We start from the raw sequence: 46069 nt of genomic DNA, 5'->3' as shown, positions 1-46069 counted from the left end.
GTAACCGGCTGTGGTGGTTCTCATCGGATGTGGGCGACGGTGGCGGTGGTTTCGGTGGTCCACGGCGACGATGACACCTTGCCCTGCACGTCGTGGAAGCGTGCGCGGGTTTGCACCTTGTAGGTGGCGCCTTCGTCGAGGCCGGTGAGCGTCACCGAGGTGGCGTCGCCTGTTGGCCACAGGTTGCCCCTGTTGGTCTCGTCGGGCTGCCAGTACGACAGATAGTCCAGGTCGTCGCGGGCCCACATCACCCGGTACCCGTACGGCGCCAGCCGCGGCGCCTCCCACGACACTGTCAGCTCGCCGGGCGCTTCGCTCGACAGCGTCACCGCGCCGATCTCGTTCCCGGCCCGCGCCTCGGGCGCCTGCTGCTCGGGCGCCTGCTGCTCGCCGTCCTGCTGCTCGCCGTCCTGCTGCTCGCCGTCGGCGTCGCTGGCTTCCGATCCGCTGCTGCCCTCGGCACCGTCGCCGCTGTCGTCGCTGGTGTCGGGCCCTTCGATGAAGACCTGGGCCGCTTGCGACACCGGCCGCCCATCAGCGGTGCACACCGCATGCTCGCCGTCACAGCCGGAGCCCTTGAACACCGTCACCGACAGCCTGCGATCATCGCCGACCCTGATGGTGATGTCCCACAGATCGCTGCGACCCTCGACCCGCTTGGCCTTGACCACCCGATGCGGGGACTGCACGAACACCGCACCGCCGTCGCGCATCGTCACATAGCTCACCGCCAACGGCTCGCTGAACCGCGCCCGCACCACCAGATCAGTGCCCGCACCCGAATGCGCATCGGGCAGTTCCTCGAAACTCGCCGTCAACGCCGGCAACCCCGACCCGTCAGACCCGTCAGACTCAGACCCCGACTCGGACCGCTGCTCAGCAGCCACCAACTCCTCAGCCTCTTCCTGCTGCAGCGAAACCGGCCCCTCGCCGTCGCTCTCGCCGCCCACAGCCTCGTCGCTGTCGTCGTTCCCCTCACCGTCGCTCTCGCCGCCCACAGCCTCATCGCTGTCGGTGCTGTCGTCGCTGGTGCCGGCGGGGCGGGTCAGCAGCACCGTGTAGGTGCGCATCACCTCGCCCACGACCACCGTGACGGTCACCACGTTCGCGCCCACCGACAGGCTCACCTGATGCGCATCGGCAACCGGATCGGCGTCTGCGGGCAGCACCGTCACCGACGCCCGCTCATCAGCAGCCACAGCCGACACCGTCACGCTCTCGACATCCGCAGCCACCTCGGCTGCATAGGTCAGGCGATCCGCCGAGAAGGTCAGCTCGACACCGCTCACCGCCAGCGACGACAGCTCCGTGCCCAACGGCGGCGGAAGCGGAGGCGGAGGAGCCCCTGCGTCGATTCGCAGCGTGTAGGTGCGCGTGTCGTCGCCGTTCACCGACGTCACCACCACCGTGTTCAGCCCCTCCACCAAGTCCACCTGCACGCCGCCCACGTCCGAGTCGGCGTCCGCCACAGAGAACGACACCTCCGAATCGGAGAACGCCGCCGCAGCCGACAGCGTCACCCGCGACACCCCCAGCGGCACCTGCACCGAGTACTCGAACCGGTCCGCAGCAAACGGGACGTGCGCGTCGCTGACATCGAGCCATGACAGCAGCCCGCTCTGCGGCATGTTGAACGCCCAGATCTGGGTGCCCCAGCGGCCCTCAGCGGCCCACATCGTCGCACCGTCAGACCAGATGCCCGTCGTGCGCCACATGTAGTCCAGCTCGCCGAAGCCCAGCTCCGGCACACGCTCGCCAGACTCCAGGTCATAGGCGCGGATCTCGCCGTACTCGGCCTCGCCGAACGGACCCCTGCTGGCGGTCACCCAGATGGTCTTGCCGTCGGACCACAGGCCCGCAGCGTGGTCGATGTCGCCCAGGTCGATGTCAGAGTCATGGCGGCGCTCGCCGTCTTCGAGACCGATCGCGAGCAGGTCCTGGCTGTCCTTTTCCACAACCCACATCGTTTCGCCGTCGGACCACAGTCCCCGAAGCTGCGGCTCGCAGCACAGACCGGTGTCGAGGTCTGCGTCCCCTGTGCGCTTGCCCGTCCCCAGCTCGTGGGCGATGACCTCGGAGAAGTGATGCCCGGGCGACGCCCACATCGTGGTCCCGTCGGACCACAGCCCGTTGATCATGTCCCTGGGCATGCCCGCCACGGGGTAGTGAAGGTCGCCCTGAGCCAAGCCGGACTCGAGGTCATATGCGAGCAGATGACGACCGTCGCTCATCCACAGCGTCGTTCCCTCGCCCCAGAGCATCCCCGTGAACGGGCCACCACCCTCGCTCCAGTCGTAGTCGGGATTGGTCGTGAATTCTTCGCTGCCGTAGGCGTATGCGATGTCCTTGTCGGTGTTGCGGGTCATCGCCGGCCCCGGGTCTCGCACCACCACCACCGTGTACTGCTGCGCGACGGTGGCGTCCGCTGAGCCGACGCTCACCCGCACCCAGTTGCGGCCCGGCGCCAAGCTCACCTGATGCCCGTCAGTGTCGGCGTCGGCGTCGGTGGGAAGGATCGATACCTCAGCAGACGAATTGGTCGCCGTCGCAGTCACCGTCGTCGCCGACACATCACCCGCCACGTTCGCCGCGTACACCAGCACCTCCCCCGAGAAGCCGCCGAAGTCCACACCCGACAGGCTCAACGAGCTCAACGACGCATCATCAGCCGCCGGGGGATCGGTGCTCTGCGCCCCCGCAGGAACCGCACCAGCCGCCAGCACCACCGCCGCCGCCAGCGCACCCCAACGAGCCAAAGCGCCCCGCCGCACACGGGCATCCGGCACCGCCGCGCCGCTGTCCCCGCCGCCTGAAACCGCCCAATCGTTCACAGCACACCCCTTCCGTGCCCGGCGAGCCGAACCCGCCCCAAGCCGCGCCCACCATTAGCACACCCGTACCGACACTTACGAACCAGCACCGACACAGCGCTGCCGCAGGCGTCGGCGCTGACACAGAAATTCCGAGTGTCACTGTTGGGTTTGCCGGGGCTCTCTGCCAGGGGGTTACGGTCCGGTCCTGCGCTCGGCAGCATGGGTGGCGTCGAATCGGTTCGCGTGTGACATGCCGGTTCTGACATGCTTGGCTCATGCGGTTTGTGCGTGGGTGGTTGTCGGCGGTCGTGGTGGCGGTGTTGGCGGCGGGCGTGGTGCCGTCGGCGGGGGCGCAGTCGGCGGGTTCTGGCGGTGTGGTGTTGGTGGTGGTGAATGGTTCGTCGTCGGCTGATGTGGGTGTGGCGGCGGGGTTGGTGGCTGGTGGAGTGGGTGATGTGGTGGTGGCGGCGGAATCCGCTGGGGGTTTAGGCGAAGCGGCAGTGGATGTGGTTCGGGGTGCGGGAGCGGTGTCGAGTGTGGTGCTGGTGGGCGGTGCCGCGGTGCTGGGCGAGGCTGTGGTGGGGGAGTTGGAGCTATTGGCGCCGGGTGTCGCGGTGGAGCGTGTGAGCGGCTCGGATCGGGTGGGCACGGCTGCTGCGGCGGCGCGTCGGGTGCTGGCGGGCCGCTCTGGGGGGTCCGGCGGTGTGGGGGTGGTGTTGGCGGATGGGTGGTCGTTGGCTGATGTGGGTGTGGCGGCTGCGGTGGTGGCCGCGGGCGGCGCGGACGTGGTGCTGTACTCGGGTTCGGGTTCGCTGCCAGGCCCGACCCAGCAGGTGCTCGCCGATGCGGCGGTCAGCGGGATCGTGGTGGTGGGCGGCGCTGCGGCGGTGCCTGACTCGGTTGTCGCTGCGGCGGCCGAGGCGGCCGGCGGCGCCGGGACAGAGCGTGTGGGCGGCAAGGACCGGGTCGCGACAGCGGCGAGGGCGGCTCGCCGGTGGGCGCCCGATTGCGCGGAGGCCGCTGTGGTGGCGAACGGCTGGTCACAGGCCGACGTCGGCACTGCTGCGGCACTGGCGGCGGCGCTGGACGCCAGCGTGGTGCTCTACACGGCGAGCGCGGACGGGCTGGGCAGCGACACCCGCTCGGCGCTGGGACGCATCCGCCCCCAGCTCGCGATACTCGTGGGCAGCACCGAAACGCTCAGCGATGACATCGCCGCCGAGCTCGCCGAGCTCGGCCACCCCGCCGTGCGCGTCACCGACGCTGCTGCTGCTGCCCGCTACGCACTCGACAACGAACTCCGCAACTGCCGCACCGGCGGATCAGGCGGCCGCAGCAGCGGCGGATCAGGCGGCGGCAGCGGCGGCGGATCAGGCGGCGGCAGCAGCGGCGGCGGGGGCAGCGGCAACGACGGCGGCGGCAGCGGGGGCAGCGGCAACGGCGGCGGCGGCGGCGGCGGATCAGGCGGCGGCAGCGGCGGCGGATCAGGCGGCGGCAGCAGCGGCGGCGGGGGCAGCGGCAACGACGGCGGCGGCGGCGGGGGCAGCGGCAACGACGGCGGCGGCAGTGGGGGCAGCGGCAACGGCGGCGGCGGCGGATCAGGCGGCGGCAGCAGCGACAGCAACGACACGCCCAGCGTGGCCGTCAGCTTCGCGGCTTCGCACTACCGGGTCATCGAGGGCGGCGCACCGGTGACGGTCACCGTGGAGCTGTACGAGTTGCCCCAGCGGCAGGTATCGGTGCCGCTGAAGGTCGCGTTGAGCGGCGAGGGCCGCCAGTACTCGCTGTCGCGCACGACGTTGACGTTCGCAGCGGACCAGACCAGCGCGACGTTCACCGTGACCGTGCCCGACGACAGCATCAACAACGACGGCCACCGGCTGACCCTGAGTTTCGGCGACCTGCCGCCGGGGTTCCATGCGGCAGTTCGGACCACCGCGCTCGTCGAGATCGTCGACGACGACATCGAAGTGAGACTGGAGAGGGCGCGCCGGTACGCGGACGAGTGCTTTGCGCAGAGTTACCAAGCGTTGTGCCGGGCGAGGGTGCTCGCGAACGACTACGCGTACGAGGGCGGCGACGCTGTGCAGGTCCGGTTGCGTCTCGACAGCCCGCCTGAAGAGGCGGTCACGGTTCCGCTGACAGCGGCGCTGCGGGGAGGTGCCCTCGCCGACGACGTCAGCTATTCCGTCGAGGGCTTCAGCTTCGATTTCGGTGTCGGCGAGACCGTCAAGATCTTCACGGTGACCGCCGTCGACGACACCGACCACGACGACGGCGAGCATGTGGTCTTCGCCTTGGGAGACCTGCCCCCCAGCTTCGTCAGCACCACCGCAGCGTCGGTCACCGTCCACCTCATCGACGACGACGCGCCGTTCTCGCGTCGGCACAGCAAGGACTTCGACTGGCCGATTTCCGGGGAGTCCCCGGACGATCTGTGGTCCGACGGGACCACTCTGTGGATGCTGGGCGATTACGACATCTTCGCGCTCGACCTGAACACCCTGGAAAGGCGGCCCGACGACGACATCACCGCGCCTAGGAAGGACGGGACGAACCTGATCGACGGGACGTACCTGGTCAGCGGGCTGTGGTCCGACGGCGAGACCATGTGGCTGGCGAACGACGTCGGCCGCCACGGGAACGTTGTCGCTGTCGACGTCGACACCGGCAACCGGGTGCCCGACAGGGACTTCGCCCTGGTCCGGTCTGTGGCGGAACACCCGCCCGATCCCGAATCGGTGTGGTCTGACGGCGACCTCATGTGGGTGCTCGACCAAGCATTCCGGCGCGTGCATGCCTACGACTTCGACAGTGGCGACCATGTGAGCTCCCGCACCATCAGTCTCGAATCTGAGTTCTCGCGCAACTTCGACGCCAAAGGCATCTGGTCGGACGGGATCACCATGTGGGTCTCGCACATCGTCGACAAGAAGCTCTACGCGTACGACCTCGCCACCGGCGTCCGCCGCAGTCATCTGGACTTCGTCAATCTCGGGAGAACGGGGAACCTCTGGCCGTCGGGCATCTGGTCTGACGGGCGCATCATGTGGGTGACCGACATCAGGGCCGACTGGTTCTACGCCTACAACATGCCGACTTCGGCGGCGCTGAAATCGCTGTCGATCTCCGACGTGGACTTCGGGGTGTTCCAGACGGGCATCTTCTCCTATGAGGGCACCGCAGCGGCGGGCACGACGTCGGCGACGGTGACCGCGGCAGCGGCGTTCGCGGACGACGTGACAGTGACGGTCGCGTGGGAGGCCGCCGACGGCACGACCGGCACGGGGGCCTCGGCGACGCTGTCGGAGGGCGACAACACGATCACGGTGACGTCGTCCTATGACGCCGACGGCGACTCCGACACCGACAACGCCGACGTCCGCACCTACACGGTGACCGTGACCGTGCCCCCCGCAGCCGACGACAACAGCTAGCAGCGTCGTCGGAGGGCGGTGCAGCGGCGGGTCTTGCCGTGTGTGCTGCGAGGTCCGCTATTGGTAGACGGGGTCCATGTGGGTGTAGCCGTCTCGGGGCTGGAAGACCCGGATGTAGTCGATGCGGAGCTTGGTCGCGATGGTGCGCAGGTGTTGGCTGATGTGTCGCCATGCGCCGAAGGTGATGTCCATCGGTCGGTGGGAGATGCCCAGCTGGGTGAGGACGCTGTCGGGGTCGCCGTCGTGGAGGTGCTCGAAGTAGTTGTCGCGGGCGTCTGCTGGGAGCGTCTGCCAGTCGTCGGAGAACTTGAAGGTGCCGTCGCCGGCGAAGATCGTCGGCTTCCAGCGGAACCAGATGTTCTGGGGCCCGAGCACGACGAAGTCGTCGTGGTAGCCGTCGAGCTTGTAGAAGAAGCGGTACCCGCGTGGGGTCCATTCGAGTCCTTGGGTCATGGTGTGCTCGGCGTCGCCGTTGCAGAAGTCCTCGGTGAGCAGCACCAGTCTCACGGGGTCATCTGGGTCGCGGCAGTAGTGGATGCGCACCATGGTGCGTAACGGCGGCGTTTCGGGGTGTCTGCTCCATCCGTAGGGATTGGTCCAGGTGGCGCTCACCGTGCGGCGGCCCTTGGGGAGGTACTCGAACAGGTTCACCACCCCGCCGATCGCGCGAAGGACGGTCTCGTAGTTGCCCGCGTGGTGCCCGTAGTAGTCCAAGAACGTGCCGCGTGACGTCTGCGCGGGCAGCCCGAGCGATAACGACAGGTTGACGTCCTCGTCGAGCGCGTCGTAGTTGAAGCTGTACTTGACCTCCATGTAGCCGTACTTGAAGTTCATCCTGCCCGCAGTGCTCATCCGGGCGTCGCACACAGAGCTGCGGGCCATGTAGAAGCTGCCGTCGGCGATGTCGAAGCACGGCACCCCCCTGGCATCGACATCGTCGCACGGATCGGTGTCGAAGTTCCACGCGGCGAAGCCCTGGTTCAAGTTGTTCATCCGGTTGCGGCACCGGCCGGTGGCGTTCTCGGAGGCCGTGTAGTCGAACTCCTCAGCGAACACCAGCGAGTAGTTCTCCTTCGACTGGACCAACGTGTCGGGCAGTGCCGCCCGTATCCCCGCAGTGGTGGCGGGAGGCGTCGGTGGCAGGTGCTCCCTGCCGAACAGGCACTGGTGCCGGATGGGGTTGCGCTCTGGGTAGTCGCTGCAATCGGGTGCCCGCGGCGAGGGCCGCACCATGACCTCGCGGTACACCTTGAGCGACGTGCCGGGATCGGTCACCGAGAGCTCCACCCGCTGCGGCGGGAAGTCGATCACGTACACATCATCCGCCCAATGAGTGCTCGAGCTGAGATCGAACGCCTGAGAATGGAGAAACATCTCCCCGGTTGCGGCTGAGACACCGACCGCTGTATCGGTGCAGTTGTCGTGCCCAACACAACGCGGGTTCGGCGCCTGGTACGACCCCACGTCGGGCAGTTCCTCGACCGCAAACCGGAGCGCGCCCGCACTTCCTGAACGCCGGGTCACCTCGACCCTGCCGAAGATTCGGTTGCCCTCAATCTGGTTCCTGTCACCGATCCCCTCAGCAGCCCTTGCCGAGGAGGGCCAGATCCTGATCCGAGTGGACATGAAGAACTCATCGTCCGCAAAGGCCAACTCCGGCACGGCGTCACTTGAGTCCTTGGCATGGCCGACGTTCACGTCGCTCACGACGTCTCCGCCATCTGTGGGGGCGGCGCGGGTGCTGGCGTGCACGGTGCGGCCGACGTCTTGGCGTGAGCGGGCGACGGTGGCTCGGCGCAGCGTCGAGCGGGTGCTGGCGTGCACGGTGCGGCCGACGTCTTGGCCGCTCAGGATCCTTCTGGCGGCCGCCGCCGCGGTGTGGGTTCGGGTCGCGCCGGTGACCCGCTGTACCTGTGCGTTTGGCGCTGCTGCGACGACGGCGGCACGGACACTGTCGGAGACAGCCACACGGCCGCCGATGATGACCACAGAAGAAGGCCGGTAGCTCGCGATCAACGCCGGGACAGACCCAGCCAGAGCGTCCGCCTCGGTGTACAGGACAGCCGACCGCTGCGTGCGCGCCGCGGTGGCAGCCGCAGCACCGATGTCAGGCGGCGACCAGCCGTTCGCCAGCACCAGCACCGCCGAGCCGGCCGCGCCCGCGGGATCGCCCAGGATGCTTCGCGCCGCCTGCGCTGCTGTCTCGATGCGATCCGCTCCGGTCACCCGCGAGACCCGGGCATCGGGCACCGCCGCCCCGATGCCAGCCTCCACCTCGCCCGAGACCGCAGCCGGGCCGCCGATGATGACCACACGAGCAGGCCGATACTCGCGCAGCAGCGCTCTGACAGCCTCGGGCAGAGCCCCAGACCGGGTGTACACGACCGCAGAGCGCGGCGTGCGCGCAGCAAGCGCAGCCGCCGTGCCGATGTCGGGCGGCGACCAGCCGCTCGCGACGATCAGCGTGACCGCCGACCCGCCGCTCGACGGGGCGCCCAGGATGCGCCGCGCCGCCTGAACCGACGTGTCGACGCGGTCAGTGCCCGCGACCCGCCCGGTCGCGGTCTGCGGCGTCGCGGCACGAATCTGACTGCGTGTCTCGCGTGACACTGCGGCAATGCCGCCCACGATGACCACCTCCGCCGGCAATGCCTCGCGCAACAGCTCACGCGTGGGCTCAGACAGCGTGTCACGCTCGGTGTACACCACCACGGCGTTCGGCATACGCGCCGCGAGCACCGACCCAACCCCCACATCGGGCGGACTCCACCCGTTTGCCACCACCAGCACCGATGTGCCCACATCGAACTCAGCAGAACCGCCGCCGTTGCCGCCTGAACTGCCGTCGTTCGAACCGCCGCCGTTGCCGCCTGAACTGTCGTCGTTCGAACCGCCGCCGTTGCCGCCTGAACTGTCGTCGTTCGAACCGCCGCCGTTGCCGCCTGAACTGTCGTCGTTCGAACCGCCGCCGTTGCCGTTCGAACTGTCGTCGTTCGAACCGCCGCCGTTGCCGCCTGAACTGTCGTCGTTCGAACCGCCGCCGTTGCCGCCTGAACTGTCGTCGTTCGAACCGCCGTTGTTGTCGTTCGAACTGTCGTCGTTCGAACCGCCGTTGTTGTCGTTCGAACTGTCGTCGTTCGAACCGCCGTTGTTGTCGCCTGAACTGTCGTCGTTCGAACCGCCGTTGTTGTCGCCTGAACTGCCGTCGTTCGTATTGTCGTTGTCTTCGTCTGCGTCGTCGGCGTCGTCTTCGTCTGTGTCTGTGTCTGTGTCTGTGTCTGGGTCGGTGTCGGTGTCGGTGTCGGTGTCGGTGTCGGTGTCGGTGTCGGTGTCGGACTCAGAGCGGAGCAGGATCCGCGCTGTGTTGTCAACAAGCCCCGAAAGCCCGCTGTAATCGCTGGGGGCCAGAGCGATGTAGAAGTGTTCCGTCGCGCCGGCCTCGTCCGCTGAGGCGGGGTTGTCGTGGAGTTCGATGCGGACAATCCGCTGAGCGCCGGCGGCCGCTCTGCCGCTCCAGTCGAACTTCTCGTAGCCCCAGGTGCGATACAGGCTGCGTGATCCCCCTGAGAACAGTTCCCCGTAGCCGAAGTTGAAGCCATCCCTCGTCGGCTGCTGCTCGCCGAGAGAAAGATCCTTGCTGAACGCAGCGTCTGTGCTGGTGACCACCGGATCGCCGGCCACGAACGCACGCGAGCCGTCCAGCGTGCTGTGCAGCACCGCAACCACCGGCCACGGCTGATTCGTCGATGAGGCATTGGACAGCGTGCACTCCATGACCGTGCCCTCGTCCGCCTCAGCCGGGCACGACAATGTGAACTCGCTGGTGGAGACGGACACCGAGGAGGCATCGCCGAGCGCCGCCCGCACGATGTCGACCCGACGCACACCGGTCATGCCGTCCTCTGCGGTGACGGTGAGCGTCACCGACGTCGTGCCGACGCTCAGCGGCACAGAAGGACTCTCCTCGCCGCTGGACAGCTCGACGCTGGTGACACCCCCGCGAGCCAGCGCCACGTCGGCGCCGCTGTGGGTTGCGGCCATGCTCACGGACGCACGCTGATACGAGACCTCCGCAGTGAGCGTCGCCTCGGTCACCTCATAGGCGACGTCGATCGACTGGGAGACATCGCTCGCCGACAGCGTGCGGTCGCTGCCGCCTGCGGAGGCCGTGAGACTGGTCAGCGACACATCCGAGCTCTCGGGGTCGTCATCGGTGACCGTCACGCTCTGCCTGTTGTTGTACAGAAGACCGACACCGTCGCTGCCGTCGGGTCCCAGCGCCACGTAGAACTGCTCGCTGCCTTCGGCGGCTGCGTCTTCATTGACCGTGATGTTCACCGTCCGGGAGTGTTCGGGGGGAACGAGCGCAGTCTGGGGGGGGGGGGGGATCCGCGGGGGTGCCGTCCGCCTCGCCGTCCCAGTCGAAGCGCGAGTAGCCGACCAATGTCTCGCCGATCCACCAGACGCTGCTGTCGAGCTCGACAGCCGGGCTGAGCGACCCAAATGCCACATCGACAGGGCTGCCCACCACCAGCGCCCTGTCCTCGTCGGCGGACAGATGCAGCAGCGCGACAACCGGCCACGGCTGGGCATCTGCCGACGTGTTCGTCAAGGTGCACGCCATCGTCTCGCCCTCAACCGCCTCGGCATCACACCTCAGCGTGAAGCCGTCCTGGGTGACCGTGACAGTGTCATCCGAGCCCGCCGCACGAGACAGAACCGCCAGGATCAGCCCGGCAACGCACACAAGAGCCAACACCCCCACCATCCGAGCCCGCACACGCCGTCCGGACGGCCCGAAGCGATCCGGCTGCACGTCCAAGTCAAGCGTCATAGCTGTGGACCGCTCGAGTGGTGGGTGTCAGCTGCGTTGACGGAGGATGCTGCGGGCGGCTTGGGCTGCGGTGTGGGTGCGGGTGGAGCCGGTGATGCGACGGATCTCGGCATCGGCCGGCAACAGTTCGGCGGCGGCGGTGCGCACTGTGTCCGCGACTGCTGCTCGGCCGCCGATGATGACCACCCGGGCGGGTCGGTAGTCGCGAATGAGCGCGGCGGTCGCCTCGGGCAGCGAACCAGACGAGGTGTATGCGACAGCGGCGTTGTCGGTGGCCGCCGCGTACGCCGCGGCCACGCCCACATCGGGCGACGACCAGCCGTTCGCCAGCACCAAGGTGATACCCCTGGCTGCCCCGGCGGGGTTTCCTAGCACCCGACGCGCCGCTGTCGCGGCGGTCTCGACGCGGTCGGCACCCGTGAGTCGGGTGACGGAGGCGCTGCCGGCCGCGGCGGCGACTTGCTCCTCGGCCGGCGCGCTGATCGCCGCCGTGCCTCCCACCAGCATCACCCGTGCCACGTCATAGTCGCGCAGCACCGCAGCCGACGCCTCAGGCAGAGAGTCCCTCTGCACATACAGCACCGCCGAGCGGTGGCTGGCTGCCGCCAGCGCAGCCGCGACGCCGACATCAGGCGGTGACCACCCGTTGGCCACCACCAGCGTCACCCGCCCTGCCGTCGAAGGATCTCCCAGAATGCGCCGAGCCGCCGCCGCCGCAGTCTCGGAGCGACCCGTCCCGGTGACACGATTGATGCCGGAATCCGGCGACGCCGCCCGGATCTGGGTGCGGACGTCGTGGGACACGGCCGCGAGGCCGCCCACAATGACCACCTGCGCGGGCAACGCCTCGCGCAGCAGCATCGCGGTATGAGCCGACAGCTCATCACCAGCGGTGTACACCGCCACCCAGCCGTCAGTACGCGCCGCGAGCACTGACGCCACGCCCACATCGGCCGGACTCCACCCATTGGCCACCACGAACGACGCAACGCCGACGTCAAGATCGCCGCCGCCGCCACCACCGCCGCCGCCACCGCCGCCGCCGGATCCGCCAAAGCCGCCAAAGCCGCCAAAGCCGCCACCAGCGGAACTTGCGGCGGTGCGCCCGTCGTTGTCGCGGATGGTGCCGGTCGCGGTGCCCGCGGACAGGCTGACCCGTGCGCCGGTGGCGTCGGACAGGCTCACCACGAAGGTCTCGACGCCCTCGAGGTCGGTGTCGTCTGCGAGAGTGACAGAGATGGTCGCTCGGGTCTGCCCGGCGGGAATCGTGACGGTGCCCGACCCGGCGGCGTAGTCGCCGGGGGAGACGGCGGTGCGGTCCGCGGTCTGCCACCGCACTGTCACCGGCGAGCCCGACATGGGAGCGAGGGTGACGGTGAAGGTCATCTCGGCGGCGGACTCTGCCGCGGAGGCGTTCGCGATGGTGATCAGCGGCAGGTCGTCGTTGTCGTCGATGGTCACCGTGGACGACACCGAGCTGCCGAGGTCGGCGTTTCGGGGGCTGGCCAGTGTCACGGTGAAGGTCTCGTCGGCTTCGAGCGTTTCGTCGTCGATGATGCTCACCGGGAACACGACGCTGGTCACCCCCGGCGGGATGCTCACCGTTGCTGTCACGGCCTCGTAGTCGGCGCCCGCCACAGCAGTGCCGTCCGCCGTCCGCAACCGCACCGAGACGTCACGGTCGCTGACCGCGGACAGCGTCACCGTCAGCGTCGCCGACGCCGACGACTCGCCGCGCGTCAGCGCCGGGGGCGACAGCGTCACCGTCGGCAGCGGGCTCGTGTCGGTGATCGTGACCACTCCCGACGCCGATTGGGCAGTCTCGAGAGTGGTCGTGGTGCACGACACCACGAACGTCTCGTCGACCTCGGACGCCGCGTCTTCGGCGATGGCAACGGTCACCGTCGCGCTGCGCGACGCCGCCACAGCAGGATCGAAGCTGATCGTCTGCGCCGACACCGAGGTGTAGTCGCCCGGCGCGACCGCGGTCTGGTCGACGGTCGAGCACTCCGCCGTGAACGCCGGCCGCGTCGCCTCCACCGAGGCCGGCAGCGACACCGTCACCGTCACGCTCGACGCGTCCTCGCGCACTGTCACATCGGCGACTTCCATGAGCCGGTCCCGGTCGTCGTCGCGGACCTCGAGCACGATCTGCAGCGTGCCGTCGGCCGTCGAGCCCGGCTTCTGGCCGTCGGCGCCGGGCCCTGCGGGGTCGCCGTCGTAGCCGGCCAGCACCGCATGCTCAGCGCCGTGCAGCTCCACCACGAACAGCTCCTCGAACTGGCTCTCCGCCTGCGTGTCGTCGACCAGCGTCAGCTCGAACCGGCCATCGGTCCGGCCCGGCGGTATCACCCACACCCCGTCGTTGCCGCTTCCGGGAACCGTCTCGAAATCGGCGTTGGGCGTCGCCCGGAACACGCTCAGCGTGCCGTCGCCCAGCCCCTTGGGCCTCGTGCGCGGCGCCAAAGTACGCACCCCCAGCGACGCCGAACGCCCCGAGACCTCCGACAGCCGCCCCGACACGAACAGCGACCCCTCCGACTCCACGCCCACACCCGACAGCTGCAGCCCCGCCTGGGTCAGCTCGTACGAGGTCTCTCTCTCGGAGCGGTCGCCGCGGTCGCTGGCCAGAATCGACCACGTCGGCGGGTCGTCGTCGTCGACGATGCGCACAATCGGCACCGCCGCCGGGGCAGTGGCATTGGTCGGGTCGACGGCGATGCCGAACGCCTCGTCCCACTCGTCAAGCGCGTCGGCGAGCACCGTCACTGTCACCGACTGCGCTGCCACCGCCGACGCCGGGTCATCGACAGCCGCAAACGACAGCGTCCCCGAGGCCGGCGTGTAGTCCGCATCAGGCGTCGCGGCGTGCTCGCGGATCCGAATGCAGCCAAGCGGCAGCGGCGACGCCCCGAAGTCCGCGCACGTCAGCCCCGCCGCCAGAGCGGCCAAGATGTCGTCGGGCAGATCCTGGGTCTCCCAGCCCACCGTCACCGGCCGCCCCGACGGCGCCGACAGGCCGATCTGCGCCATGACCGCGGCCGCGCTCTCCGCGATGCCGCCGGCCATCGTGACCCCGTCGCTCAGGGTCACATCGGGCACGCTTACCTCCACCGTGGGCGGGTCGTCGTCGTCGGTGATCGTGATCGTCGCCGGCTCATCCGAGACGCGCGCGTTCGTCGCCGTCAACAGCGCCAGCTCGATCACCTCGTCCCATTCGTACAGCGAGTCAGGTTCCACGGTCACGTCGAAGCCCGCCAGGCGCATCATGTCCGCGGTCACCGACTCCGGGCTTGGGACCGGCGCAATCGTCAATGTGCCCGACGCCGCCTGATAGTCGTGCACCTGCGTCGCAGCGTGCTGCGGCGACTCCAGCGACGTGAGCACCGCACCGCGAGGGTCGGCGGTCTCATAGCCCACCGTGATCGGCTTCTCCGACGCCAGCGAGTCCTCCGCGTCCTCCTCCAGCGTCACGATTTCCACCGACACCGTGCCGACGCTCTCGTCCACCGTCGAAGACACCAGCCCCAGCCGCAGCAACGGATCATCATCCACAATCGTGCCCACCGCAGAACCCGCCGACGGCGACACCGCGGCTGTGTCGCCTGTCTGGGCTCCGTAGTTGTCTTCGGTACCCGTCAGCGTCACCGTGAAGGTCTGGTCGAACTCGTCGATACGGTCCGCGACCGACCCGATCGACAGCGTCGCCTCGGTCTCGCCCGGAGCGATCAACGTCTCCGGGCACGACGAGACGAAATCGGCCGCCTGCGCCGGATGCGAACCGGTCGCGTCCAGACCCGTCCGGCACTGCACCGCCACCCAACGCCCCGAAGCCTCGCTCAGCGTCATCACGAAGTTCACCGCGTCGCCCTCGGCACCTGACCCCGCCGCAATCGAGACCAACGGCCGAGGGTCGTCGTCGGTGACAACGATCACGTTCACAGGTTCGCTAGGAATCTGGGCTACCGCGACCCCGTCGGCGTCGAGTGCGCTCGTGATGTACAGACCGAACGTCTCGGCCCATTCGTCGAGGCTGTCACCGATGATACTGAACACGGCACTGGCATTCGTATCGCCAGCAGGAATTGTCACCGACCGTTCTTCGGCGACGAAATCCTCGCCAGCGCGTGCAAAAGGAGGCACTGTCGAATCGATTGTCGGCTCGACCGCCGTTGGCAGCTCGCCGGTGCGGTACTGAATGACCACATCGCGACCCGACACCGCGGACAGGCGAAAGGCGGCTCGCTCAAATGGGTTGACCTGACTCTCAAAAATTGCGGCGCTCAGGGACCCCGCGTTAAACATGACGGTCGGCAGGGGGTCGTTGTCGGTGATGGCGCCGGTGGCTGTGGCTGCTGTGGGGCTGATGGTGCCGGTGTCGGCGTTGTGGGCGGCGTCGTGGGCGCCGTCGAGGACCACGGTGAAGGTCTCGTCGTACTCGTCGAGCGCGTCCTGGAGCGACGCGACGGTCAGCGTCACGCTGGTCGATCCTTCCGGCACGGTGACGCTGGCGGCGTCGGCGGGCAGAACCGCGGCGGCGACCGGGGTGTAGTCGGCGTCGGCTGTGGCCTGGCGCGCCCCGGCGGCGGTGTCGGCCTCGGTGTGGTACTGCACCACCACGTCGCGTCCTGAGACCGCGCTGAGGGTCACCTCGAAGCTGATCGGGCCGCCTTCTGTGCCGGTGCCCGCCGCGATCGACACCTCCGGCGGGTCGTCGTCGTCGACGACGGTCACCTCGGCCCTGATCGTCGTGCTGACGTTGCCCATATCGTCGGCCAGCGCCGCGGTCCCCGTCGGGTTCGACAGCACCACCTCGAAGGCCTCGTCGTGCTCGTCGAGCGAGTCGTCGGTGATCGCCACCGACAGCGTGCTCGACATCTGGCCCGCGGCGATCTGCACCGTTCCCGCGGACACCCCGGTGAAGTCGGTGCCCGACACCGCCCGCCCGGTCGCGTCGGTCCTCCACTGCACCGACACGTCCTCATACCAGGTGCGCTCCAGCGTCACCGTCACCACCGCGTCGCCGCCGGGAGCGTCCTCGTCGACGGTCGCATCGCCGACCGTCACTTGCACGCGGTCGTCGTTGAGAATCGTGCCCGTCGCACCCGACAGGCCCACGCTCAGCGTGGTGCTGTCGCTTCGGGCGAGCTGGGTGGGGGTCATCGCGAAGCGCTCGTGGAACTCGGCATCGGAGTCCTCTGTGGTGTTCACCGTCACGAACCCCGCGGTGCTGCCTGGTTGGATCGTCAATGTGCCGAGGCTGACCGCGGTGAAGTCGGCGGCGGCGGCGCGTGTGGCCGCGTCGCCGTCGCTGACCAGCCCTGTGCTCCACCGAATCAGCAGGGCCACCTGCGACTCACGGCTCAGCGTGACCTCGAAGATCATCCTGTCGCCCTCCTCGGCCTCGCTGTCGGCCACCGACACATCGGGCGGGTCGTCGTCGCTCTGGATCGCCACCGTCACCGAGTCGTGGTCGTCCCTCGGCGAGCCCCCGAAGTACGCGTTCGCCGACAGGTTCCTCAGCCGCACCACGAAGCCCTCGTCGAACGGCTCGTACACGTCGTCGTCGAGGATCGCCACAGTGAACGACTTCGTCTGCTCGCCCGCAGCGAACGTCAGCGTGCCCGAACCCGACGTGAAGTCCGTGCCCGCTGAGGCCTGCCTGCCGCCGTCGGAACGAGCAGCCGTCGTCCACCCCACCGACACCTGCGACGTCGCCGCCTGCGACAACGACACAGTCAAGGTCACCGTGCCGGCGTCCTCGCTCACCGAGCGCAGCCCATCCGACGAAGACGCCTCGATCGCTATCCGCGGCTCGTTGTCGGTGATCAGGCCCAGCACCGGGTCGGGCAGCATCGGCGTCTCACCGGCCGCGTAGGCCGCCCCCCGCAGGTCGTCCACCCTGAACTCGAAATACTCGTCGGGCTCGCCCACGTTGTCATCAGTCGTCGCGACCGACACATTCACCGACGTCTGCCCCGCAGCCAGCGTCGCCTCGCCGCTGGTCACTACCGCCACGTCGCCGCTCGAAGCCACCGCCGTCACGGGCGCATAGATCCCGCTGCCGCCGATCCGGCTCGAACTGATCAGCGCGGCGTCGTAGACCACCGTGCGTTCGTGGTCCGCAGCACGGTCGACCGACACCGTGAACACAGCAGCAGAGCCCTCTTCGACGGTCACGTTCCCCGTCAGGCTGACCTGCGCAGCCGGCTCGTCATCGACGATCCACACCGTCACCTCGCCCATCGACGAGCGTCCGGGCGACTGAGCAGCGGGCACGTCGGCCAGCAGCGCATTCGACGACAGATCGCTCAGCCTCACCACGAAACTCTGGCGCGATGCCTCCTTGAGGTTGTCATTGACGATCGGCACCACGATCGTCGCCTGCGTCTGCCCGGCGGCGATGGTGACGTCATTGCCCGAGCTGGTGGTGTAGTCGTCGCCCACCGTCGCAGGCGAGCCCTGCGTCGATGCCGCAGTCGTCCAGTCGAAGGTCACATCGGCGCCCGCAGCACCGTCCAGCACCACCGACAGGCTCACCGTGCCGCCCGAGACGTCCTCGTTGACGTCCACCGAAGCACTGGTCGGGCTGATCGAAATGCGCCGCTCGTCGTCGTCGAGGATCGTCACCGTACGCGTCAACGGCTCTCCCGTGGCGTAGTCCGCCTCCGACACCACCACGTTGAAGCGCTCATCGCTCTCGGCAACAGCATCCTCCACCGTGGCCACCGGCAGCGACGCGGTGAGCATGCCCGCGGGGATGGTCGCCGTCGCGTCGGTCACCGCAGTGAAGTCGGTCTGCGCCGCACGCGTCTGCGCCGTGCCGTCGGTCGCCAGCGCCGTGCCCCACGTCACCGTCACGTCCCTGCCCGACACAGCGCCCAACTGCGCCGTCAACGCCACCGAATCGCCCTCGGAGACCTCCGGATCAGCAGGCGACAGCGACAGCGACGGCTCCGCATCGTCGTCGGTGATCGTCACCACCGTCGACGACGCCGAAGTGTCCAGCGTGGCGCCGCCGGTGACGTTCGTGATCTCCACCACGAACACCTCATCGTGCTCGTCAAGCGCATCACCGTTGAGACCTACGAAAACAGAGACTGATGTTGTTGATGCACTTGCGGTTACCGAGCCGCCGGCAGCGGAGGTGTAGTCGCGGCCCGCGTCACCTGAGCCGCCGCCTGTCGCGTCGTGGGTGTCTGCATCGCTGTCCGACCTCGTGATCCAAGTGACAGTCACCGGCGATGACGACGCCGGGGTGACCGTGATCGGAATGCCGATCTCAGTGGCCGACTCTGACACCGTCAGGGTCTCCGGCACCGACACGACCGACATCGACTGCGCGCCGGCCTCGTCGTCAGTGATCAACAGCGGCACCAGCGCCAGCAGAGCTGCGGTGATGGGCAGAAGCGTCCACAGTGCGTGGTGCCGAGCTTTTCTCATGCGGCAGATTATGACCTAAACGTGCTGACGCGATCAGCCATTTCAGGTCGGCACGGCCAGTTGGCACTGCCGGCTTGGCCCTGTTGGCTCATGCGGCGCGGACACCGGTTGTGTCTGCTGGCCGGGGTGTCAGGGGCGTGCTCGTGCCCAGCCCGAGAGGTGCTCGACGCCGACGGTGCCGCCAGATCGCGTGCATCAGTCGAATGGCAGCATATTGGTCTGTGTTGACTAGCCTGTCGATGTCATTCAGTGCGGGGAATCAGCCAATGCATGTCAAACGGCGGACACAACGATGGGCTGCCGCCCGGCGAGCCGGCGTGGCGAGCGGACGAGCTGCCGCCGCAGCAAACGCGTCGCTGTGGTGAGTCGCCGTACGGGCACCTGGCGGAGACCTCCCATCGCGGCATGAGGGCTGTCCGCATCCTGCTTGCGTGCGTGTTGGCGGCGACATCGCTGAGCCTCGTCGGCAGCCGGGCGGCGAGCGCCGCGAACACCGCAGGCGAGCTGTTCGTCGATCCCGATGATGGGCAGACGACGCTCGGGGCGGGCGGAGTTCGCCTGCTGGCGGGCCGTGACCGCTACGACACCTCGGTGCTGGCAGCGTGGCGATTCGCGCGCCAGCGCGGCGGCCTCGGGGCGGTCTCCGCGGTGGTGCTGGCTTCGGGAGCATCGATAGCGGACACGTTCGCGGCGGCGGGCCTCGCGGGCTACCACAAGGCGCCGGTCATGCTCACCCAACCGGATCGGCTGCCGTCGGCGGTTGCCGAGTTCATCGACGCCCACGACGTCTCGACAGTCATTGTCATGGGCGGCCCCGCCGCGGTCAGCGAGCGGGTGGTCGCCGAGGTGGCGTCGCTCGAGGCGGAGCCGACCGTGCGGCGGGTGGCTGGTGCGGATCGGTATGGCACGGCCGCGGCGGCGGCCAGGGAACTTCCCGGTGACACCGCCTGGTGCGGTGCTGAGGGTTCCGCTGCGCTGCTGGTCAACGGCGATGACAAGCGTCTCGCCGAGGCTGTGGGGCTGGGATCGGTGGCGTTCGCCCGTGAGCTGCCGATTCTGCTGACCCGTCGTGACGAGCTGCCCGATGCCGCTGCCGGGTACCTGCGGCAGGCGGGCATCGAACGGGTGGTCATCGTCGGCGGCACCTCAGCGGTGTCCGGGGCGGTCGTCTCGCCGCTGCTGGCCGAAGGAGTCGACGAGGTCAACCGAGTGGCGGGCGGCTCGACAACGATCGGCGCAGCCGCGGCGGCGCAGATGCTGACGGCGACGTGCCGCGACGAGCTCATGCCGTCGCAGAGCGTGGTTGCGCTGGCTGATCCCCGCTCGCCGATCGAGGCGGCAGCGGCCGCGCCGCTGCTCGCAGTGGGAATCGACGACTCCGGTCCGGTGCCGCTGCTGCTCGCCGGCGGCCCGCTGCCGGCCTCGGTCCGCAGCTTCCTGGCCAGGACCCCGCGCGACGTCGGGGACCGCAGGAACCACCTGCTGGTAGCGGCCATCGGCGAGGTCGACGACGAGACGATGGCCGAGGCGATCGCTGCGGCGGCATCGGCTCGGCCGCTGAGCGCCCAGATCCGCGTCACCCCAGGCGACGACACGCTGCGGATCAACTTCAGCGAGAGTCTCGAGGTCGACGGCTCGCGCTTTAGAGGCAGGGTGCGCGATCTGCTGTATGTGAACGGAGCCCCCGCCTGGATCGAGGAAATCGAGCTGCTTCCGCGCGTCAGCAGCGATCCGTGCGGTCTGTTCTCGTCAGTCAAGGTGACCGTTCATGACCCCTTCGAAGCCGGCGACCTGATCGTGCTGGAGACGGCCGAGGGCTGGCACAGCACCAACGACGACCGGCGCTCGATCGGCGGCGACATAGAGGTCGTGCAGCCGCCCCGCAGCGTGTCGGGCCGGCCGTCGATCACGGCGATCGCGCTCGTCGGCCAGACCGACCTCTGGGTTTCGGTGCAGGCGCCACAGTTCCGCGAGCCCGCCACCGGCGACGATGACGGCATCACCGTCAACTCCGGGCGCATCCGGGTGATCACCGACAGCGGCGCCCCGGTCGGCGTCGAATCGCCGACGATGGTGAGTCTGGACCGATTCTTGGGGACAGCGCTGTACTCGTTCCCGCTGCGCTTCGAAGGCGGCGCCTACGCGCTCGCGCCCGGCGACCGGGTCGTGCTGCGCAGCGGCGTGGCCATCAACGAATCCCGCCAGCGCAGCGCGAGCCGCGGCGCCTCCGTCACTGCGCCCACAGCGCGCCTTGCGGTGGAGTCGGTGCTCGTCGGCGCGCCCAATCCCGGCGTCGACGACAGCGAGCAGACCACGCGCCCCGACGAGATCGAGCACATCAGCCGACGGGCGCAGGCATCGCTTGGCGAGTCCGTGGACATCGTGGCCAAGTGGTCCGGTGAGGCGGCGGGCGCAGCAGGCAACGGGTGGCAGATCCGCAGCGAGAGGTCCGATCGAACATTCGGGGTCGTCGGCGACGACCCGCCGGCGACGCAGGTGTGGGTGGACTCCAGCAGCCAGTTCATCACCATCCGCCACATCGAAGCTCCCGGCGATGAGCCGCGCAGCCAGACCTATGGGGAACTCGTGCAGCTGCTCAACAGCAACCGGGACTTCTCCCAGCATTTTGCGGCTGAGCTGCGAGACCCCTGCGAAGGCGACGACGAGATCGTGGACCTCCACGAGACAGGCTTCACCGGCGACATCGATTTCGAGGGCGGGATCAGCTCGGTCAGCTTCCTTGTCACCTTCAGCGACTGGGTCACCGAGTATCTGGGTGCCGGCGAGAGCCTCGGTGAGATTCCGGATGCGTTGATCAGCGACATCCTCGAGGGGCTGCTGCCGGCGGGCGCAGCGTGGAGCCCTGACCAGCTGGAGATCGCGGCCCCGTTGCCCGGCAGGCAGGTCGTGTTCCGGTTCACCACCGAGGATCCCGACCACACCATCGCCCAGGCGATCAACGTCAGCCGCAAGGTGATCGATCTGCGCGAGGGACTCGCGCGGGGCTCCGGCATCGACGACGATCCGGACACCGACGACACCGACGAGAGCGTCAGCGCCGGGCGACGCCTGTTCGTCGATTCCAGCCGGGACCCTCGGCTGCACCGTGACTGGCCCCGCGCAGCGAACAGCAGCCCCTGAGACCGGCCCGCTCAGGCAGCTCACAACCGGGTGACGACACGCATGTTTCAGGCACGGTATGACCCCTCCCTGCTAATACGGGCGTGGGGTAGGGTGCCGGCGGCGTTCGTAGCCGGTTTTCTTGGACGGATTGCCGGCTTGAATGCGGGAGGACCCGTCCCGCCGGCCGGGGTGGGTCCTCTCTCGTTGGGCGTGCTCGAGTTCTTGATGTCACACCCATCGACCAGTATGCGAATCCCGCGATGTGGGGCGATGCATTGCCAGAAAGGAGACACGAATGGCTGAGTTGACCTACAAGATGCTGCAGGACGCCGTGGCAGGCGGAGCGGTCGCTCTGCGCTCAATCATGAGCTTGCAGCCTGCGGACGGCGAGGGCGGCAAGGTGTTCCCGCCGACCTACGCGGTCCCAGGCAATGCCCAGCACAGATATGCCGTCGAGGAACGCCAGATCGGCGACCGTGTGTCCACGACGGTGTTGCTGGACTCGGTGGCGTCGCAGGCGAATCGGGCGGAGCTGGCGCTCTTGGAGGGCTGGGAGACCGACGAGCTGCGCTTCCCGGTGCCGTTCGTGGATTTCTCGGGCGAGCCCGATGTGAGCGACATCGGCCGGTTGACGGTGCTCGAAGCGCCGCACCGCCTCGCCGATGCGATCTTCCGCGACAGCCTGCTCGAGGGCACGCTGTTCCGGCTGACCGATGTCGGCCGGGCGATCACCGACGCTCAGCCGCGCAACGCGGGCGCGATGTTCAAGTACGCGCCGACGGCGTTGCTGTTCGGCCAGTGGGATTCGACGGGGCCGAAGGGCGGCTTGGGCGCCAAATTCCAGCGGGCGTACGTCTCGGAGGTTGTCGGGCTGGACGCGAGGGTCGGATCGAAGGTCGGCAGCCGGATCGATCCGCTGCAGATCGAGAAGCTGCCGGCCGATCAGGCCGCGTACAACCACGCCGACCCTGAGCAGGTGTGGACGCTCGATCCCGACGAGGCGGCCAAGGACCGCAACGGCAAGCCCGAGCGGGCGTCGCGGGGGAGCGAGAGCGGCGAGGCTGGCCAGCCCTCGAAGATCAATCACGGCAATATCGCGCCCTCGATCGACGGCCTGGCGGGAGGCGTCACCGTCTCGTCGGCACGCCAGACCACGGTGATCTCGCTGGCGGCGCTTCGCCGCCTGAAGTTCGCCGGAGCGAGCCGAGAGGCGGCCGTCGCGGCCCGCACTGCGGTGGCTGCACTGGGGGTCGCGGCTGTCGCCTACGGCTACGAGATGGACATGGATCTCCGTTCGCGCTGTCTGTTGGTGCCCGAGCATCCTCCGTCGGTGGAGCTCGTGGGGCGCGACGGGTCCACTCCCGAGACGGTCGAGATCGACCGAGAGTCGAGCGCGGCGCTCCTGCAGGAGGCCTCGTACTGGGCCGAGACCGTCGGCACCGGCTGGGAGGCCGGCGAGATCAGGCTGGTGCCTGCGCCCAAGCTGGTGGAGCTGCTGCGGCGCAGTCGGGAGGTGTCCGTTCGGGCGGGAGCGGCGGACGGCTCGTGATCGCGGTCGAGGTGACGCTGCTGACCGGGCGCTATGTCGCGACCGCTCATCACGACCGCCGCGAGCACGAGTGGCCGCCGCACCCGGCTCGGCTGTTCTCAGCGCTCGTGGCGACGTGGGCAGACGCCGACGAGCCCGATCCGGCACAGCGAGCGGCGCTGGAATGGCTCGAGCGCCAAGACCCGCCCGAGATAGCAGCCTCCCAGGACGGCAACGTGGCGGTCAGGCGCGCAGTCAGCGTCTTCGTGCCGGTCAATGACGCCCGGCTCCGCACGGGAAAAGGCGCTGTGAAATCGGCGCTGGAATTGCTTCCCGACGGTCGCATCAAGCAGGAGCGCCACTTCCCGTCGGTCACGCCCGCCGACCCTCGCGTGGTCTACCGGTGGGATGCCGCACCGGATGCGAGCACCCGAGCGGCACTGGGCGGCCTGCTCGCCGGGGTGACGAGAATCGGTCATTCATCTTCGCTGGTCTCGTGCCGATTGGTCGACGATGTGCCCGAACCGACACTGCGCCCGGGCGTCGGGCCGCTGGTGCTCCGTTGTGCCCAGCGCGGCCAGCTCGCAGCGCTGGAGGCCGCTCACCGACGCCATGAGGGAGTGCGTCCGCGGGCACTGCCGTTCGTCGGGGTCCGCTACGCCGAACCGGCCGAGGCGGATCACGGCCCGTCGTCGGCGCGGCCTGACAATGCGGGTGAGCTCGTCGTGTTCGAGATGCCGGTCGACCAGCGCCGCTTCCTGGCGATCCGAACGGTCGAACTGGCCGAGGCGCTGCGCGGCGCGGTCTTTCGTCACGCAGACGACCCGCCGCCGGAGGGCTTGAGCGGCCACCTGCCCGACGGCAGCCCGAGCCGGCACCCCCATGTCGCCTTTCTGGCGCTGCCCAATGTCGGCCACGACTACGCGGACGGCCGCATCATGGGCCTCGCGGCAATGATGCCAGTGGCGCTCGACAGCGGTGACGCCCACGCGGCATATCGCGCCATCGGCACCTGGGAGCACGCTGAGCCTGTGGGCCGATGCCGTCTCACGCTCGGCGGCGGCCAGGTCATCGACTTGCAGCGCAGGCAGCCGCCGTTCGAGCTCAGCAGCCTGCGTGCCGGCACATGGTCGAGGCCGTCGTCGGAGTGGATCAGCGCAATGCCGGTAGCGCTCCCGAAGAATCCCGGCCGGCTCGCCAGCGGCTCGCCGGCCGCTCGGGCGAAGGCATGGGCGGCCGCGGAGGAGCAGGTGCGCCGGTCGTGCATCCATGTCGGGCTGCCCGAGCCGGCCGCAGTGGCCGTGTCGCTGGACCCGCTAATCCCCGGAGCGCAACCCGCAGCTCACTATCCGGCCTTTGTGCAGGGCACCCGGCGCGGCGACGGCGTGCGTCGCCGCCTGGTGCACGCCGCGGTGCGGTTCGACCACGCCGTCAGGGGGCCGCTCGTTCTGGGTTCGGGCAGGTTTCTCGGCCTCGGCCTCATGCGGCCTGCGACGCAGCGTCTCCCGCTCGCCGAGCGCAGCAGCCGGGGAAGCAGCGATGAGCACTGACCGGCTCGATGCAGCGCTCTTCGGGGAGTACTTCCGATCGGTCCACGGGCATGACCCCTATCCGTGGCAAGTGCGCCTGGCAGACCGGGTGCTCTGCGAGGAGCGATGGCCGGACGTGATCGATCTGCCGACCGGTGCGGGCAAGACAGCCGTGCTCGACACAGCGGTCTTCGCGCTCGCCGCCCGCCCCGAGGTATTCCCGAGGCGCATCGTCTTTGTCATCGACCGGCGCATCGTCGTCGACCAGGTCTGCAAGCGAGCCCGGCTGATCAGCGATTCCATCCGCGCCGCAGACAGCGGGGTGCTCGCCAGCGTGCGCGACGCGCTCAGCGAGGTCGCTGGCGACGCCGATGCACCGGTCGGCGTCTCGGCGCTGCGCGGCGGCATTCCGCTCGACAACGCCTGGGCGACACAGCCCGACCAGCCGTGGGTGATGGTCTCCACCGTGGATCAGTTCGGCTCGAAGCTGCTGTTCCGCGGCTACGGCATCAGCGAAGCGATGCGTCCGATCCACGCCGGGCTCGCGGGCAATGACTGCCTGGTCATCCTCGACGAGGTCCACCTGAGCAAGCCGTTCGCCGCCACGCTGCGAGACGTGCGCAGCGAGCCGTCAGCGAACTCCTTCAACGGCTCGCTGCTGCCCCGGCGGGGCGGGATCGTCGAGATGTCGGCCACGCCTGCGATCGATGGCGGAGACCGGTTCGAGCTGCAGCCCGACCTCGATCTCGAGGGCAGCAGCGAGGCCGCGGCACGGCTGCGACGCATCGCTCGGTCCGCCAAGCGCGCCCGCTTGGTCGAGGTAGCAGGCCGCAGCGCGCATTCGGCGCTGCCCACGGCGGTCGTGCGCACCATCCAGAACGACCTGAGCGGCGCTGAGCGAAGCATCGGCGTCATCGTGAATCGGGTGCGCACGGCACGCGAGGTGCAGCGCGCGCTGTCCGAAGCCGGCGTCACGGCGCATCTGCTCACCGGTCGCATGCGACCGCTGGACCGTCAGCGACGACTCCGCGAGATCGAAGCGCTGGTCGACCCCGACAGCCGCGACCCCGATGCCGAGCGCACCGTCGTCGTGGCGACACAGGCCATCGAGGTCGGCGCCGACTTCAGCTTCGACGCGCTCGTCACCGAGGCAAGCCCGCTCGACAGCCTCCGCCAACGCGTCGGCCGTCTCGACCGCCGCGGCACCTTGGCCGAGCGCACCGGCGAGCCCGCACGCTGCTGGGTGCTCGGCCTCAAGACTGAGCTCAATGGCAAGCGGCCCGACCCGATCTACGGCGAAGCCGTTCGGGTGACGTGGAACGAGCTGTCGGCCCGCGCCGACGACGGCCAGATCGACATCGGTCCTGCGAGCACCCAACTCCACGGCTTCCCCCACGAGGCGGCCGCGCCAACCCGAAGGTCCCCCCTGCTGCTGTGCACCCACATGGACGCATGGACACAGACAAGCCCCGAGCCGCTGGTACAGCCTGAGATCGGTGACTTCCTGCACGGCTTCGACGACAACCCGCCCGAACCCGAGGTGGCCATCGTGTGGCGCTGGGACCGCAGCCCAGATGCGCTGCGGCTAGTGCCGCCGCGTCCGGCAGAACAGCTGCCGGTGCCGCTCTCTGCCGCCAAGGCATGGCTGCGAGGCGGCGAAGAGACACTCGTCGCCGATGTCGCCTGCGCCGCCAGCGCGCGAAGAAGCCCCGGCGATGCGCCGGGTGCCGGGGAGTCGACAACGGTCCGGTGCTACGTCGGTGGCAACGACGTCGTGCGGGAGATCGCCGTCGAGGACATCGGGCCCGGCGACGTGCTGCTCGCCCATCCCGGCGTCGGAGGCCTCAGCGACGGCACGTGGAATCCTCTGCCGCGCGGAGAGGCCGCCGCTCCAGACACAGCCGCGAGCGAAACGGCCCCAAGCGACGTGGCTGTGCATGATCTCGGCGACGAGGCACAGTGGGCGGGCCGGCGGCGTCGGACCGTTCGACTCGACGAGCAGTTGGACCGTCAGTTGCGGGCGTGGCTGGGCGACGAGACTCCGAGGCTGCCGAGGCCCCTCAGCGACGATCTCTCGCCTGGCGATGTTGACGTCGAGATCGACGACGGCGGATCGCGGTCGCCCAAGCTCCGGATCCTGCTATGGATAGACGAGCTGTACGAGCTGATGGATCGACGGCTCACAGCAGTGCCGCAGCATTTGCGGTGGCTGTTCGGCGACGAGTCCGCCGCCGACGAGGACGGCATCGGGGTCTTGGAGCACCTCGGCGATGGCGCCGACTTTGACGTCGAGCTGATCGCACACGCCGGCGGCGGAGCCGAGGGGCCGGCCCGACAGCGGGATCTGCCGAACTACTACGTGATCGTCGAGCGATCTGTCGACATGACGGGGACGGGCGGCGACGATGAGCCGTCGCTCACGGGAACAGCGATACGGCTCGGCGACCATCTCGCCGGCGTGGGCGAGCGCGCAGCAGATTTCGCCGAACGTCTCGGGCTCTCCGCCGAGTTGGCGAACGACATGCGGCTCGCCGGCGAACTGCACGATCTGGGCAAGGTCGACCCCAGGTTTCAGGCGCAGATGGTCGGTCACGATCGGGTTGCATTGGCGATGCTGCGCGAGCCTCTCGCCAAGTCGCTTCCTGGGGCTCGCACCCGTCCGCACGCGTGGCCGCCCGCCCGTCACGAGTTCGCGAGCGTGGCGCTGGCACAGTCGGCGCCCGAAGCCCTGGGCGGGGCCCATGACCCCGATCTCGTGCTGCACCTGCTGGCCACCCATCACGGCAATGCCCGGCCGCTCGCAGCGATCCTGCCCGACGCGTGCCCCCAAGATCTCACCTATGGGCTCAACGGCAGCCTGCTGAACACGCGGACCGACTTCAGCGAGACCTCGTTGGCGCTGGACATGGCCGACCGGTTCTGGCGGCTCTGTGCCAGATACGGGCACCACGGCCTCGCCTGGCTGGAAGCGATCCTCCGCTTGGCAGACCACCGGCAGAGCGAGGCCGAAGCGCACGGATTTCGCCGCACCTCCCCAGAGGTCCGGTGATGGCGGAGCTGGAGCTGCCTGGACTGTCCGGCAACAATCCCCTCGGATTCCTGGCCGCGCTCGGTGTCCAGGTCGCGTTCGCAGGCACCCCATTCCAGCCGCTCGTCCGGTGGAGCGACGGGGTCGTCCCAGTTCCACGAGTCACGGCTGATCTCGACCATGACGGGATCGTCGCCAGAGTTCTTGAAGTGGCGACGCAGTGGCGAGCTGAGCCAGCCCTGTGTCCGGTTCCCGAGGCCACGGATGTGAAGTTCCCTGCCGCCGGCATTCGCACGTACCTCTCCGAGGCGCGACATCACCGCAGCGGCGCCTTGGCGGCTTCGCTCGTGGCGGAAGGAAGCCTCGACGCCGTGACGGGCAAGAAGGCCAAGCCCACGGACTTCCACTTCACTGCCGGTCAGATGAAGTTCTTGGCTATGGCTCGCAAGATTCTCGCAAGCACAACGTCAGACGACCTTATCGAGGCTCTTGTCGGGCCGTGGCAGTACACGAGCAAGCTCCCATCGCTGCGGTGGGACATCGCCGACGACCGCGCATACGCGCTCTCAGCGTTCGACCCAACCGACAACACCAACAATCCGAAGCTGACAGTCCCGGGTGCCGAGTGCTTGGCCATTCTCGGGCTCAGCATGTTCCCCGTCTTCCCCGGCCACAGGAAGACGGCGACGACGGGCTGCCGGGGCACGTGGCGAGACGGGTCGTTCTCTTGGCCCTTGTGGAATCGTCCGGCAACTCTGAACGTCGCCCGCACCTTGGTCGCACACGCGAACGCCGGATGCCTCGGAAACGGCTCGCTCGAGAGAGCCCTGCCTTCCCTCGGCGTGTTCCGCATCTTGGAATCGTCGATCCGGCGGAACGATCGCGCCATGGGCCTGGCCAATTTCGGACCGCCCGAGGTGGTCTGGTGGCGTGACTGAGGTTCCTGATCTTGTTCCGGCTCGGATGGTGAATGAGTTCGTGTACTGCCCGCGGCTGTTCTACCTGGAGTGGGTCCAGAGCCGGTTCGAGGACAGTTCGGACACTGTTCATGGGCGTTACGTGCATCGTCGTGTGGATGAGGGCGGCGGCCGAATGGGCGGGTCGTCGGAGGACGATCCGGTGAGCAATGCGCGCTCTGTGCTGGTCAGTTCGGAGCGGCTGGGGCTCATTGCCAAGACCGACATCGTGGAGGGTTTCGACGGGAGGGTTGTGCCGGTGGAGGTCAAGCGCGGTCGTCCGCCTAAGCATGGTCCGGCTTGGGAGCCGGAGCTGCAGCAGTTGGCTGCGATCGGGCTGATCCTGCGTGACAGCGGTTATGACTGCGATGAGGGTCAGTTCTATTTCGCGGCGTCCCGCGAACGCACCACCGTCGAGTTCGACGACCGCCTGCTGGGCAAGACGCTCGACACCGTCGAGCGGCTGCGTCGTGTCGCGGCTGCCGATGATGCGCCGCCGCCGCTGGTGGACAGCCCGAAGTGTCCGCGCTGCTCGCTGGTGGGCATCTGCCTGCCCGATGAGACCAACTTCCACACCGGGCGCGTGGAGGGCACGCCGAGGCGATTGACGCCACGCGATTCGGAGGCACGGCCGCTGTATGTGACCGAACAGGGCGCTCGGCTGGGGATCAGCCAGCGGCGGGTGGAAGTGAAGGTCAATCGTGAGGTGGTGCGCAGCGATCGCCTGATCGACATCTCGCAGATCAATCTCAGCGGGAACGTCCAGGTGTCGACTCAGCTGCTCCAAGCGGCGTTCCGGGAGGACATCCCGGTGTGCTGGTTCAGCTACGGAGGCTGGTTCCAGGGGATCGCTCACGGCCTGCCGTCCAAGCATGTGGAGCTGCGCCGGCGCCAGGTCGCAGTGGCGGCCCAGGCGGGTCTGCCGCTGGCGCGTCAGATGATCGTCGGCAAGATCCGCAACTCCCGCACCCTGCTGATGCGCAACTCGCGCGAACCGGTGGACGCCGCGGTCGGGCAGCTGAAAGAACTCGCGACGAAAGCGGCGGAGGTCGATTCGGTCGAGTCGCTGCTGGGCACCGAGGGAGCGGCTGCCCGCTCGTACTTCGGCAGCTTCGCATCGATGCTGAAGGACGACCGGCTGGGCACGTTCGACTTCGCGGGACGCAACCGGCGCCCGCCGCGAGACCCGGTCAATTGCTTGCTGTCGTTCCTGTATGCGTTGCTCGTCAAGGACCTGACCGCCGTCGTGTACTCCATCGGCTTCGACCCGTACTTGGGCGTGTACCACCGGCCGAGGTTCGGACGGCCGGCTCTCGCTCTCGATCTGGCGGAGGAATTCCGGCCGATCATCGCCGAGTCGGTGGTGATCAACGCAGTGAACAACGGCGAGGTGGCCGAGAACGGTTTCATCGTCCGCGCTGGGGGAGTGGCGCTCGAGCAGGCGGCCCGCCGGGCCGTCATCGCGTCGTACGAACGCCGCCTCGATCACGAGATCACTCATCCCACCTACGGCTACAAGATCACCTACCGGCGTGTGCTCGAAGTGCAGGCTCGGATGCTCGCAGCCGCCATGCTCGGTGAGATTCCCGAGTACGTGCCGTTCACCACGAGGTAGGTTCGTGAGCGGTCGCCGTCGGTATCTCGTGTCCTACGACATCAGAGACCCGAAGCGCCTCCGGAAAGTACACAAAGCCATGAAGGCATACGGATGGCCGATGCACTACAGCGTGTTCATCAGCGACCTGGACAGCATCGAGTTGATCAATCTCAAGACCGAGCTCGGCGAAGTCATCCATCACGGCGAGGACACGATCGCCTTCGTCGACCTCGGAATGCCTGCCGAACGAGGCAGAGACTGCTTCGACTTCCTCGGCAATGCACCACCACTACCCAGCTCCGGACCGGTCATCGTCTGATGCGAGCGGTCCGGTCAGGCCCCAACTCCCGGGCAGCGCTCGCAGCCCTGAAGTACGGACTTCATCTGCACCTTGACAACCGAAAAAGTTGCTTCCCGAGCGCCTCTACGCATAGAGCACTCGCAACTGCTCCCGAAACCGCTGGTCAACCCCAGTAGATTTCGAGAGCGGTTTGGCCGAAGAATTCTTCGGCCCTTCATTGAAGCGCGTTGCGCCCGGTCACACGTCGCCGATCATCTGGTGGGTCCTCAGCAGCGGGTTTGGCCGAAGAATTCTTCGGCCCTTCATTGAAGCACGATGGTCGGGAACGTTCGCCCGAAGAATTCTTCGGCCCTTCATTGAAGCCAGCCAACGTGCCGGCCGACCGTCATTGGAGCTCCACCACTCGTTTGGCCGAAGAATTCTTCGGCCCTTCATTGAAGCTCGGCCATGCGACGGCCGCACCCGGCCGTGGCGGTTTGGCCGAAGAATTCTTCGGCCCTTCATTGAAGCCGGCCGGCCGTGCCTGGCCGCTCGCCGACGCCGCCGTTTGGCCGAAGAATTCTTCGGCCCTTCATTGAAGCGCGCGACGCGCCGGAGTCGCACGCCCGAGGCCCTCGGGTGCAGGCGTTTGGCCGAAGAATTCTTCGGCCCTTCATTGAAGCGACGCGATCGCGTGCCGGTCGTCCACCGCCGACAGCCCAGCCGTTTGGCCGAAGAATTCTTCGGCCCTTCATTGAAGCTCGACCATGCGGTGTGGCCGTCGGGCCGTGGCGGGGTTTGGCCGAAGAATTCTTCGGCCCTTCATTGAAGCGCCGAGCCGGCTCGCCCTGACCCGCGGCGACGCCGGAGTTTGGCCGAAGAATTCTTCGGCCCTTCATTGAAGCGCGGCGATTGAACGATGCCGGCGGTGGTCAGCATCTGTCGCCGCGGTTTGGCCGAAGAATTCTTCGGCCCTTCATTGAAGCGCTGCTGGTGTGCAGCGCGGTGTGACTGTCGGGGTTTGGCCGAAGAATTCTTCGGCCCTTCATTGAAGCGGCATGCGCTTGCACATCGGCGACCAACGCGGCCCGAGTGTTTGGCCGAAGAATTCTTCGGCCCTTCATTGAAGCGAGCGATGCGTGCACCCTGTCCACTCGGGACCTGCGCCAGCGTTTGGCCGAAGAATTCTTCGGCCCTTCATTGAAGCTCGATGCGGTGCTCGCCTCGGTGCGGGTGCCGTGAGGTTTGGCCGAAGAATTCTTCGGCCCTTCATTGAAGCGCCGCACGGCCGTCTGCTCGATAGTCCAACGATGTGCTTTGTTTGGCCGAAGAATTCTTCGGCCCTTCATTGAAGCGCGTAGAGCGCGCCGGGTCGCCGGGCGGTCGGGGTTTGGCCGAAGAATTCTTCGGCCCTTCATTGAAGCGCGAATTCAGGGCTGGCCTCAAACGACGATCGTTGTTTTGGCCGAAGAATTCTTCGGCCCTTCATTGAAGCGACGCCTCGGCGGAGCGCCGAGCGGCCCTTCACCGAGGCGGCCGCGTTTGGCCGAAGAATTCTTCGGCCCTTCATTGAAGGGGGATGCCCGCAGCGATCGCAGCGCACAGGCCGGCGGCGTTTGGCCGAAGAATTCTTCGGCCCTTCATTGAAGCGGTGACGGTCTCGCCGCCGCCGGCGGGCGGCAGGTTTGGCCGAAGAATTCTTCGGCCCTTCATTGAAGCTCGAGGCGTTCGCTGGCGCCGCCGAGCAGTTCCTCGGCGAGGTTTGGCCGAAGAATTCTTCGGCCCTTCATTGAAGCGGCTTGCGGAGAGGCTGGGCAGGACAGTCGGAGCAGTTTGGCCGAAGAATTCTTCGGCCCTTCATTGAAGCGGTCAGCAGGTCGGCTCAGCTGACGGGCCAGACGAGAGTTTGGCCGAAGAATTCTTCGGCCCTTCATTGAAGCAGCCGAGGGACGGCTGATCTTCCCGTCGGCAAGGTCAGTTTGGCCGAAGAATTCTTCGGCCCTTCATTGAAGGGGAGCAGACCTGACGGGCCTTCCACCATGACATCGCGCAGTTTGGCCGAAGAATTCTTCGGCCCTTCATTGAAGCATGAGCGCTGCTCCCCGCCGACGACGAGTTCGGCCATGAGGTTTGGCCGAAGAATTCTTCGGCCCTTCATTGAAGCAGCCGAGATCGGCGACCGCTGTGCAGATCCCCTTTTTCGTTTGGCCGAAGAATTCTTCGGCCCTTCATTGAAGCGCGGTGCAGGCTCAGCAGATGCTCCATGGCGGCCTTGTTTGGCCGAAGAATTCTTCGGCCCTTCATTGAAGCTGCCGTCGATCGAGATGTGGCGGCCGTTGGCGGCCGGGTCGGGTTTGGCCGAAGAATTCTTCGGCCCTTCATTGAAGCATGCTCGATGTGGCCGGCCTTGACGAGCGCTCCGATGTCGTTTGGCCGAAGAATTCTTCGGCCCTTCATTGAAGCGGGCGCGGATGCGCAGCTTGGTGCAGTACGTCCTCAGGTTTGGCCGAAGAATTCTTCGGCCCTTCATTGAAGCAAGTTCCTGTCGGCGACGGTGCCCTTCTTGGTCAAGTTTGGCCGAAGAATTCTTCGGCCCTTCATTGAAGCCCGCAGCCTGCATCATGCGGGCGACGAGCTGCCCCCGCTGAGTGTTTGGCCGAAGAATTCTTCGGCCCTTCATTGAAGGCTGCCAGCGTCAGTCCGAGCCTCGACCGCCCCCGGCAGGTTTGGCCGAAGAATTCTTCGGCCCTTCATTGAAGGAGTCTGATGATGGTTCGGCGTGGCGCCGACGATGATACGCGTTTGGCCGAAGAATTCTTCGGCCCTTCATTGAAGGCCCGGTGCCCGCCTGCCGAGTGTCGGCGAGCGGTCGTTTGGCCGAAGAATTCTTCGGCCCTTCATTGAAGGCTGAGGTGCTGCCGGGCGGTGGCCGGGAAGAATTCTTCGGCCCTTCATTGAAGGCTGCCAGCGTCAGTCCGGCCTGTGGCCCCTGGGTCGGTTTGGCCGAAGAATTCTTCGGCCCTTCATTGAAGGTTCCTGGTCCCCCTGATAGGCTCCTCCGGGGCCTCGTGTTTGGCCGAAGAATTCTTCGGCCCTTCATTGAAGGACGGGCTTGACGTATCCGTGGGCGCATGGGTCGTTGCACGTTTGGCCGAAGAATTCTTCGGCCCTTCATTGAAGGTCGGAGTCGAGCACCTCAGCCGCCCGCCTCATGCCGGTTTGGCCGAAGAATTCTTCGGCCCTTCATTGAAGGTCTCTCTCTGTCGCTCATCCCTTTCCATTCCTCTCTCTGTTTGGCCGAAGAATTCTTCGGCCCTTCATTGAAGGTTTATCTCCCCATTGATGCACCGTGCGCACGATGGGCAGGGGTTTGGCCGAAGAATTCTTCGGCCCTTCATTGAAGCGAGGGTCGCCCCCGGCGACAACGTGCTGGACTCCCTGTTTGGCCGAAGAATTCTTCGGCCCTTCATTGAAGGCCCGTGGAGCGGGCAAACAGCTCAATGCGCCGCGCTCTGGTTTGGCCGAAGAATTCTTCGGCCCTTCATTGAAGGCGCTCTACCCGGCGTCCAGGTGTGGGGAGTAGCCTCGGCGTTTGGCCGAAGAATTCTTCGGCCCTTCATTGAAGGGTGGAATCCACCTTGATCGTGGCGTCGGGCACCGGGTTTGGCCGAAGAATTCTTCGGCCCTTCATTGAAGCCTGTGCCGATAGCTGAGCTAGTGCCCGCACGGCATGTTTGGCCGAAGAATTCTTCGGCCCTTCATTGAAGGTCGAACTCGGCCCGCTGCCGCAGCATCCGGCGCTGGTTTGGCCGAAGAATTCTTCGGCCCTTCATTGAAGGAGGCACGACCGCCAGCCGATGAGCAGGTGGTCGTCTTGTTTGGCCGAAGAATTCTTCGGCCCTTCATTGAAGGGCGTCGGCGAGGGTCACCAGCTGCCCCGGTACTCGTCGTTTGGCCGAAGAATTCTTCGGCCCTTCATTGAAGGCTCTTGCACGCTTCGGCGTGGCTCGATGACGAGCCAGTTTGGCCGAAGAATTCTTCGGCCCTTCATTGAAGGCCGCTACCCGTCATGCACTCGGCCGAGCGCCCAGGGTTTGGCCGAAGAATTCTTCGGCCCTTCATTGAAGGGGTGAAGCGGCGATGGAGGCGCCGTGGGCGAGCCAGCCTGGTTTGGCCGAAGAATTCTTCGGCCCTTCATTGAAGCATTTCTTGAAAGATCGTCGACGGGGCGCTGTGCATCGAGCGGGTCGCCTTGGGCTGTTCGGTTCGCTTGATCTCGAAGCCCAGGGTTCGGCCGCCGACCGTCGCACGGAGATCGAGCTCGGCGCCGCTGTGGGTGGACCAGAACGCCGCAGTTGCGCGGGCCGAGTCGTCGAGCAGGGCGCGCAACGGCGGAGCGCAGCGCCCGCTCGTCAGCCGGCCCCGGGGACAAACTCGACAGTCGATCACTCTTGCCTCGAAAATCAGGCAGCGGACAGCAGATTTTCAGGGAAAATGCACAGAGGCCCCGCTCCGTCGGCCGCTATTCGTCCGCTCCGAACCAGCCGTCATGCAGGCGGTCGTAGATGCCGGATTCGACAAGCTCCAGCAGCGCCAGATTGAGGCGCTCGCGCAGCTCCGCGTTGCCCTCGCCGACCATCACGCCGTAGCGGACTCGCTGGAAGACTGATCCGACCGTGATGACGTCGCCGCCGGCGCGGTGAGCTGCGTAGTAGCGCAGCACCGGGGCGTCGTACACGACTGCTTCGACGTCGCCGTTGTCGAGCAGCTCGTAGGTCTCATTCACGTCATCGACGATCACCGATCCCACGCCGATCGACGGCAGAAAGGTCTCGCCGGCAGAGTGCTTGACGGTGGCGACCCGGCGTCCGGACAGATCAGCAGGGCCGGAGATGCCTGACCGCAGCTCGCTGACCGCCAGCGACGAGGCGATCGCGGCGGTGAAGCTCGCGAACACCAAGGTGCCCAGGGCGATCCAGAACAGCGCCAGCACTCGGCCCCGGTTGCCGCGCGCCACCTTGTCTCCGTAGCCGACCGTGCTCATCGTCACCACTGACCAGTAGAAGGAGTCCCAGATTCCCTTGCGGTACGGCTCGGCGAAGTCGGGGTTGTGCCGGCGTTCGAGCAGCCAGATCAGGTGAGCGGCGACGAGCACGGCGACGGCGAATACCGCCAGCAGCCACGGCAGGTCTGATGACGCGATGGCCCGTGAGAACGCGGCGATGCGGTCCGCGATGCCTCGGGACTCTCCTGCGGTCGTGAGGATGCTGAGACCCGAGTCGAGCACCGGCACGGTGAAGTCGACGTCGTGCTCGCGATGGCTCGTGACCGACGTGCCGCCGAGGCCGACATCCGCGATGCCGCGGCGGATGTCGTCGATCTGCTTGGCCACGGTGTCGACCGTGTAGATCCTCGCTTCCATTCCCAGGTCGGCCGCCAGCAGCTTGATCAGCTCCACCTCGAAGCCGCTGTAGGCGCCGTTGGAGTAGATCACGAACGGCGGCAGGGCGCGGGCTGCGACCGTGAGGGTCCCGCCTGAGGGGGTGTCGGCGCCGCCAGGCGCCAGCGCGACTGCGCCGGGATCAGCAGCGCGGATCCACTCCTGCACCGTTGCCGAGTTGGCCTGAATCCACTCGTCGGCGTGGCGGCGGATGTCCGCGGGGTCGCCCCCTTCGCTGATCATGCGGGCGTTCTGCGCCGAGATGTCCTCCAGCGGGATGACAATCTGCTCCAGCAGCGTGCGGACGGCCGGGTTCGCCTTGAGGAAATCCGAATTGGCGACGGCTCGGATGTCGTTGGGGGGCCAGCCGGTCTGGCACGGGTCGTCGGCGCATCCGGGAATCCCGGCGACAAGCGTGCGGCCGACGGAGGCCGTCTGGTCTCGGGGCAGCGACGGGAACGGCGTCTGCAGCCACACCACGTCGACGCCGGGCACGAGCTCGCCGAATGTCCAGTTCGGTGTCCACGAGTAGTAGAGCACCGGCTGGCCTGCCCGGTGGCGGGCGACAGTCTCGGCGATGAGCGGCGAGTAGTCGCCTTGGATGTGCTCCACGGTGCCCTCGAGCCCGTAGGCATCGAGATGATGGTCGATGGTGTCCGCGCACGACCAGCCAGCGGTGCAGCCCACCAGGTCGGCCCGTCCGTCGCCGTCACGGTCGAACAGAGCCGCCACCGATGCATCGGCGAGGTCGCCCAGGTTGGCGATGCCGTGGGCCTCAGCGGTGCTGACATCGACGAAGTAGCCCTGCAGCGCCCCGTCGCCGACGGCCGTGCCGACCGCTTCCACAGCAGCACCGGACCCGATGTAGACATCGTGGAGCGGGAACCAGCCGTTCGCCCACAGGTCGACCTCGCCTGCAGCGACCGCCTCGTAGAACTCCGCGTTCTCCATGGTCACCGGGCCTTCGACCCGATAGCCGAGCTGCTGGAGCAGCAGCCGGTAGATCTCAGCCTGGAACCAGCCCGTGTCCCAGGTGGGACGCGCCAAGCGCACCGGGGCTTCCGGCGCCGCGTCCTGTGCTGCTGCGCCGCCGAGCGGCACGAGGACGGCGAACATCACCACCACGGCGCTCACGGCGCCGCGCAGGCGCCGCGGCGGCGTCACCGCCGGCGTCCCTTCGCGTCGCCCCCGACCCGGGTCATGACACAGTTTGCACGGATAGGTCAGCACCAAGTGCCACCCGGCTCTCACCAGATGGTCAATGCATGTCAGAAGCGCTTTGGCAGGCTGACTAATGTGTCAGGACCGGGCGGCGTGTCGCCCGAGTGCGCACGTCGACTTCCGGCACGAGCGACTCGGAGGTCCGCTGTGGACGACGCGCAAACGGAGGCTGAGGGGGATCCGCGGATCCATCGCAGTCCCGACGACACGGACATCAATCTGACCGAGGCGACGCTTGCGTTGCACGATTGGGAGGAAGAGGAGGAGCGCCGGCGCGACGAGGCGATTCACGACCGCAAGCCGCTGCAGGGTCTGCAGATCGATCCGGACATCGACTTCTACCCAGAGGTGGCTGACCGGGAGCCGGGCGATCGCAATATCGTGCGTGCCGGCTTCGACATCCATCCGCAGGTGACGTTCTGGTCGTCGGGCATCCTGCTGGCCTTTATCCTGCTGTCGATCTTCGTCGACGGCACCCAGGATGTGTTCAGCTCAATTCTCGATTTCATCAACGAGAAGCTCGGCTGGTTCTACATCCTCGACTTCAACATCTTCTTGCTCGTGGCGGTCTATTTCGCGTTCAGCAGGTACGGGAAGATCAAGCTAGGCGGCCCGTTCGCCCTGCCCGAGTTCTCCACGGTCTCGTGGTATGCGATGTTGCTGTCGGCGGGCTTGGGCATCGGGCTGATGTTCTGGGGGGTTGCGGAGCCGATCTTCCATTTCATGTCGCCGTCCCCGTTCTTCGAAGGCGTCGAGGCCGGAAGCGGAGCGGCAGGCCAGGCGGCGCTGGCGACCACCTACCTTCACTGGGGGATTCATGGCTGGGCGCTGTATGGGCTGGTCGCGTTGGCTCTGGGCTTCTTCGCCTACAACCGGGGCCTGCCGCTGACGTTCCGTTCGATCTTCTTCCCGATTCTGGGCAAGAAGATCTACGGCACGTGGGGCAACGTCATCGACATCCTGACGGTCATGGCCACGCTGTTCGGGTTGGCCACATCGCTCGGCTTCGGTGCGAGCCAGGCCTCGGCGGGTTTGAACAAGCTGTTCGGGCTTCCCGACGAGCAATGGTTCCAGGTGCTCCTGATCGTCGGCATCACGTTCTTGGCGACCATCTCGGTGGTTGCTGGGCTCGACGCCGGCGTGAAGCGGCTCAGCGAGCTGAACATCTGGCTGGCAGGCGCGTTCTTGGTCTTCGTGCTGCTGGTCGGCCCGACGCTGTTCATCCTGTCGCTGTTCACCCAGAGTGTGGGCAACTACATCCAGGTCCTGCCCGAGTTCGCATTCTGGAATGCGGCCTTCAGCGAAACGCAATGGCAGGCGTGGTGGACCATCTTCTACTGGGGATGGTGGATCTCGTGGTCGCCGTTCGTCGGGATGTTCATCGCCCGCATCTCCAAGGGCCGCTCGGTGCGCGAGCTGCTCTTGGGCGTCATCGTCCTGCCGTCGATCCTGTGCTTCCTGTGGATGGCGGTCTTCGGAGGATCTGCCATCCACCTGCAGCAGAGCGGGGAACGCGACGTGGCGACAGCGGTGAACGACAACGTGGCGACCGCTCTGTTCGACATGCTGGAGTCGTTCCCGCTCACCGGCCTCGTCTCGTTCGTCGGGGTGCTGCTGTTGGTGTCGTTCTTCGTGACGTCGTCGGACTCGGGTTCGCTGGTCGTGGACCATCTCACCTCCGGAGGCAAGCTGGACTCGCCGAAGCCTCAGCGGGTCTTCTGGGCATGCATGGAGGGCGCGGTGGCGATTGCGCTGCTGATCGGCGGCGGATTGAGCGCTCTGCAGACGGCGGCCGTTTCGATCGGATTGCCGTTCGCGCTGATCCTGCTGATCATGTGCTGGAGCTGCAAGAAGGCGTTCGACGAGGAACTCGACCTGCTCGAGAGCCATTACGACGAGCAGATCTTCCGATCCCAGCACAGCGGTTTGATTGCCACGGTCAAAGATCGTCTTCAGCACGGACCGTCGAAGTGACCGGCCGCACACAGCAGCCAGGAGACAAGAAATGAACAAGCAACGACGCAGAAGTCTGATCTTGGTCGGCGCCTTGGTTGCGTTGGTCGTCGTCGCACTCGTGGTGATCTTCTCGAGCGAGGAGGAAGACGGCACGGTGCGGATGGCTCGCGCCAACTGGGACAGCGGCTATGCACAAGCGGAGATCTACGCCGCGCTCATCGAAGAGCTGGGCTACGAGGTCACCGACCCGTCGGAGCACGAGCTCGGACCGCTCAACTTCTATCCCGCGTTGAGGACTGGCCAATACGACCTGTGGGCCAACGGCTGGTTCCCCAACCACGAGATCTTTCTCGACTTCGAGACCGCCGCAGGGCTCTCGACAGAAGGCGAGATCGAACCGGTCGGGACCCAAGTGGGCGGCGGAGGCCGGGAGGGCTACCTGGTCGACAAAGCCACCGCCGACCGACTGGGCCTGGCTTCGATGAGCCAGCTGTCCAACCGGTCGATAGCCGCCGAGTTCGACATCGACGGTGACGGCACCGCCGACCTGTACGGATGCAACGAGGACTGGGGATGTGCCCAGATCATCAACGGCCACATCGCCGACAGCGACTGGGGCGCCAACGTCGAGCAGGACTCAGGCAACTACAACGACCTCATCGGCGAGGTTCGTGCCCGTGTCGATGCGGGCCAGCCGGTGCTGTTCTACGGCTGGACCCCGAACTGGACCTACACAATCCTCACCCCCGGCGACAACGTGGTGTGGCTGGACTCTGCGTTCGAAGTGAACGACATCCGGGCAGTCGCCAACGCCGATTTCCTGGACAGCCATCCAGACATTCGCAGCCTGCTTGAACAGGTCAAGATCGATCTGGCGTGGATTGCGACACAGAACGAGCGGATGGCGGCCGGCGGCTACACCCAAGAGCACATCCGTGCAGATGCATCTCAGTGGATCGAGGAGAACCGGGCGAGGGTCAACGGCTGGCTCGACAACGCACGCGCAGCCTCCTAGGCGTTCTGGGCATCGACGCACGCTGCTTGGCGGCCCGTCACGTCGGCGGCGCTGTCCGGCAGGCGGACGCGAGGCACATAGCGATTCCTGGGGCACGGATGTAGCGGTTTAGTTGTGTCGGTTTAGGTGTGCTGTACGGTGTGGGCTTGTTGCCGGCAGGTCGGTGTCGGCTGTTTTGTGGAGGCTGGTGCGATGAGCGATTCGGTGCGGTTCGGTGCGGCTGCGGGTGTTGGGCGCGTGGCGGGTGCGCGAGGTGACGGCTGGTCGCCTGTCGTAATCCCCCCCCCCCCCAAGAAGCGGTCGCGGGGTGAGGCGCTGGGCGGCGGCGTTTGCGGTGTTGGCGCTGTGCGCGTCGCAGGCGGTGCCGGTGGGTGCCAGCGAGTCGGTGCCGGAGCTGGCCGAGGTGGCGGTTGCGAGTGATGCTGCGGGTGAGCTGAGGGTTTCGTGGGAGGCGCCTGAGCTGGCGCCGTTTGAGTATCGGGTGCGGTGGGCGCGCGACGATTTGGAGTATCTGTCGTGGCGACAGCCCGATGAGGCCGGTCGGGGCAATGCGTGGCCGGCTGGGGACGCGACGTCGATGACGCTGAGCGGTCTGGCTGAGGGCGTCGGCTACAAGGTGCAGATACGGGCGCGGTTCCGCACCGCTGAGGGCAAGGTGATGGCGTCGCCGTGGAGCGATGAGCTCACCGTCACCGTCGCTGCCGCGCTCGCGCCCGTCCAACAGCAGCAGCAGCAGGCCCAGCAGGACGAGCAGGCCCAGCAGGAGGCCCAGCGGGACGAGCAGTCCCAGCAGCAGGCCCAGCAGAAGTCTGACCCGCAGCAGGATGAGGAGTCGTCGCAGGGCGAGGCCCAGCAGTCCGAGCAGGAGCAGGAGGGGTCTGGGCTGGGCTGGGGCGAGGTCGGCGGGTTTGTGGTGTCGAGCGGTGCGCCGGGGGAGTTGACGATTTCGTGGTCGACGCCTGATCCGGTGCCGGATGATTATCGGGTGATGTGGGCGCAGGAGGATCTGGGGTGGCTGACCTATCGGCGGCCGGGCGATGGGAAGACCCGCGGGAATCTGTACCCGGCGGGCGATGTGACGTCGTTCACGCTGCGGAACCTGCCTGTGGGCGTGTCCTACAAGGTGCAGATGCGCGCCCGCTACGGCGTCACCGGTTCGGGGCCGTTCGCTCGCACCGAGCGCAGCGGCCCGCTCACCGATCTGGCCACCGTCGAGATCGCCGACACGGTGCCGCTGCCGGGCGCGCCGCGGCTGATGGGCACTGCGCTGGGCCCGTTCGGGGCGGTGACGCTGTCGTGGGCCGCGCCTGCCGAGGGCGGCCCCGTCGAGGGCTATCGGGTGTGGCGCGGCCCACGGCCTGACGAGCTGGCGGTGATCGCGGACGGCCTCGCCGCTGAGGTGACCACTTACACCGACACGACCACGCCGCCGGGCCAGACGCTGCACTACGCGGTGCAGGCCTACAACGGCACCGGCGAGGGGCCCGCCTCTGGCGCCCTCAGCGCTGCCACGCCCGCGCTGCCCCAAGCACGCGCCGAGCCGGTGCTGATCGAGCCGGTGCTGGTCGAGTTCGTCGATCCCGAGCCGCTCATCGCCGCCCAGCAGAACGCAGAGACCCCGCTGGTCACCAACTTCGCCCGTCCGCAGACGCAAACCATTACGCGATCGGTGGCGACGCGATTCCACGCAGGCAACACTGGAACCTGGCGGCTCAACGCGATCGAGCTGCAGATGGCCCGCACCGACCCCTCCCTTCGCAACGCGGCGACTGTGGGGGTGCATGCCAACCACAACGGCCGGCCCGGCGAGCTCCTGTGGGAGCTGACCCCGCCGTCGGACTACCTCACAGACGCCGACGACGACTTCCGCACCTACCGGTTCAGCGCGCCCGAAGGCGCCATCCTCGAAAGAAACACCTTTTATTGGGTCGTCTCGACCGATGAATCCACTGGTGCCGCGGGCTACATCCCCGCTTACCGGGTCGCCATCGGCGGCGCGGAGGAGGGCACCGGGTTCAGCATCGCCAACGGGAGTTTCAGCGGATTGAATCTCACGACCATTTTGTCGTTCCCGCTGAAGATGGCGGTCTGGGGCGCCCAGTTCGATGAGCCCCACGATGAGGCGTCGCGCAGTGTGGTGGCTGCGGGTGGTTCGGTGGGGGGTGCGTTTCATCGGTCGCGTGATGTGGACTGGTTCAAGATGACGGGTCTGGAGGCGGGCCAGGTGTATGTGGTCGATGTGCTGGGCGAGCAGCATGGGGGCGGCAGCGCCCGGCGTGCGGCGATCGTGGGCATCTACGACGCCGACTCGACGCGGCTCGACAACGACGGCAGCGGTGGCGACGACGATTATCAGTTGCACGAGGTGGGGGGCTTTGCGCGTCGTCGCGCGTATTTGTCGCCGCCGTCGGATGGGGATTACTTCGTGGCGGTGGAGCTGCCGCATCTGTCGGGTGGGGTGTGGGCGTTCTACAGCGATGTGGTGTCGGATCCGGCGTCGGCGCCGGCTGGTGCGCTGGTGGATCGCTGCCACAGATGCGGGCTCCGGGAGGCGTATGTGGTGCTGTCCACCTATACGGTGGCGGTCACCGACCTGCGCAGCACTGATGTGACGCATAATCTCGGTTCCAATGTCGCTGCCGACATTGCCACGGTGGCGGTGGGGTCGAGCGTCGAGGGGTTCTTGCACGACAGCTTCACGCTCGGCGCGCTCACGACCGGCGCGGGCGCGCATCTGGTGCGGGTGGAGGGGCTCGAGGCGGGCCGCCGCAACCAGTTCACGCTCAGGATGCACGACATCGGCGGGTCGCTGCTCAACGACGTCAGGCCGCAGGTGAACCTTTTCACCCTCGACGGCTCCGATCCCGAGGGGCTGAGAGGCCTTGTCAACTTCGGGGTTTCGGGGGGCTTTTCACGCGCCCGCGGCTCCTGGGAGCACTATTTCAACCGGACCCCCGGGGATTATGTGCGCACGGCGGCCAATTTCGAGAACGAGGGGCTCGTCATAAGCGCCGTAAACGGCTCCGGCGGGGAGCCGCCGGCCAAGTATTTGGGGTCGCGTTACACGCTGTATGCGTGGGGCGAGGCCGAGGATCCCGTAGGGGAGGCCCCGGGCGAGGACCTGCCCGGCACCGACGGGTGGCGCTGGCAGCTGCGCCGGCATCTGTTCACGCCGGGGTTCGTGAGCGCCGACGCCGGAGAGGCGGCGGTGTCGGCGACGGTGGACCGTGACGGTGACAACGACTGGTTCCGGGCGTGGATGAGCATGCACGACTACAACACCGTGACGGTCACCCAGACCGCGTCGGCGGGCTGTCTGCGGGTGCGCATGTACCAGTCCCCCAGGCTCATCGACGTGGAGGTTCCGTGGGTCCGCGGCGAGAGCGAGTGGTCGAACGCGACGCGCATCACCGCCGCCTGGGACCCCTACTACGACCACGGCGGGCTGCGCGAGCAGTTCACCTTCGAGGGCATCCACTACATCAGCGTCGAGGCCGGCCCGCTGTACACCCACAACACCGACAGCACCACCCGCTGCACCCTGTCGGGCCTGACCAACACCCAACGAGCCGACTACACCCGATCGAACCCCCGCACCGAATACACCGTGTCATTCAGCAGCCGATAACCGCACCCCGCTCGGCCGCGACGCCGGTTCAGCGGGCGGTGGCGCGTTTCTCAGACTGCGCGAGGTGCGATGTCGGCAGCAGGTATCTCGCACCCCGCCGCTCGCCGACCATCGCCAGCACGCCGTCGTCTCGCAGTCTTCGCAGGAGCCGGCCTGCTTGCGCAGGCGAGAGCTGGCATAGCTCGGAGGCTTCTCGTCGGCTGATCGAGCCGTGGCGCTCGACGAAGGTGTGGATCATCTCGCGCTGCTGGATCTCGTCGAATCCCTTGGTGCGCACGTACTGCGCAGGCTCGCCCAGCTGGCGGTAGAGCGCCGCGGCCATGTGGTAGGTGCGGGCCTTGCGCTCGCCGCGGGACTCCAGCAGGCCGCGCTCGACCAGCGAGTTGAGGGTCGCCCGTGCTGAGGCGTGATCGACTTGGAACAGCTCTGCGGCTCGTTCTGTGGTGATTCTGCGCTCGGCCCGCACTTCGTGGAGCGTGATCAGGTCTTCGAGGCCGAGTTCGTGTCCCGATCGCCGAGACTGGGCGATGTAGCCCGCCAGCTCGGCATCAGCGGGCCCTGATCGAACCCGCGCCACTACAGAACGGCTGTTGCTGGCGGTGTAGTCAGGGGCAGGCCGGCCCAAAGACAGCTGGTGCTCGAAGACCCGGTTGATGCCGCGCCCGATCCGATCGACGAGCCCCGACCGCTTGAAGGCGTCAGCGATCGCTGGATTGCGAGGGCGCGGCATCGTCGTCAAGAGATTGTCGATGGTGACGCCGCGGGGGAAACCGCCGGGGTTGGAGATCGCCAGGACACCACCGTCGACTTGCACCAGCGTGGGTCCAAGCTCGGTGTAGTCGCGATGCACCAAGGCGTTGGCCACGAGTTCCCGAATGGTGAGCTTCGCATAGCGGGGAAGCGCCACCCGAAAGAGCCCGACCTCCACATCCTCCTCGGGATTGCGTGCCTCCACCCGGTCGACCAGCTGCTCCATCGCCCGCAGCAATGGCGCCCTGCTGATCTCATTGGACTTGATCTCGGTGCCGGCAAGCTCCTGAAAGCCCACTTCATATCCCGGCAGATACCTGGTGATGGCGGCGGTCGTCCCGAACAGCAGGAGCGCGCCGATCGTCAAACGGCCGCTGGGCTCCATGAGGTTGAGGGCCCGGACCAGATCGGCATCGGACAGCGACGCAAGCGCGTCGTCGCCGCCTTGACGAGCGAGTCCCCGCATGCGGGCAAGCTCGCCGCCGTCGAGATCGTCCGCAGAGAGCCCATCCACTGCTCGTCGCGAATGGTCGATGGCGCCGCTGGCTCGTGCCAACACCTCATGGGGCGCCATCGGCAGACACTGGGGTTCGCCGTTGACATCGATGGTTCGCCGCAGATAGCGCCCCTTGCTCGTGGCATGCACAGCGTCGGTCGACGGGACTTCTATGACGGCAACCGTCTGGCCGCCGAGCGCGACCATCTCGACGCCGGTCAAGATCGCGGGCTCAGTGCGGTTGGCAATGACGGCCGCGAGCCGGTGACGGTCGGCGTAGTCTCGCTTGTCGGGATCGATGCCGACCACCTCGCCGTCATCGGAAACTCCCAGCAGCAGGCGGCCGCCGTCGCTGTTGGCCAGACAGACAACCGCCGCAGCCAAGTCGTCTCGGTCGATGCCTCCGGGCTTGAATTCCACCGTGAGGGTCTCGCCAAGAGCAATAGTCTCGCTCAAAGCAGCAGCGTCCACCCCGACAGCGTACATAAGTTATGCGCTTTTTGAAATGCTTAGTGCGAGCTGCCCGAAATATGCATAACGCACATTGAAGCCGCCCTCGGCGGCGCTGGCGTCGCCATGGGAACCGGCTGGGGGAGCGGGCCGGCTGCTTGTCGGGCCTGAGCAACACCCAGCGAGCCGACTACACCGAATCGAACCCCCGCACCGAATACACCGTCTCCTTCACCAACAACTAGCCGCCGTCGCGTCGAGCGGGGGAGCAGGTGCGGGGAGCCCGACAGCGTCTCCTGGAGGACCGGAGGGCTCCCGGCCCCCCGCACCTGGGTGCCCTCTCGGCAGCGGTGGCGCCGCCGAGGGGCGGCTCAGGTGAACAGCAGCAGCAACAGCGAGATGGCTGCGAAGCCGCCGATCACGATGGTCAGCGCCCCGGGGATGCCTGCAGGCAGCCGTCTGCGCCGCAGCAGGAACCGGACCGGGGCGAACAGCGTGCTTTTCACTCAGAGGCGTTCCCGTCCCCGCCTTGGGAGTCGCTTACG

General features: G+C 67.3%; 19 protein-coding genes and 1 CRISPR repeat array (1 of these 20 only partly in view). Of the genes, 11 read left to right on the top strand and 8 right to left on the bottom strand.

The window, feature by feature from the left end; translation table 11 throughout:
- Nucleotides 1-20 precede the first annotated feature (20 nt).
- Nucleotides 21-2831 carry a cadherin-like beta sandwich domain-containing protein gene (locus ACOGI5_RS16055; RefSeq protein WP_419865408.1) on the bottom strand — a complete coding sequence of 937 codons (2811 nt, stop codon included), beginning with the start codon at nt 2829-2831 and terminating at the stop codon, nt 21-23.
- Nucleotides 2832-3088: 257 nt separating this feature from the next.
- Between ACOGI5_RS16055 and ACOGI5_RS16050 the strand changes: the two genes are divergently transcribed.
- Nucleotides 3089-6250, top strand: a complete 3162-nt coding sequence (locus tag ACOGI5_RS16050) for a cell wall-binding repeat-containing protein (RefSeq protein WP_419865407.1) — start codon at nt 3089-3091, stop codon at nt 6248-6250.
- Nucleotides 6251-6307: 57 nt separating this feature from the next.
- Here ACOGI5_RS16050 and ACOGI5_RS16045 read toward each other — a convergent pair whose 3' ends face one another.
- Genes ACOGI5_RS16045 through ACOGI5_RS16035 form a run of 3 tightly spaced genes read right to left on the bottom strand, consistent with a single transcriptional unit; the run spans nt 6308 to nt 18527 of the window.
- Nucleotides 6308-10588, bottom strand: a complete 4281-nt coding sequence (locus ACOGI5_RS16045) for a cell wall-binding repeat-containing protein (protein ID WP_419865406.1) — start codon at nt 10586-10588, stop codon at nt 6308-6310.
- The gene (locus tag ACOGI5_RS16040) at nt 10569-11084 is read right to left on the bottom strand and encodes a hypothetical protein (RefSeq protein ID WP_419865405.1); all 516 of its coding nucleotides are present in this window, start codon (nt 11082-11084) and stop codon (nt 10569-10571) included. The genes ACOGI5_RS16045 and ACOGI5_RS16040 overlap by 20 nt, the downstream gene beginning before the upstream one ends.
- A gap of 27 nt (nt 11085-11111) precedes the next feature.
- Complete coding sequence (locus tag ACOGI5_RS16035) at nt 11112-18527, bottom strand: Calx-beta domain-containing protein (protein ID WP_419865404.1); 7416 nt, start codon at nt 18525-18527, stop codon at nt 11112-11114.
- 270 nt (nt 18528-18797) lie between these two features.
- Between ACOGI5_RS16035 and ACOGI5_RS16030 the strand changes: the two genes are divergently transcribed.
- From ACOGI5_RS16030 to cas2, 7 genes are all read left to right on the top strand, one after another.
- The gene (locus ACOGI5_RS16030) at nt 18798-21668 is read left to right on the top strand and encodes a cell wall-binding repeat-containing protein (RefSeq protein WP_419865403.1); all 2871 of its coding nucleotides are present in this window, start codon (nt 18798-18800) and stop codon (nt 21666-21668) included.
- 277 nt (nt 21669-21945) lie between these two features.
- Nucleotides 21946-23199, top strand: a complete 1254-nt coding sequence (gene cas7u, locus ACOGI5_RS16025; RefSeq protein WP_419865402.1) for a type I-U CRISPR-associated RAMP protein Csb1/Cas7u — start codon at nt 21946-21948, stop codon at nt 23197-23199.
- Complete coding sequence (gene csb2 / locus ACOGI5_RS16020) at nt 23196-24728, top strand: type I-U CRISPR-associated protein Csb2 (RefSeq protein ID WP_419865401.1); 1533 nt, start codon at nt 23196-23198, stop codon at nt 24726-24728. The genes cas7u and csb2 overlap by 4 nt, the downstream gene beginning before the upstream one ends.
- The gene (gene cas3u / locus ACOGI5_RS16015; RefSeq protein WP_419865400.1) at nt 24718-27756 is read left to right on the top strand and encodes a type I-U CRISPR-associated helicase/endonuclease Cas3; all 3039 of its coding nucleotides are present in this window, start codon (nt 24718-24720) and stop codon (nt 27754-27756) included. Before csb2 ends, cas3u begins: the two co-directional genes overlap by 11 nt.
- Entirely contained in the window at nt 27756-28673 is a 918-nt protein-coding gene (locus tag ACOGI5_RS16010) for a hypothetical protein (protein ID WP_419865399.1), read from the top strand. Before cas3u ends, ACOGI5_RS16010 begins: the two co-directional genes overlap by 1 nt.
- Nucleotides 28666-30306, top strand: coding sequence for a CRISPR-associated endonuclease Cas1 (cas1, locus tag ACOGI5_RS16005; protein ID WP_419865398.1), 1641 nt, complete (start codon nt 28666-28668; stop codon nt 30304-30306). Before ACOGI5_RS16010 ends, cas1 begins: the two co-directional genes overlap by 8 nt.
- On the top strand, nt 30224-30607 hold the full coding sequence (gene cas2 / locus ACOGI5_RS16000; RefSeq protein ID WP_419865397.1) for a CRISPR-associated endonuclease Cas2: 384 nt from the start codon (nt 30224-30226) through the stop codon (nt 30605-30607). Before cas1 ends, cas2 begins: the two co-directional genes overlap by 83 nt.
- Before the next feature lie 309 nt (nt 30608-30916).
- A CRISPR array of direct repeats spans nt 30917-34772; the repeat unit is 36 nt; unit sequence GTTTGGCCGAAGAATTCTTCGGCCCTTCATTGAAGC.
- Nucleotides 34773-35090: 318 nt separating this feature from the next.
- Here cas2 and proX read toward each other — a convergent pair.
- Nucleotides 35091-37172: a glycine betaine/L-proline ABC transporter substrate-binding protein ProX gene (gene proX, locus ACOGI5_RS15995; protein WP_419865396.1), complete on the bottom strand. Its 2082-nt coding sequence runs from the start codon at nt 37170-37172 to the stop codon at nt 35091-35093.
- 387 nt (nt 37173-37559) lie between these two features.
- On the opposite strand from proX, the gene ACOGI5_RS15990 reads away from it, so the two are divergent.
- From ACOGI5_RS15990 to ACOGI5_RS15980, 3 genes are all read left to right on the top strand, one after another.
- Nucleotides 37560-39203: a BCCT family transporter gene (locus tag ACOGI5_RS15990; protein ID WP_419865504.1), complete on the top strand. Its 1644-nt coding sequence runs from the start codon at nt 37560-37562 to the stop codon at nt 39201-39203.
- Between the two features lie 31 nt (nt 39204-39234).
- Complete coding sequence (locus tag ACOGI5_RS15985; RefSeq protein ID WP_419865395.1) at nt 39235-40200, top strand: glycine betaine ABC transporter substrate-binding protein; 966 nt, start codon at nt 39235-39237, stop codon at nt 40198-40200.
- A gap of 307 nt (nt 40201-40507) precedes the next feature.
- Nucleotides 40508-43828, top strand: coding sequence for a fibronectin type III domain-containing protein (locus tag ACOGI5_RS15980; RefSeq protein WP_419865394.1), 3321 nt, complete (start codon nt 40508-40510; stop codon nt 43826-43828).
- Between the two features lie 28 nt (nt 43829-43856).
- Here the strand turns inward: ACOGI5_RS15980 and ACOGI5_RS15975 are convergent, their stop codons facing one another.
- The 3 genes from ACOGI5_RS15975 to ACOGI5_RS15965 all read right to left on the bottom strand — a co-directional run.
- Nucleotides 43857-45545, bottom strand: coding sequence for an RNA-binding domain-containing protein (locus tag ACOGI5_RS15975; RefSeq protein ID WP_419865393.1), 1689 nt, complete (start codon nt 45543-45545; stop codon nt 43857-43859).
- A 350-nt stretch (nt 45546-45895) separates the two neighbouring features.
- On the bottom strand, nt 45896-46030 hold the full coding sequence (locus tag ACOGI5_RS15970) for a hypothetical protein (RefSeq protein WP_419865392.1): 135 nt from the start codon (nt 46028-46030) through the stop codon (nt 45896-45898).
- Nucleotides 46027-46069, bottom strand: partial view of a hypothetical protein gene (locus ACOGI5_RS15965; RefSeq protein WP_419865391.1) — the 3' portion only. 470 nt of this gene lie beyond the right edge of the window; 43 of the gene's 513 nt are visible here — the last part of the coding sequence; its start codon lies off the right edge, out of view; it ends in the stop codon at nt 46027-46029. The genes ACOGI5_RS15970 and ACOGI5_RS15965 overlap by 4 nt, the downstream gene beginning before the upstream one ends.

The organism is Candidatus Poriferisodalis sp. (assembly GCF_965208925.1).
Taxonomy (GTDB): domain Bacteria; phylum Actinomycetota; class Acidimicrobiia; order Acidimicrobiales; family Poriferisodalaceae; genus Poriferisodalis.
Note: the sequence above shows the minus strand (reverse complement) of the source record. Positions and strands in the feature narration are given on the sequence as shown.

What these genes read in the sequence shown, in the direction of transcription:
- ACOGI5_RS16050 (WP_419865407.1), top strand. Translation starts at nt 3,089, where the DNA reads ATGCGGTTTGTGCGTGGGTGGTTGTCGGCGGTCGTGGTGGCGGTGTTG.
- ACOGI5_RS16040 (WP_419865405.1), bottom strand. Translation starts at nt 11,084, where the DNA reads ATGACGCTTGACTTGGACGTGCAGCCGGATCGCTTCGGGCCGTCCGGA.
- ACOGI5_RS16035 (WP_419865404.1), bottom strand. Translation starts at nt 18,527, where the DNA reads ATGAGAAAAGCTCGGCACCACGCACTGTGGACGCTTCTGCCCATCACC.
- ACOGI5_RS16030 (WP_419865403.1), top strand. Translation starts at nt 18,798, where the DNA reads ATGTCAAACGGCGGACACAACGATGGGCTGCCGCCCGGCGAGCCGGCG.
- cas7u (WP_419865402.1), top strand. Translation starts at nt 21,946, where the DNA reads ATGGCTGAGTTGACCTACAAGATGCTGCAGGACGCCGTGGCAGGCGGA.
- cas3u (WP_419865400.1), top strand. Translation starts at nt 24,718, where the DNA reads ATGAGCACTGACCGGCTCGATGCAGCGCTCTTCGGGGAGTACTTCCGA.
- ACOGI5_RS16010 (WP_419865399.1), top strand. Translation starts at nt 27,756, where the DNA reads ATGGCGGAGCTGGAGCTGCCTGGACTGTCCGGCAACAATCCCCTCGGA.
- ACOGI5_RS15985 (WP_419865395.1), top strand. Translation starts at nt 39,235, where the DNA reads ATGAACAAGCAACGACGCAGAAGTCTGATCTTGGTCGGCGCCTTGGTT.